General features: G+C 68.7%; 47 protein-coding genes and 1 pseudogene (2 of these 48 running past the window's edge). 29 read left to right on the top strand and 19 right to left on the bottom strand.

Annotation, left to right across the window (positions count from 1 at the left end; genetic code table 11):
* The 10 genes and pseudogenes from EAT51_RS15170 to EAT51_RS15125 all read left to right on the top strand — a co-directional run.
* On the top strand, positions 1 to 786 hold the 3' portion of the coding sequence (locus tag EAT51_RS15170) for a recombination-associated protein RdgC (protein WP_130561793.1). It extends 117 nt beyond the left edge of the window; 786 of the gene's 903 nt are visible here — the last part of the coding sequence; its start codon lies beyond the left edge, outside the window; the stop codon is at positions 784 to 786.
* Positions 783 to 1,004: a hypothetical protein gene (locus EAT51_RS15165; protein WP_130561792.1), complete on the top strand. Its 222-nt coding sequence runs from the start codon at positions 783 to 785 to the stop codon at positions 1,002 to 1,004. The genes EAT51_RS15170 and EAT51_RS15165 overlap by 4 nt, the downstream gene beginning before the upstream one ends.
* The gene (locus tag EAT51_RS15160; protein WP_130561791.1) at positions 1,001 to 1,285 is read left to right on the top strand and encodes a hypothetical protein; all 285 of its coding nucleotides are present in this window, start codon (positions 1,001 to 1,003) and stop codon (positions 1,283 to 1,285) included. The genes EAT51_RS15165 and EAT51_RS15160 overlap by 4 nt, the downstream gene beginning before the upstream one ends.
* The gene (locus EAT51_RS15155; RefSeq protein ID WP_228257954.1) at positions 1,282 to 1,995 is read left to right on the top strand and encodes an HNH endonuclease; all 714 of its coding nucleotides are present in this window, start codon (positions 1,282 to 1,284) and stop codon (positions 1,993 to 1,995) included. The genes EAT51_RS15160 and EAT51_RS15155 overlap by 4 nt, the downstream gene beginning before the upstream one ends.
* Complete coding sequence (locus EAT51_RS15150; protein WP_130521139.1) at positions 1,988 to 2,329, top strand: hypothetical protein; 342 nt, start codon at positions 1,988 to 1,990, stop codon at positions 2,327 to 2,329. The genes EAT51_RS15155 and EAT51_RS15150 overlap by 8 nt, the downstream gene beginning before the upstream one ends.
* Positions 2,329 to 2,811, top strand: a complete 483-nt coding sequence (locus EAT51_RS15145; protein ID WP_130521137.1) for a regulatory protein GemA — start codon at positions 2,329 to 2,331, stop codon at positions 2,809 to 2,811. The genes EAT51_RS15150 and EAT51_RS15145 overlap by 1 nt, the downstream gene beginning before the upstream one ends.
* A gap of 5 nt (positions 2,812 to 2,816) precedes the next feature.
* On the top strand, positions 2,817 to 3,164 hold the full coding sequence (locus EAT51_RS15140; RefSeq protein ID WP_165422519.1) for a Mor transcription activator family protein: 348 nt from the start codon (positions 2,817 to 2,819) through the stop codon (positions 3,162 to 3,164).
* A 335-nt stretch (positions 3,165 to 3,499) separates the two neighbouring features.
* The gene (locus EAT51_RS15135) at positions 3,500 to 3,748 is read left to right on the top strand and encodes a YfhL family 4Fe-4S dicluster ferredoxin (protein WP_130521133.1); all 249 of its coding nucleotides are present in this window, start codon (positions 3,500 to 3,502) and stop codon (positions 3,746 to 3,748) included.
* 94 nt (positions 3,749 to 3,842) lie between these two features.
* Positions 3,843 to 5,501: pseudogene (gene ggt, locus EAT51_RS15130) on the top strand (gamma-glutamyltransferase); the annotation flags it as partial.
* 104 nt (positions 5,502 to 5,605) lie between these two features.
* A complete protein-coding gene (locus EAT51_RS15125) occupies positions 5,606 to 6,499 on the top strand; it encodes an MBL fold metallo-hydrolase (protein WP_130521129.1) in 894 nt (297 codons plus the stop codon).
* A gap of 273 nt (positions 6,500 to 6,772) precedes the next feature.
* On the opposite strand, the gene EAT51_RS15120 is transcribed toward EAT51_RS15125, so the two are convergent.
* Both EAT51_RS15120 and upp read right to left on the bottom strand, forming a co-directional pair.
* Positions 6,773 to 7,063 carry a PsiF family protein gene (locus tag EAT51_RS15120; protein ID WP_130521127.1) on the bottom strand — a complete coding sequence of 97 codons (291 nt, stop codon included), beginning with the start codon at positions 7,061 to 7,063 and terminating at the stop codon, positions 6,773 to 6,775.
* A 375-nt stretch (positions 7,064 to 7,438) separates the two neighbouring features.
* A complete protein-coding gene (gene upp / locus EAT51_RS15115) occupies positions 7,439 to 8,071 on the bottom strand; it encodes a uracil phosphoribosyltransferase (RefSeq protein ID WP_130521125.1) in 633 nt (210 codons plus the stop codon).
* A 197-nt stretch (positions 8,072 to 8,268) separates the two neighbouring features.
* Between upp and EAT51_RS15110 the strand changes: the two genes are divergently transcribed.
* Both EAT51_RS15110 and EAT51_RS15105 read left to right on the top strand, forming a co-directional pair.
* Positions 8,269 to 10,821, top strand: coding sequence for a TonB-dependent receptor (locus EAT51_RS15110; protein ID WP_425478247.1), 2,553 nt, complete (start codon positions 8,269 to 8,271; stop codon positions 10,819 to 10,821).
* The gene (locus EAT51_RS15105; protein ID WP_228257953.1) at positions 10,821 to 11,993 is read left to right on the top strand and encodes an NHL repeat-containing protein; all 1,173 of its coding nucleotides are present in this window, start codon (positions 10,821 to 10,823) and stop codon (positions 11,991 to 11,993) included. The genes EAT51_RS15110 and EAT51_RS15105 overlap by 1 nt, the downstream gene beginning before the upstream one ends.
* Before the next feature lie 316 nt (positions 11,994 to 12,309).
* Here EAT51_RS15105 and EAT51_RS15100 read toward each other — a convergent pair whose 3' ends face one another.
* On the bottom strand, positions 12,310 to 13,809 hold the full coding sequence (locus tag EAT51_RS15100) for an aminotransferase class III-fold pyridoxal phosphate-dependent enzyme (protein WP_130561790.1): 1,500 nt from the start codon (positions 13,807 to 13,809) through the stop codon (positions 12,310 to 12,312).
* 170 nt (positions 13,810 to 13,979) lie between these two features.
* Between EAT51_RS15100 and EAT51_RS15095 the strand changes: the two genes are divergently transcribed.
* The 9 genes from EAT51_RS15095 to EAT51_RS15055 all read left to right on the top strand — a co-directional run bounded on the left by EAT51_RS15095 (position 13,980) and on the right by EAT51_RS15055 (position 24,155).
* Positions 13,980 to 14,411 carry an Lrp/AsnC family transcriptional regulator gene (locus EAT51_RS15095; protein WP_130521121.1) on the top strand — a complete coding sequence of 144 codons (432 nt, stop codon included), beginning with the start codon at positions 13,980 to 13,982 and terminating at the stop codon, positions 14,409 to 14,411.
* 182 nt (positions 14,412 to 14,593) lie between these two features.
* Positions 14,594 to 15,268, top strand: coding sequence for a hypothetical protein (locus EAT51_RS15090; protein WP_130561789.1), 675 nt, complete (start codon positions 14,594 to 14,596; stop codon positions 15,266 to 15,268).
* Positions 15,265 to 16,674 carry an XVIPCD domain-containing protein gene (locus EAT51_RS15085; RefSeq protein WP_130561788.1) on the top strand — a complete coding sequence of 470 codons (1,410 nt, stop codon included), beginning with the start codon at positions 15,265 to 15,267 and terminating at the stop codon, positions 16,672 to 16,674. The genes EAT51_RS15090 and EAT51_RS15085 overlap by 4 nt, the downstream gene beginning before the upstream one ends.
* A gap of 108 nt (positions 16,675 to 16,782) precedes the next feature.
* A complete protein-coding gene (gene queA / locus EAT51_RS15080) occupies positions 16,783 to 17,826 on the top strand; it encodes a tRNA preQ1(34) S-adenosylmethionine ribosyltransferase-isomerase QueA (RefSeq protein WP_130561787.1) in 1,044 nt (347 codons plus the stop codon).
* The gene (gene tgt / locus EAT51_RS15075) at positions 17,823 to 18,965 is read left to right on the top strand and encodes a tRNA guanosine(34) transglycosylase Tgt (protein ID WP_130561786.1); all 1,143 of its coding nucleotides are present in this window, start codon (positions 17,823 to 17,825) and stop codon (positions 18,963 to 18,965) included. Before queA ends, tgt begins: the two co-directional genes overlap by 4 nt.
* 172 nt (positions 18,966 to 19,137) lie before the next feature.
* On the top strand, positions 19,138 to 19,485 hold the full coding sequence (yajC, locus tag EAT51_RS15070; protein WP_130521110.1) for a preprotein translocase subunit YajC: 348 nt from the start codon (positions 19,138 to 19,140) through the stop codon (positions 19,483 to 19,485).
* A gap of 139 nt (positions 19,486 to 19,624) precedes the next feature.
* A complete protein-coding gene (gene secD / locus EAT51_RS15065; RefSeq protein ID WP_130535600.1) occupies positions 19,625 to 21,511 on the top strand; it encodes a protein translocase subunit SecD in 1,887 nt (628 codons plus the stop codon).
* A 91-nt stretch (positions 21,512 to 21,602) separates the two neighbouring features.
* Entirely contained in the window at positions 21,603 to 22,571 is a 969-nt protein-coding gene (gene secF / locus EAT51_RS15060) for a protein translocase subunit SecF (protein WP_130521106.1), read from the top strand.
* Positions 22,572 to 23,351: 780 nt separating this feature from the next.
* Positions 23,352 to 24,155 carry a dienelactone hydrolase family protein gene (locus tag EAT51_RS15055; protein ID WP_130521104.1) on the top strand — a complete coding sequence of 268 codons (804 nt, stop codon included), beginning with the start codon at positions 23,352 to 23,354 and terminating at the stop codon, positions 24,153 to 24,155.
* Between the two features lie 69 nt (positions 24,156 to 24,224).
* Here EAT51_RS15055 and EAT51_RS15050 read toward each other — a convergent pair whose 3' ends face one another.
* Positions 24,225 to 25,226: a polyprenyl synthetase family protein gene (locus tag EAT51_RS15050; RefSeq protein WP_130521102.1), complete on the bottom strand. Its 1,002-nt coding sequence runs from the start codon at positions 25,224 to 25,226 to the stop codon at positions 24,225 to 24,227.
* A gap of 170 nt (positions 25,227 to 25,396) precedes the next feature.
* On the opposite strand from EAT51_RS15050, the gene EAT51_RS15045 reads away from it, so the two are divergent.
* A complete protein-coding gene (locus EAT51_RS15045) occupies positions 25,397 to 25,954 on the top strand; it encodes a single-stranded DNA-binding protein (protein WP_130521100.1) in 558 nt (185 codons plus the stop codon).
* Positions 25,955 to 26,151: 197 nt separating this feature from the next.
* Here the strand turns inward: EAT51_RS15045 and EAT51_RS15040 are convergent, their stop codons facing one another.
* The 9 genes from EAT51_RS15040 to EAT51_RS15000 all read right to left on the bottom strand — a co-directional run bounded on the left by EAT51_RS15040 (position 26,152) and on the right by EAT51_RS15000 (position 38,442).
* Entirely contained in the window at positions 26,152 to 27,357 is a 1,206-nt protein-coding gene (locus EAT51_RS15040) for an EAL domain-containing response regulator (protein WP_130521097.1), read from the bottom strand.
* Entirely contained in the window at positions 27,354 to 27,599 is a 246-nt protein-coding gene (locus EAT51_RS15035; protein ID WP_130521095.1) for a hypothetical protein, read from the bottom strand. Before EAT51_RS15035 ends, EAT51_RS15040 begins: the two co-directional genes overlap by 4 nt.
* A 137-nt stretch (positions 27,600 to 27,736) precedes the next feature.
* A complete protein-coding gene (locus EAT51_RS15030; RefSeq protein ID WP_130521093.1) occupies positions 27,737 to 27,931 on the bottom strand; it encodes a hypothetical protein in 195 nt (64 codons plus the stop codon).
* 134 nt (positions 27,932 to 28,065) lie between these two features.
* On the bottom strand, positions 28,066 to 29,205 hold the full coding sequence (locus tag EAT51_RS15025) for an MFS transporter (RefSeq protein WP_130521091.1): 1,140 nt from the start codon (positions 29,203 to 29,205) through the stop codon (positions 28,066 to 28,068).
* Between the two features lie 28 nt (positions 29,206 to 29,233).
* The gene (locus tag EAT51_RS15020) at positions 29,234 to 30,010 is read right to left on the bottom strand and encodes a DeoR/GlpR family DNA-binding transcription regulator (RefSeq protein WP_130521088.1); all 777 of its coding nucleotides are present in this window, start codon (positions 30,008 to 30,010) and stop codon (positions 29,234 to 29,236) included.
* A 488-nt stretch (positions 30,011 to 30,498) separates the two neighbouring features.
* Positions 30,499 to 31,140: a response regulator gene (locus EAT51_RS15015; protein WP_130521087.1), complete on the bottom strand. Its 642-nt coding sequence runs from the start codon at positions 31,138 to 31,140 to the stop codon at positions 30,499 to 30,501.
* Positions 31,137 to 34,352: a hybrid sensor histidine kinase/response regulator gene (locus EAT51_RS15010; RefSeq protein WP_130521085.1), complete on the bottom strand. Its 3,216-nt coding sequence runs from the start codon at positions 34,350 to 34,352 to the stop codon at positions 31,137 to 31,139. Before EAT51_RS15010 ends, EAT51_RS15015 begins: the two co-directional genes overlap by 4 nt.
* Positions 34,353 to 34,486: 134 nt before the next feature.
* The gene (locus EAT51_RS15005; protein WP_130521083.1) at positions 34,487 to 35,683 is read right to left on the bottom strand and encodes an EAL domain-containing response regulator; all 1,197 of its coding nucleotides are present in this window, start codon (positions 35,681 to 35,683) and stop codon (positions 34,487 to 34,489) included.
* A gap of 11 nt (positions 35,684 to 35,694) precedes the next feature.
* Positions 35,695 to 38,442, bottom strand: a complete 2,748-nt coding sequence (locus tag EAT51_RS15000; RefSeq protein ID WP_130521081.1) for an ATP-binding protein — start codon at positions 38,440 to 38,442, stop codon at positions 35,695 to 35,697.
* 232 nt (positions 38,443 to 38,674) lie between these two features.
* Here EAT51_RS15000 and EAT51_RS14995 point away from each other — a divergent pair, with 232 nt between their 5' ends.
* Both EAT51_RS14995 and EAT51_RS14990 read left to right on the top strand, forming a co-directional pair.
* Positions 38,675 to 38,950, top strand: a complete 276-nt coding sequence (locus tag EAT51_RS14995) for a hypothetical protein (protein ID WP_130521079.1) — start codon at positions 38,675 to 38,677, stop codon at positions 38,948 to 38,950.
* Between the two features lie 195 nt (positions 38,951 to 39,145).
* Entirely contained in the window at positions 39,146 to 43,486 is a 4,341-nt protein-coding gene (locus tag EAT51_RS14990) for a YadA-like family protein (RefSeq protein ID WP_165421996.1), read from the top strand.
* 96 nt (positions 43,487 to 43,582) lie between these two features.
* Here EAT51_RS14990 and EAT51_RS14985 read toward each other — a convergent pair whose 3' ends face one another.
* Positions 43,583 to 45,346, bottom strand: coding sequence for a peptide MFS transporter (locus EAT51_RS14985; protein WP_130521075.1), 1,764 nt, complete (start codon positions 45,344 to 45,346; stop codon positions 43,583 to 43,585).
* 152 nt (positions 45,347 to 45,498) lie between these two features.
* Here EAT51_RS14985 and EAT51_RS14980 point away from each other — a divergent pair, with 152 nt between their 5' ends.
* From EAT51_RS14980 to EAT51_RS14965, 4 genes are all read left to right on the top strand, one after another.
* Complete coding sequence (locus EAT51_RS14980) at positions 45,499 to 47,469, top strand: OPT family oligopeptide transporter (protein WP_130521074.1); 1,971 nt, start codon at positions 45,499 to 45,501, stop codon at positions 47,467 to 47,469.
* Positions 47,470 to 47,716: 247 nt separating this feature from the next.
* The gene (locus EAT51_RS14975) at positions 47,717 to 49,783 is read left to right on the top strand and encodes an alpha/beta hydrolase family protein (protein WP_130521072.1); all 2,067 of its coding nucleotides are present in this window, start codon (positions 47,717 to 47,719) and stop codon (positions 49,781 to 49,783) included.
* Between the two features lie 114 nt (positions 49,784 to 49,897).
* Positions 49,898 to 50,872, top strand: a complete 975-nt coding sequence (locus EAT51_RS14970) for a hypothetical protein (protein WP_130521070.1) — start codon at positions 49,898 to 49,900, stop codon at positions 50,870 to 50,872.
* Between the two features lie 194 nt (positions 50,873 to 51,066).
* Entirely contained in the window at positions 51,067 to 52,215 is a 1,149-nt protein-coding gene (locus tag EAT51_RS14965) for a serine hydrolase domain-containing protein (protein WP_130521068.1), read from the top strand.
* 105 nt (positions 52,216 to 52,320) lie between these two features.
* Here EAT51_RS14965 and EAT51_RS14960 read toward each other — a convergent pair whose 3' ends face one another.
* The 3 genes from EAT51_RS14960 to EAT51_RS14950 form a co-directional block, all read right to left on the bottom strand.
* Positions 52,321 to 53,505, bottom strand: coding sequence for a Tle-like phospholipase domain-containing protein (locus EAT51_RS14960; RefSeq protein WP_130521066.1), 1,185 nt, complete (start codon positions 53,503 to 53,505; stop codon positions 52,321 to 52,323).
* Positions 53,506 to 53,573: 68 nt separating this feature from the next.
* Entirely contained in the window at positions 53,574 to 54,332 is a 759-nt protein-coding gene (locus EAT51_RS14955) for an ankyrin repeat domain-containing protein (RefSeq protein WP_130521064.1), read from the bottom strand.
* 254 nt (positions 54,333 to 54,586) lie between these two features.
* Complete coding sequence (locus tag EAT51_RS14950; RefSeq protein ID WP_130521062.1) at positions 54,587 to 55,501, bottom strand: LysR family transcriptional regulator; 915 nt, start codon at positions 55,499 to 55,501, stop codon at positions 54,587 to 54,589.
* 112 nt (positions 55,502 to 55,613) lie between these two features.
* Here EAT51_RS14950 and EAT51_RS14945 point away from each other — a divergent pair, with 112 nt between their 5' ends.
* Positions 55,614 to 56,375, top strand: a complete 762-nt coding sequence (locus tag EAT51_RS14945; protein WP_130521060.1) for an SDR family NAD(P)-dependent oxidoreductase — start codon at positions 55,614 to 55,616, stop codon at positions 56,373 to 56,375.
* Between the two features lie 377 nt (positions 56,376 to 56,752).
* On the opposite strand, the gene EAT51_RS14940 is transcribed toward EAT51_RS14945, so the two are convergent.
* Positions 56,753 to 56,977 (bottom strand): YbdD/YjiX family protein, encoded by a 225-nt coding sequence (locus tag EAT51_RS14940; RefSeq protein WP_130521058.1) that lies wholly within the window; start codon positions 56,975 to 56,977, stop codon positions 56,753 to 56,755.
* Positions 56,977 to 57,027 carry the final stretch of a carbon starvation CstA family protein gene (locus EAT51_RS14935; RefSeq protein WP_130521056.1) on the bottom strand. 2,022 nt of this gene lie beyond the right edge of the window, so 51 of the gene's 2,073 nt are visible here — the last part of the coding sequence; its start codon lies off the right edge, out of view — the gene reads right to left on this strand; it ends in the stop codon at positions 56,977 to 56,979. The genes EAT51_RS14940 and EAT51_RS14935 overlap by 1 nt, the downstream gene beginning before the upstream one ends.

Raw genomic sequence — 57,027 nt, 5'->3', positions numbered from 1 at the left:
CGCGGGTTTACGTCGCCCCTCGGCCGGGACCAGGAGGCGCCGACGCATCAGTGCGGCGATGCGATCTGGCTGACCCTGTCCGGCGAGGACAAACTGCTACCACCGGCGGTGATCGACAAGGTGCTCAACGAGCGCCTGGAAGCGATCTATCGCCGCGAGGGGCGACGTCCGGGGGGCCGTGCGCGCAAGCGCCTGCGCGACGATGTCGTGGCCGAGCTGTTGCCCGGCGCGTTCGTCAAACCATCCCGCCTTGATGCGCTGCTGGACCGGCGCCAGGCCTACATCGCGGTGGACACCAGCAGCCGCCGTGCGGCCGAAGGCCTGGTGAGCGAGATCCGCAACGCGCTCGGCAGCTTTCCAGCGTTGCCGCTGAACTGCGAGATCGCGCCGCGCTCCGTGTTGACCGGCTGGCTCGCCGGCGACCCGATGCCCGAGGGCCTGGCGCTGGGCGAGGACTGCACGCTGGAAGATCCGATCGAGGGTGGCGGCACCGTGAAGTGCTACCGCCTCGAGCTGCGCGGGGAAGAGGTCGCCGAGCACCTCGAAGCCGGCCGCCAATGCACCAGGCTTGCGCTGGTGCTGGACGACCACGTCGCGTTCGACCTGGACGAAACGATGGTGGTGCGCAAGCTGCGGTTCCTGGATGGCGCGCTGGAGTCGCTGGAAAGCGCCGATGCGCAGAGCGCGCTGGCCGAGCTGGACGCTCGCTTCGCGCTGATGGCCGGCGAGCTGGCCAGGCTGTTCTCGGTGCTGGTGCAGGCTTTCAAGCTCTCGGAGGCTGCATGAGCAACCGGCATGCCATCGTCGAGCAGGGTTACGATCCGGACCCGCCCCGCTGCTTCACCTGCGTCTACTTCCAGCGCAGGTTCAACCGACGGCCGTCCATGCCGCATAAGACGGTGGAGCGCTGCACCTTCGGCGACTTCACTGTGACCCACCGGGGCGTCTGCGACGAGTGGCATGGCCGCGATGGAAGCCGGATCGCATCGCCGGAGGCCCCATGAAAATCCACGTAATCACTGCCGACGCGGCCCACGAGTGCAACACGCCGATCAGGGCATATGCTTCGCGTGAACGTGCCGATGCCTTCATGGAACGCGTGCGACAGCACGTCGCGCGCAAGCCAGTGTGCCCACCTGACACTGGGGACGAGGTCGCGGATACCGCTGCAGCCGAGGCCTGGTGGGAGCTCAACGAAGCCTGGATGAGGCGCCACCCTGCCGGACGGGATTGGGCCTATTACGGGAGCGATTTCACCATCCACACACTGGCGGTGATCCGGTGAGTCGCGACCTGATCTCGGCACGTGCGCGCCGGCGCTGGACTGCGGACGAGGACGAGACCCTGCGCATCAACTTCCCGATGTGGCCCGCGTTCCTGATCGCGCATCTGGTCGGGCACAGCGTGAGTTCGGTGTACCAGCGCGCCACGCGCCTGGGCATCGAGAAGCATCCCGACCACATGCGCAATCCGATGGCACACCTGTGGAACAACGTTCACCACCCGGCGGCGATCGCGTCGCGGTTCAAGCCCGGCCGGGTGCCGGCGAACAAGGGCGTGCGCCGGCCCGGCTTCGCGCCCGGGCGCATGGCGGAGACACAGTTCCGGAAGGGACGCCCGGCGTGCGAGGCCCACAACTACGTGCCTATCGGAACCGAGAAGATCGACCCGAAGCGCAACGCTCTGGTACGCAAGGTCACGGACGATCCATCGATCTTCCCGGTTCACCGCTGGCAGCCCGTCGCGAAAATCGTGTGGGAATCAGCGCATGGACCCGTGCCCAAGGGGCACGTGGTCCGCTTCCGCGATGGCATGAAGTCGCTGGTGGCCTCCGAGATCACGCTCGACTGCCTGGAGCTGGTGAGCCAGCGCGAGAACATGCTCCGCAACAGCTTCCACAACTACCCCGAGGAGGTGGCGCACGCCGTTCAACTGCGCAGTGTGCTGAGCCGAGTCATCAACCGACGCAAACGCGAGGACAGCCCCCATGAGTGACTACACGATCAACGATCTCCGCGGCGATCTCGCCGCGACGATCAAAGCCCTGCGAGAGGGCGACCCGAAGATGGACGTAGCCAAGGCCAAGGCCATCGGCGATTTAGCGCAGACCATGATCAACAGCGCCAAGGTCGAGGTGGACATGCTGCGCACGGTCGGCCGCGGCCGGATGAAGCCAACCGGCTTTGTCGCCCTGGACCACCAGGGCGACACCCTGGACCGCCAGGAAACCGGCGCCCCGCCGCTGCCGTCGGCCGCGGCGGGCGAGGGCCGCCGCAAGCCGCACATCCGCGATCCGATGGGCTCCGCGCCCAACGGAGGGCGCTGGTGATGGCTCGGCCGACCCGCCGCACCGAAGACCCCGAGAAGCTGCGCAGGCGGACGCTGGCGGCCATCCATGCCCAGGCGAAGGCCTTGGGCCTGGATGAGGACGTGTACCGCGATCTGGTCGCCCGCGTGAGCCGCGAGCACGGCCCCGAGCAACGCAGCGCGGGCAAGTGCAACCAGCGCCAGCTCAATGCGATCGCCAACGAGCTGCGCAAGCAGACGGGCAAACCCGCCAAGGCGGCCGAGGCGGCTCGACAGCGCGTCGGCAAGCCCCGGGGTGACCTGAGCCCGCAGCTCGGCAAGATCGAGGCCCTGCTGGCCGACGCGGGCCGCGAGTGGGAGTACGCCCACGCCCTGGCACGGCGCCTGTGTAAGGGCGTGGTGCGCCTGGAGTGGTGCTCGACCGACCAGCTGGCCAAGGTCATCGCCGCCCTGCAGATCGACGCCGATCGCCGGGCCCGCCGGAGCGCGCAGGCCCCCCAATGAAGCCGATGGAAGCCCGCCGCAACGAACTGCTGGCCAGCGTGGCGACGACCGCCGCCGAACAGGCGCGGTCGTTCGGCATGGCGGCCGACCAGGCCGAACAGCTGGGCGCGTCGGTCGCTGACGCCCTGGCCGAGGACTGGGGCGGCCAGAATATCTACGTGCCCAACCGGGCCGGTTTCCGCCTCTCGCCCAGGGACCGGGCTATCCTTGACGCCCACCGCAACGGCACTTCGGTCGCCAGCCTGGCCAAGGAGTACTCAATGTCCGAGCAAGGCATCCGCCAGCTCCTCCGCCGCGCCGCCCAGCGCGACTCGACCCTCGATCAGATGGCGTTGTTCGACCAGGGCGGCTGACTTCCCGGCCATTGCGCCAGCTGCAACGCGATTGCACAGGTCATCCGGAATTCACCGCTCTCTTCCGAGCTCTTCCGGCCATTTATCGCGCTGCTCCCCCTGATTTATCTCACTCCTGCACATTTGCGGTTGTTTTTTTGTGCCTGCGCCGAAACGGGCCGCGATCTGAGCCACCCCCCCCGGCCTCCCCCTGCTGCGCAAGGGGAGGGGCGGAGCCGTGGCAGCGTGTCGTCAGCGGGACGGTGCACCGCGGTCCGCGGCGCGGCCTGGGGGCGGACCTGGGCGATAATGCGGGTTCCCCTTCGCTGCGTGCCCGCCGCGCCCTGCCGCCTTCCATGTCGCTGAAGATCAATTCCCTGTGCGTCAACTGCGACGTCTGCGAGCCGGCCTGTCCCAATCAGGCCATCGCGATGGGCGAGGAGATCTATGTCATCGACCCGGCGCGCTGCACCGAATGCGTGGGCCATTTCGACGAGCCGCAGTGCGTGGTCGTGTGCCCGGTGGAGTGCATCGATCCCGACCCGGCGTATCCTGAAAGCCGGGAGGACCTGCTGGCCAAGCTCCAGCGCCTGCAGGGTGAATGATCCGATTCCTCAACCCTTTGGAGAGCGCGTGAAACGTTCGAGCCTGTTCGCCGTCGCCCTGACGGTCCTCTTGCCGGTCGCTGCCAGCGCGCAGCAGGCCACCCATCCTCCCGGCGCGGCGATCGCCTCGGGCCACAAGCTGGCTACCGAGGCCGGCCTGGAGATCATCCGCCAGGGCGGCAATGCCTTCGATGCGGCGGTGGCGGTGTCCTCCACGCTGGGCGTGGTCGAGCCGATCAGCTCGGGGCTGGGCGGCGGCGGCTTCTTCCTGCTCCACGATGCGACCACCGGCCAGGACACGATGATCGACGCGCGCGAGACCGCGCCCGAGTCGGCCTCGCCGGACAAGTACCTGGACAAGGACGGCAAGCTCGACCAGTCCAAGTCGATCAACGGCCCCTGGTCTGCCGGCATCCCCGGCCTGCCGGCGGCGCTGGTGGAACTGGCCGAGAAGCACGGCAAGCTGCCGCTCAAGCAGTCGCTGGCGCCGGCCATCCGCATCGCCACCGAGGGCTTCCCGGTCTATGACCGCATGGCCCGCGGCTATGCCCAGCGCGCCAAGGAGATGGAGAAGTACCCCGGCACGCGTGAGGTCTACCTGCGCGGCGGCAAGCCGATCCAGACCGGCGAGATCTTCAAGCAGCCCGAACTGGCCCACACCCTGACCCTGCTGGCCGAGAAGGGCCGCGACGGCTTCTACAAGGGCGAGACGGCCAAGAAGCTGCTGGCCGGGGTCAAGGCCGCCGGCGGCCAGTGGACGGCGCAGGAACTGGCCGGCTACCAGGTCAAGACGCGCGCGCCGATCCAGTTCGACTACAAGGGCTGGAAGATCACCACCGTGCCGCCGCCGTCCTCCGGCGGCATCGCGCTGGCCGAGATGCTGCAGATCGTCGAGGGCTACGACCTCAAGGCGATGGACCCGGCCCACCGCGCCCACCTGGTAGTCGAGGCCATGCGCCGGGCCTACCGCGACCGCACCTTCTTCCTGGGCGATCCGGACTTCACCACCATTCCGCAGAAGGTCCTGCTGAGCAAGGACTACGCGCTGGGGCTGCGTTCGACCATCAACCCGGACAAGGCCACGCCGAGCGATCTGCTCTCGGGCAACCCGACGCCGCTGGAAGACGACGAGACCACGCACTTCTCGATCATCGACGCCCAGGGCAACCGCGTCGGCGCGACCCAGACGGTCAACCTGCTGTACGGCTCGGGCCTGATCCCCAAGGGCACCGGCGTGCTGCTCAACGACGAGATGGACGACTTCGCGCTCAAGCCCGGCACGCCCAACGCCTTCGGCGTGATGGGCTACGAGGCCAACGCGCCCAAGCCGGGCAAGCGCCCGCTGAGCTCGATGACGCCCACCTTCATGGAAAACGCCGACAAGACCATCGTGCTCGGCACGCCGGGCGGCAGCCGCATCATCACCATGGTGCTGCTGGGCATCCTGGGCTACGACGATGGGCTGAGCGCGCAGCAGGTCGCCGCGCTGCCGCGCTACCACCACCAGTGGCTGCCGGACGTCATCGACGCCGAGACCGGCACCTTCTCGCCGGAGACGATCAAGGCGTTGGAGGCGATGGGCCACAAGGTCGAACAGCCCGGCGACGAGGCCGCCGGCGGTCGCGGCTCCAGCCACGTCTGGGGCAACCTGCAGACGGTGGAATGGGATCGCAAGACCAACACCCTCAGCGGCGGCAGCGATCCGCGCAATCCGGTCGGCGCCGCGGAGATCCTGACCACGACCACGCCCTGAAGATCGGCAACGTCGTGCGATGAGGAAGGCGACGCTGGTGCGTCGCCTTCTTCGCTTCCGGCGCGCGAGGCGCCGTGCAACACAGCCTTCGGGAGGAGGCAGGCATGAAACTCTGGTCGATCCTGGGCAATTCGCAGAAGCTCGATGGCGGGGCGATGTTCGGCAACGCGCCGCGCGCGCTGTGGGCGCGCTGGGTGGAGCCCGATGCGGGCAATCGCATCGCCCTGGCCTGCCGCGCGCTGCTGGTCGAGGACCTCGACGGCAGGACGGTGCTGTTCGAGACCGGCATCGGCGCGTTCTTCGAGCCGAAACTGCGCGAGCGCTACGGCGTGGTCGAGCCGGAGCATGTGCTGCTCGACTCCCTGGCGCGCGCAGGCTTCTCGCACGAGGACATCGACGTAGTGGTGCTGAGCCACCTGCACTTCGACCATGCCGGCGGTCTGCTGGCGCCGTGGCAGGAAGGCCAGGCACTGGCGCTGCTGTTTCCCAAGGCGACCTTCGTGGTCGGCGCGGCGCACTGGCAGCGGGCGCGGGCGCCGCATCCGCGCGACCGGGCCAGCTTCATCCCCGAGCTGCCCGGGCTGCTGGAGGCTAGCGGCCGGCTGGAGCTGGTGGAGGGCCCGCATGCGCGGGCGCTGGGAGAGACAGTGCGCTTCACCTTCAGCGACGGCCACACGCCGGGGCTGATGCTGTCGGAGATCGTCGGACCGCAGCGCGATGCGCAGGGGCAGGCGCACGGCGGGGTGGCGTTCTGCGCCGACCTGATCCCGGGGCACTTCTGGGTGCACGTGCCGATCACGATGGGCTACGACCGCAATGCCGAACTGCTGATCGACGAGAAGCGCGCTTTCCTGGACGATGCGCTGGCGCGCGGGGTGCGGCTGTTCTTCACCCACGACACCGACTGCGCCCTGGCCCAGGTCACCCGCGACCCGCAGGGCCGCTTCGGCACGACGCACGAGGTGGCCGAGCTCCACGCCAGGCCGCTGGCGGCCTGAGCCGCCAGCGGGCGCTCCCGGTGGGAGCCCCAGCTACATGGATGGGAGTTGTTTGGCCCCCACCTGTAGAGCGGAGCTCGCTCCGCTGGGGCCTTCCCCACGAGCCGAACGAAGAGCAGCGGAGTCCCCAAGAGGGGATTGCCACAAGCTCCGCTCTACAGGCGGGCCGCTGCGAGATTCGAGGAGACAGTTGCTCCCCCACTGAGTTCGCATCGTCCCTGCGATGGCCCGGACGATGCGCCTGCGGTGTCCGCGCCGCTTGTGCGCGAGCGCTCAGCTCTTCTTGAGACAGCTGGACATGAAGGTCTTGCGCGCGTCGCCGGCGAGCTTCTTGGCCGAGGCGTCGGCGTTGCAGGACTTCATGCGCTCCTGCGGCGTGGCGGCGGCAGCCGGCTTGGCGCTCAGGCAGGCCTTCTGCGCCGCCTTGTACTCCTCGCCCTTCTTGCCCTTGTTCTGGGCCGAGCACTCGGCCATACGGGTCTGGGAACTGGACTGCGCGGCAAGGGCGTTGGCGCTCACGGCGCCGGCCAGCAGCGCGCAGGCCAGCAGGATCGAACGGGTCATGGCGTAGCTCTCCGAAGGGAAGATGGGTGACGCGGGCGGATCCTACGCCCGGCCCCGGTGCCGATGTGTGGCAGCGCTGCGACATGGCGCAGCCTGGCTGAGCGGCATTCAGCCCCCACCTGTAGAGCGGAGCTTGCTCCGCCGGGGCTTTCCCCACGAACCGAACGAAGAGCAGCGGACTGTAGAGCGGAGCTTGCTCCGCTGGGGCTTTCCCCAGGAACCGAACGAAGAGCAGCGGACTGTAGAGCAGCTTGCTCCGCCGGGGCTTTCCCCACGAACCGAACGAAGAGCAGCGGAGCAAGCTCCGCTCTACAACGCGGCCGCGGCCTGATCGAGAGGGACAGTGGCTCCCACAGACCGTTCCAGCCTTCCTGGTCAGCCCACCCGCGTGCCGAAGATGCGGTCGCCGGCGTCGCCCAGGCCGGGCAGGATGTAGCCCTTCTCGTTGAGATGGTCGTCGATGGCGGCGGTGTAGACCTCCACGTCCGGGTGCGCGGCCTCCAGGGCCTTGAGGCCCTCGGGCGCGGCCACCAGGAAGATGCCCTTGATGCGGCGTGCGCCTGCGCGCTTGAGCATGTCGATGGTGGCGATCAGGGTGCCGCCGGTGGCCAGCATCGGGTCCAGGATCAGCGCATCGCGCTCCTCCAGGCGGCCGGTGAGGCGTTCGAAGTAGGGCACCGGCTGCAGGGTTTCCTCGTCGCGCTGCAGGCCGACCACGCTCACGCGTGCGGCCGGGATCAGCGCCAGCACGCCGGGCAGCATGCCCAGCCCCGCGCGCAGGATCGGCACCAGGGTGATCTTGGCGCCGGCGATCTTCTGCACCTCCACCGGGCCGGCCCAGCCCTGCATGGTCTCGGTCTCGGTGTGCAGGTCGGCGGTGGCCTCGTAGGCCAGCAGCGTGCCCAGTTCGGTGACCAGCTCGCGGAACCCCTTGGTGCTCAAGGACGCATCGCGCAGCAGGCCGATCTTGTGGCGGACCAGGGGGTGACGGACTTCGACGGTTTTCATGTCTGGCAGTGAGCGAAGGCGGGCGGACCAGTGTGCCGCATCGCCCGCGTGCCGGCCCAGTCGCGGGCGCGTCGGGGCCCCCAGGCGCTGGGTGCTGGAAGGTGACCGCTCCGTCACTTTGCCGCGTGTGTCACGGTGCGGAAATCTCGTCGCAATACCGTGCCGCCCCATCTTTGTTCGTTGGGGAACGACACACCGTGCTGACGCGCCATCGCCTTGCCTGCGCCATTTCGCTCACGCTGACCGCACTGGCGGCTCCGCCCGTGCTGGCCGGTCCCGCCGCCGACGCACCGGCCGCGGCCGCGCCTGCGGCCGATGCCACCACCCTGGACCGGCTTGTGGTGCGCCCACAGCTGGAGGCGCAGGTCCGCGCGATCGACCTCAAGCGCGACAGCAACGCCATCCTCGACGCGGTCGCCGCGGACGATGTGGGCGACTACCCCGATCAGAACGTGGCCGAGTCGGTCTCGCGCCTGCCCGGCGTCAGCGTGACGCGCGACCAGGGCGAGGGCCGCTACGTGGTCGTGCGCGGCCTGGACGCGGCGCTCAACAGCGTCACCATCGACGGCATCGCCATCGGCACGACCGAAAGCGACAACCGCGCCACGCCGCTGGACCTGATCCCGTCCGATTCGACCGAACGCCTGAAGGTGGTCAAGTCGCCGACGCCGGACATGCCGGGCGATTCGATCGGCGGGGCGATCGAGGTCGAATCGGCCTCGGCCTTCGACCGCGACGGCCGCAGCGTGCGCGGCAGGATCGAGGCCGACCACCAGCAGCTCAGCGGGCACACCAGCCCGCGGGCCGCCTTCAACTACAGCGAGCGCTTCGCCGATGACACCTTCGGCATGGCGCTGGGCCTGAACTACCAGGACCGCAAGTTCGAGTCGGACAACACCGAGGGCGAGTACGACGCGCTGGACAGCGGAGAACTGTTCATGGTCCAGCAGCAGCGGCGCAAGTACTTCATCGAGCGCAAGCGCTGGGGCGCCAACCTCAACCTGGACTGGCGCCCGGACGCGGACAACCGCTACTACTTGCGCACGCTTTACAGCGACTACCAGGACGCCGAGACCCGGCAGAACACCGTCATCGACTTCGACCCGGACACCGTCGTGGCCCGGGGCGACGGCACCTACCTGGCCCCGGTGGACGACCTGAGCAAGCGCGTGCGCTTCCGCACCAAGAAGGAGAACACCGCCGCCGCCAGCTTCGGCGGCGAGAACCGGCTGAGCGGCGCGGTGCTGGACTACCAGGTCGGCTACACCAAGACCGAGGAGCGCGTGCCCGACGAGCAGGAGGCCCGCTTCAAGATCACCAAGGCCGCCAAGAAGGGGCTGACGGCCAGCATCGACCAGACCGATCGCCTGCCGGAGATCGACTTCTCCAGCGAGCGCTGGGCCGACAACGCCAACTACGCCTTCAACAAGTGGGTGCTCTCGCCGGGCAGCACGGACGACAAGGAGGTCAGCGCCAAGATCAACGCGCGCTTCGACGGCGACCACGCCAGCTACAAGCTGGGCCTGCTGGGCCGGTTCCGCGACCGCGACGTGGACAAGAACGAGCCCGAGCTGTCCAAGGGCCCGGCCATCGACCCGACCACCTGGACGGTCGCCGCGCCCGAGCATCGTCACAACAGCCTGGGTCAGGCGCTGAGCTCCTCGGCCATGCGCGCCTACTGGGCGCAGAACGGCGCGCGCTACAGCGCCGCCGCCGGCGACGTGGCCAGCAACGCCGTCGCCGCGCTGGCCGAGGACTACACCTCCAGGGAAGACATCCTGGCCGCCTACGCCATGGGCACCTGGGACATCGGCGCGCTGCGCGCGATCGCCGGCGTGCGCGTGGAGAACACCAGCTTCACCGCCACCGGCAACAGCATCGAGATCCAGGACGACGGGTCCTTCAGCGCCACGCCGCTGAAGGCCCACCGCAGCTACACCAACGTGCTGCCGGGGCTGCACCTGCGCTGGGACGGCGGGGATGGCTGGACGCTGCGCGCGGCCTTGAACAAGACCGTCTCGCGGCCCGGGTTCGGCCAGATCGCGCCGCATGCGACCATCGACCGCGACGACGGGCGGGTCGAGCTGGGCAATCCCGACCTCGACCCTTACGAATCGACCAATCTGGACCTGTCCTTCGAGAAGTATCTGGGGCAGAGCGGCATCGTCTCGCTGGGCCTGTTCCGCAAGTGGATCGACGGCTATATCGTCGACACGGTCAGCAACAACGACCCGGCCTATGCCGGCTTCGACGTCACCCGCGCCATCAACGGCGACAACGCCAAGGTGCTGGGCGCCGAGTTCAACTACCAGCAGCAGCTCGACTTCCTGCCCGAGGGCTGGAACGGCTTGCTGGTCGGCGCCAGCGGCACCTGGCTGGATACCGATTTCGATCCCGGCGTGGCCACGCGCAAGGGTGAGGACTTCACGCTCCCGCGCGCATCCCGGCACGTGTACCGCGGCTACCTCGGCTACGAGAAGTACGGCGTGTCCGCGCGCGTGTCGGCGGTGTACCGCAGCGCGTACCTGGACGAGCTCGGCGCCTCGGCGCCGTACGACATCTACGTGGCGCCCAATACGCAGCTGGACTTCGGCCTGGACGTGCAGCTGAGCGACAGCGTGCAGCTGTTCTTCGATGCGTCCAATCTGCTGGACAAGCCGCTGGAGCGCTACCAGGGCGATCGCGCCCATACCCAGCAGTTCGAGGAATACGGCCTCAGCTTCGCGGTCGGCCTGAAGGTGAAGCTGTGATGGCCGCCGTCCGCCTGCCGCGAGGCGCGGCCGCGCTGGCGATCGCGTGCGCGCTGCTGTCGGCCTGCGATCGAGCGCCGGTCGCCGCGCCCGCGGCGTCCGCACCGCCAGCCACATCCGCGACCAGCGACCGCGAACCCGACGAAGCCGGCACCGGCGATCCACTGCTGGCCACGGCCCACGTGCCGCACCAGGTGGTGGCCGAGGCCTTCGTCACCGCCGCCACGCCGCAGGACAATCTGGATTCGCCGGCGGTGTGGGCCGCCCCGGATGGGGCGCGCTGGGTCATCACCACCGCCAAGAAGACGGGCGAGCTGGTGGTGTTCGATGGCGACACCGGCAAGCGTCTGCGCACCGTCGCCGGCAAGGGTGCCGCGCCGGGCCAGCTGGACCGGCCCAACGGCGTGTCGGTGGTGGGTGACCTGGCGCTGGTGGTCGAACGCGACAACCACCGCGTGCAGGCGTTCTCGCTGCCGGACTTCAAGTCGGTGGCGGTGTTCGGCAGCGAGGAGCTCAAGAAACCCTACGGTCTGTGGGCGCACGCCAGGGACGAAGGCATCGAGGTCATCGTCAGCGACAACTACATGCTGGGCGCCGACGAGGACACGGTGCCGCCGCTGGCGCAGCTGGGGCAGCGCTTCCGCCGCTACCAGCTCAGCCGCGAGGGCGGGCAGTGGCAGGCGACCCTGCGTCAGACCTTCGGCGACACCGCGCAGGAAGGCGCGATCCGCATCGCCGAGTCGGTCTATGGCGACGCGGACAACGACCGCCTGCTGCTGGCCGAGGAGGACGTACCGACCGGCACGCGCCTGCGCGAGTACCGGCTCTCCGATGGCACCTACACCGGCCGCGACATCGGCGCGGGCCTGTACAAGGCCCAGGCCGAGGGCATCGCGCTGCTGGCCTGCGCGGACGGCAGCGGCTACTGGATCGGCACCGACCAGTTCAAGGACCGCAGCCTGTTCCATGTGTTCGATCGCAGTACGCTGCGGCATCTGGGCGCCTTCGCCGGGAAGGTCACGGCCAACACCGACGGGGTGTGGATGGACGCGCGCGGCGACGCGCGCTTCCCGCAGGGCGCGTTCTATGCGCTGCACGACGACCAGGCGGTGGCGGCATTCGACTGGCGCGACGTCGCCAAGGCCCTGGCGCTGCCGGGCTGCAAGTCCTAGCTTCCTGTCGTACTGGCTTTCTTCGGAGTGGGCAGCGGTCCGGCGGGCGGTGGCCGCTTGTCCCTCAGTCAGGGCATCCTGCCCTGATTCGGGCGCTCGGCATCCTGCCTCGCTCGTCGCGGCCACCACCCGCCGGCCCGCTGCCGCGCGCGTCAGGTCAAGAGGCTTCGGGTCGCAAGTCGAAAGAGGCGCCGATCCATCCGTCCGTCGTTCGAGGTGGGTGGGCGAAGCCCGCTCACTAACCACTTGCTTCGGCGAAGAACCAAACAAGAAGGCCCGCTCGCGCGGGCCTTCCTGCTGCATGGGGCTGGGCGGATCAGGCCGCCTGCGCCTGCTGCTGACGCGATCCTTCGCGCAGGGCCTGGCCGACCATCGACACCAGCAGGTCCAACTCGTCGGCGTCGATGAGGAAGTGCGGGGTGAAGCGCAGCGAATTGGCGCCGCCGTGGATCACGTTGAGCCCGCGCATGCGCAGCGACTCCTCGATCGACCCGGCGCCATAGCACTTGAACTGCGGCGCCAGCTCGCACGAGAACAGCAGGCCGGTGCCCTGCACATTGGTGATCAGCCCGCCCAGCTCGGCCTTGAGCTGTTCCAGCTTGGCCACCGCCTGCGCGCCGCGGGTGCGGATGTTCTCGCGCACCTGCGGGGTGAGCAGGGCCAGCGTGGCGCAGGCGGTCTCCAGGGCGCGCGGATTGCTGGTCATGGTGTTGCCGTACACGCCCTTGCGATACAACCGGGCGGCGTGCTCGGTCACCGCCAGCACCGACAGCGGGTACTGGGCGGCGTTGAGCGCCTTGGAATAGGTCTCCATGTCCGGCGCCTCCAGGCCCTCGAAGCCCGGGTAGTCCACCACCGACAGCACGCCATGCGCGCGCAGACCGGCCTGGATCGAGTCGACCAGCAGCAGGCTGCCGTGGACGCGGGTGAGCTCGCGCGCGGCGGCGTAGAAGGCCGGCGGCAGCGCGCGGCCCGGGTCGCCTTCGCCCATCACCGGCTCCAGGAACACCGCCTCGATGAACCAGCCGTTGGCCTGCGCGTCGGCGAACACCTTGCGCAGCGCCGCCTCGTCGTAGGGCGGCACGGCGATCACCGAATCCTCGCCGCGATAGCTGGCCAGGTGCTGGGTATAGGTCTTGCGGCTGGAATCCGAATACAGCCCGGGCCGGTCTGTGCGGCCATGGAAGCTGCCCTTGACCACCACCCGCTTGAGCGCGGCGCCGGCATGGCGCGCGCCCGGGTCGGTCAGCAGCTTGGCGTTGATGTCGGCGATGCGCGCGGCCAGGCCGACCGACTCGGAGCCCGAGTTCAGGCACAGGAACTTCGCGTACGGGCAGCCGTCGGCGCGGGTGTGGCCGATCTCGGCGCGCAGGGCCGCATCGAAGCGCAGCTGCGACAGGCTGGGCGTCATGATGTTGGCCATCGCCTGCGGCTGGGCCATGGCCGCCAGTACTGCATCGGGCGTATGGCCGAAGCCGATCATGCCGTAGCCGCCGGCGTCGTAGAGCACCGCGCCCTTCAGCGTGACTACCCACGGCCCGCAGGCGGCCAGGGCGACATAGGGGTTGACCGCATCGTCGGCGTAGAAGTTGACGTAACCCTCCTGCACCCGCGCGACCTGTTCGGCCTCGTCCAGGTCCAGCAGCGCATCGAAGCTGTCCTCCAGCGCGGCGAACTGCGCGGCGGCCGCGGCGATGGCGCGGCCCAGGTCCGGATGGCCGGGCGCCAGTCGCGCCAGGGTGGCCTCGTCCAGGCCTTCGGTCAGGCGGGTGCCGGCGCGGGCGCGCAGCGGGGCGAGGGGAGCGGTCACGGACATCGGCAGGTCTCCTGGGGCGAACGGGCGGGCGTGGCGCAGCGCAGCAGGGCGAGGCGCCAGGGAAACACGGGGATGCCTGCATTATTGAAGCAACGACCGTCGATTCGACAGGTATGATCCTGGCGAATCCACCGGTTTTTTCGTCGTATCGACGAAGGGAGCTGCGCACAATGACGGTATCCGCCCCCGATCAGGCCCTGCTGGCCCTGTTGCGCGAGGACGCGCGCGCGCCGGTGGCCGAGCTGGCCCGCCGCCTGGGCGTGTCGCGCACCACCGCGCAGAGTCGGCTGGAACGGCTTGAGCGCCAGGGAGTGATCGCCGGCTATACCGTGCGCCTGCGCGATGATGTGGAACACGGCCACATCCGCGCCCACATCCTGATCACCGTGCGGCCCAAGCAGATGGTTGCCGTGACCAATGCGCTGCGCGCGATGGCCCAGGTGCGTGCCCTGCATTCGGTCAGCGGCCCGCACGATCTGATCGCCATCGGCATGGCGCCCACGGTAGGTGAGATGGACGAGCTCACCGACCGCATCGGCGCGATCGAGGGCGTCGAGCGCACCACCTCCTCGATCGTGCTGTCGACCAAGTTCGAGCGCTGAGGGGCTGGATTGCGGGCGCTTGCCGCGCGATTTCGTTTCGTTGCGCCACCCGCAGCGAGGCGACTCGACCGGATTGCGTTCGATCGCCCCGCCGCTTCTTGCACTGCATCCCGATTTGACAGGCCCGCCTGCGCTGGGGACCATTCCGGCAAGGCTTGCCGATTCCCCCGTGGAAGGACCCCATGACGCGCACCCAGCCCCGCTTGCTTGCCGCGCCCGCGCTGTTGTTTGCCCTGGCGGCCTGTTCTCCTTCAGATTCAAGGACCGATATGAATGCTGTGACCTCCTCGCCTGCCGAACACGGCGGCGCCGTCGCGTCCGCGCGCAACCCCGCGCCCAAGGATGCTTACCGCATCACCATGACCATCAAGGATGCGCCAGGTCCCTTCGCCTGGATGAAGGCGCTGGCGCAGTACGACGTGGTCAACAAGGAATGCCTGAGTCCGCCCAAGGACAACCCCGGCGGCCGCACCGCCCCGGTGCCGACCGACGACGTGGAGATCCCGCTGCAGAAGATCTCCGAAACCGAGTACGTGGGAACGGTCTACGCCGACCAGATGCTCGATCAGGACTACACGGGGCGCGGCGTCTGCCACTGGAAGCTGATCCAGTTCCGGGTGCATATGAAGGCCACTGGCGCGCACGCCGAGACGCTGTTCATTCCGAGCATTCCCGACGACAAGCTGTTGGCCGGCTCGCCCGAGAACGTGTACTTCAACAGGGTTACATACCCTGAAGCAGAGGGAGTCGAAGATTATCCTGATACGGGCGGTGGCCGATCGGACTATGGTCCGTCGGTTCAAGACCAGGATCTGTTCACGGTGACATTTACGCCAGTCAAGGATGACGCGAAATGAAGAAAATGCAGAGCCAGCAGTACGCCGATCTCGCGGATTTCAGCTACGGCCGAGATCAGAAGGGTAATGAGGAGATCGATATCGCCTCGCTGGTGGGTAAGTCGGTCACCATGCCGGATGGGACGAATTACAAGATACTGGCCTACGTCGACAAGCCATCGGGCTATCAAGGCACCATCTTCCAGCGGGAAGATACGCACGAAATCATCGTGGCGCATCGCGGAACCGAGTTCACGCGGGAGCCGCTCAGAGATGGCCTGCTAACTGACGGCGGCATGGTCTTCGGCCGGGTGAACCAGCAGGCTGCCGACGCGATCGCATTGACGGGCAGGGCGCTCGACCTTGCCGAGGTGGATGCGAAGAAACGCCACGAAAAGGCGCCCGAAGTCACCGTCACGGGCCACTCCCTCGGCGGCACGCTCGCGCAGATCACCGCGCACCACTTCGATCTGCGCGGCGAGGCCTTCAACCCCTATGGCGCCGCAAGCCTGGGACTGCGGATTCCCGAGGAAGCCACGCCGAAGTTCATCAATCACGTCATGGCGGCCGATGTGGTCAGTTCGGCCAGTCCGCACTACGGGCGGGTCCGCGTCTATGCGAAGGCCTCGGAGATCACGCAGTTGCGCGTATCCGGCTATCGGGATGGCGTCATCGCCGATGCGCTGACGCCTGACAACCCGATCGCGGCGTCGGTGAATACCTCGCACATGATGCACAACTTCCTCAACGTCGATGGCAACTACAAGCCCGACGTGTCGGCGCTGAGCGATCCGGCAGCGCGGACGCGGGCGCGCGAACACGAGCACATGATCGAAAGCTACCGGAGCGATGTCCGGGCGATTCGCCGCGGCGCGAGCGCGTTGGGCGATGCAGGCGAAATGCTCCGAGGCCCCGGTCCGGCCGTCGACCGGATCCGCGAACTCATCGAGCCGTCCCTGCCCGCGGGCGAGCCCGCGCGCCGGGAGCAGCATCGCCAGCACGGCGCCTCGCTCGCGCCTGGCGCGGTGCCGCCGCCCGACATGCGTGACCCGGGCCACCCGGCCAACGGCCGCTACCAGCAGGCCTACGCCGGGGTCGCGCGGATCGATCAGGGCATGGGGCGCGCGCCCGATGGCAGCAGCGAGCGCCTGGCCGCGGCGCTGACCGCCGCCAGCCCGCATCTGTCCTCGATCGATCGGGTGGGCCTGAGCCCGGACGGCAGCCGCGCCTTCGCCGTGGAGGCCTCCAATGGCCCGGCCGAAGCCCGGCAGCGGGCGCAGGTGGAGGTGGCCAGCGCCGTGCAGCGCCCGGTCGAGGCCAGCACCGCGCAATGGCAGCTCGCCACCGACCAGCTCGCCCAGTCGCACGCGCGCCAGCAGGCGCAGGAGCGCGCCAATCCGGTGGTCCAGGGCCCGGTGATGGGTTGAGCGCGTCCGGCGCGGGCGCCCCCTTCGCAGGGGCGAGCCTGCGCCACGGCGGGGCCGGCCTCGCCGGCCCGCTAGAATACGCGGCTGACCCGACACCGACTGCCCGCGTTGAAGAAGTCCGATTTCCACTATGACCTGCCGCCCGAGCTGATCGCCCAGGCGCCGCTGCCCGAGCGTTCCGCCAGCCGTCTGCTGATCGTCCCGCCAGGCGATGCGCCGCTGGCCGACCTGCACGTGCGCGATTTGCCGGAGCAGCTGCGCGCCGGCGACCTGCTGGTATTCAACGACACGCGCGTCATCCCGGCGCGGCTGTTCGGCCAGAAGGACACCGGCGGATGGGTCGAGATCCTGATCGAGCGTCTGCTGCCCGACAACCGCGCCCATGCGCAGATCGGCGCCAGCAAGTCGCCCAAGCCGGGCGGCCGCATCGCGCTGGACGCCGGCGGCCATTGCGAGGTGCTGGGCCGCGAGGGCGAGTTCTACGAGCTGCGCTTCGAGGTCGGCGATGCGCTGGACAGCTGGCTGCTCAAGGCCGGGCGCATGCCGCTGCCGCCGTACATCACCCGCGAGCCGGGCCAGGACGACGACGAGCGCTACCAGACCGTGTTCGCGCGCGAACTGGGCGCGGTCGCCGCGCCGACCGCCGGCCTGCATTTCGATGAAGCGCTGCTGGAACGGCTGAAGGCCCAGGGCGTGCAGTTCGGCCACATCACCCTGCATGTGGGCGCGGGCACCTTCCAGGCCATGCGCGTTGACGACGTGCGCGAGCACCGCATGCACAGCGAATGGCTCAACGTCGGCGCCGAACTGGTGCAGCAGATCCGCCGCACCCGCGCCGCCGGCGGCCGGGTGATCGCGGTCGGCACCACGGTCGTGCGCGCGCTGGAAAGCGCCACCCGCGAGGGCCAGCTGCAGCCCTTCGCTGGCGAGACGCGCATCTTCATTTTCCCCGGCTATCGCATCACCAGCGTCGATGCGCTGATCACCAACTTCCATCTGCCCGAGAGCACGCTGCTGATGCTGGTCTCGGCCTTCGCCGGCAAGGCGCGCATCCTGCAGGCCTACCGGCATGCGGTGGCGCAGGGCTACCGGTTCTTCTCTTACGGCGATGCGATGCTGCTGTTCCCGCAGGCGCAGGAGGCGTCAGCATGAGCCGCATGGACTTCACGCTCAAGGCCACCGACGGCAATGCCCGGCGCGGCCAGCTGAGCTTTCCGCGCGGCACGGTGCGGACCCCGGCGTTCATGCCGGTGGGCACCTATGGCTCGGTCAAGGGCGTGTTCCCCGAGCACATCAAGGACCTGGGCGCCGAGATCATCCTGGGCAACACCTTCCACCTGTACCTGCGCCCGGGCCTGGAGGTCATCGGCCAGCACGGTGGCCTGCATGGCTTTGCGCGCTGGGACAGGCCGATCCTGACCGACTCGGGCGGCTTCCAGGTGTTCTCGCTGGCGCACCGGCGCAAGATCACCGAGGCGGGGGTGACCTTCGCCTCGCCGACCGACGGCGCCAAGGTGTTCCTGGGCCCGGAGGAGAGCATGAAGATCCAGCGCGTGCTCGACTCGGACATCGTGATGATCTTCGACGAGTGCCCGCCGGTGAACGTGGACGGCAAGCCGGTCGACAAGCGGGTGGTGCACAAGTCGATGGAGCTGTCCCTGCGCTGGGCGCGGCGCTCGCGGCAGGCTCACGATGGGCTGGGCAACGACGCGGCGCTGTTCGGCATCGTCCAGGGCGGCGTGCACGGCGATCTGCGCTCGCAGTCGGCCCAGGGGCTGCAGGACATCGGCTTCGACGGCTATGCCATCGGCGGGCTCGCGGTGGGCGAGACCGAAGACGAGCGCAACGCCATGCTCGACCATCTGCATCCGCAGCTGCCGGGCGACAAGCCACGCTATCTGATGGGCGTGGGTAGGCCCGAGGATCTGGTCGAGGGCGTGGCGCGCGGGGTGGACATGTTCGACTGCGTCATGCCGACCCGCAACGCGCGCAACGGGCACTACTTCACCCGTTTCGGCACGGTGCGCATCCGCAACAGCAAGTACGAGCACGACCTGGACGTGATCGAGCCGGGCTGCGGCTGCTACGCCTGCCGCAACGGCTTCACCCGCAGCTACCTGCGCCACCTGGACCGCTGCAACGAGATGCTCGGGCCAATGCTCGGCACCCTGCACAACCTGTGGTACTACCAGTGGCTCATGGCGCAGATGCGCCAGGCCATCGAGCAGGGGCGGTTCCAGGCCTTCCGCGCCGCGTTCTATGCGGAGCGCGGGATGGCCGTGCCGGGGTGACCGGATTGTCACCGCGCACGCCGGGGAAACTTTTGCCCGCCGGCGCTGTCCGATCAGGGCACGATGCGGGGAATTGGGGTGAATCGCACGCACGCGGGCCTTGCGGCCACGCGCTGGCGGCCACATGGCATAATTCCCGGCTGCTTTCGGCCCAACCATGGACCTTGTTGACATGAATCTGCTCGATTTCCTGATCCCCGCCGCCCACGCCCAGGCCGCCGGCGCGCCCGCCCCGCAGGGCGGTGGCCTGTCGATGCTGGTGTTCCCGATCGTCCTGATCGCGGTGATGTACTTCGTGATGATCCGCCCGCAGATGAAGCGCCAGAAGGAGCACAAGGCCCTGCTGGACAAGCTCTCGCGCGGCGATGAGGTGATCACCTCCGGCGGCATCGCAGGCACCGTGGCCGAGATCGGCGACAACTTCGTCACCGTCGAAGTCGCCGACGGGGTCAAGGTGCGGGTGCAGAAGGGCGCGGTCGGCAACGTGCTGCCCAAGGGCACCCTGAAGTCCGCCGTCTGAACCACCCGCTTCATCCGACGGACCGCCTGGCGCGGTCCGTCTTGCTGTTCAACGCCGTGCCGGCGGTCCCGAGATCCGGGGCCGGTGGCCACAGGTTCGATCAACCAAATGCGCGCCTGCTCGGCGCGGGTGCCAAGCAATGCTCGAGTTTCCCCGCTGGAAATACGTCCTGATCCTGGTAGTGCTGGTGGTGAGCGCGATCTATGCGCTGCCTAACATCTATCCCCAGGATCCTTCGGTGCAGATCACCGCCAGTCGCGGCGCGGCCATCGACGATGCGCTGCGCGCCAAGGTCGATGAGACGCTCAAGGCGGCGGGCATCACGCCCAAGCAGATCGAGAAGCGCGACGGCGACCTGCTGGTGCGCCTGTCCACGCCCGACGCGCAGGCCAAGGCCAACGACGCGCTGCGCGAATCGCTGGGCGAGAACTACACCCCGGCGCTGAACCTGGCCTCGACCGTGCCGGCCTGGCTGTCCAGGCTGGGCGCCAAGCCGATGGTGCGCGGCCTGGACCTGCAGGGCGGCGTGCACTTCACCCTGCAGGTGGACCAGAAGGCCGCGCTGGACAAGCGCGTGGAGGCCTACGCCGAAGACGCCCGCGTCGCGTTGCGCGACGCCAAGATCCGCGTCGACTCGGTGCTGCGCGGCGCCAACAACACCATCGTGGTCAACGTGGCCGAGGGGCAGAGCGCCACCGCCGCGCGCGATGCGCTGATGAAGGTGCTGGCGCCTGCCAACGCCAGCGCCTCCGGCGCGCTGGTCGGCGCCTCGGCGCTGACCTACGACGTGCAGGGCCAGCGCATCGTCATCGGCCTGCCCGAGAGCGAGCTGACCCGCATCTCCGGCGATGCGATCCAGCAGAACATCGCCACCCTGCGCAACCGCGTCAACCAGCTCGGCGTGGCCGAGCCGGTGATCCAGCAGCAGGGCAGCGACCGCATCGTGGTCGAGCTGCCGGGCGTGCAGGACACCGCCGCGGCCAAGCGCATGATCGGCGCCACGGCCACCATCGAGTTCCGCGCCGTGGTCGAAGGCGACGCGCTGGAGGCCATGCGCACCGGCAACGTGCCGCCGGAAGCCAAGCTCTACCAGCTGCGCGACAACCGCGGCCCGGTCCTGCTCAACAAGCGCGTGCTGGCCTCGGGCGACCAGATGGTCAACGCGGTCTCCAACGTCGACCAGAACGGCCAGCCGGCCGTGGACATCACGCTCAACAGCGTCGCCGGCCAGCGCATGTTCGACTTCACCAGCGTCAACGTCGGCAAGCGCATGGCGGTGGTCTACATCGAGCGCATTCCGGAAGTGAAGATGGTCGATGGCAAGGAGGTGCGCAGCGTGCGCGTGAGCGAGGAGGCGCTGCAGCCCTCGACCATCAACGGCGTCTTCAGCAACAAGTTCCAGACCACCGGCCTGACCAAGGATGAGGCCGACAACCTGGCCAAGCTGCTGCGCGCAGGCTCCCTGGCCGCGCCGATGAGCTTCGTCGAGGAATACGTCATCGGCCCCAGCCTGGGCGCGGAGAACGTCGAGCGCGGCATCAAGGCGGTGGTGTACTCGTTCCTGTTCACCCTGGTGTTCTTCACCATCTACTACCGCGTGTTCGGCGCGATCACCTCGGTGGCGCTGCTGTTCAACCTGCTGATCGTGGTGGCGGTGATGTCCATCTTCGGCGCGACCATGACCCTGCCGGGCTTCGCCGGTCTGGCGCTGTCGGTCGGCCTGTCGGTGGACGCCAACGTGCTGATCAACGAGCGCATCCGCGAGGAGCTGCGTCTGGGCGTGCCGGCCAAGAAGGCCATCGCCGAGGGCTACGAGCGCGCCAGCGGCACCATCCTGGACGCCAACCTGACCGGCCTGATCGTGGGCATCGCGCTGTTCGCCTTCGGTACCGGTCCGCTCAAGGGCTTCGCGCTGACGATGATCATCGGCATCTTCGCCTCGATGTTCACCGCGATCACCGTCTCGCGCGCGCTGGCTACGCTGATCTACGGTCGCCGCAAGAAGCTCAACTCGGTCGCGATCTGACGCCAGGCCCTCGCAAGCGCCTGCGCCAGTACGCGCGTCCCGCGCAAAAGCCCGCACCTGCGTGTGCGGACTTCTCAAGGAAAAACGTGGCATGAAACTTTTCCCGCTGCACATCGTTCCCAACGACACCAAGATCGACTTCATGCGCCCGCGCAAGCCAGTGCTGGTGCTGATGGTGGTGCTCCTGATCGCCTCGCTGGCCATCATCGGCCTGAAGGGCTTCAACTACGCGCTGGAGTTCACCGGCGGCACCGTGGTGCGCGCGCACTTCGAGAAGCCGGTCGACGTTGACCACCTGCGCACGCTGCTGGACCAGAACGGCTTCGAGAACGCCCAGGTGCAGAACGTGGGCAGCGCCAACGATGTGATGGTGCGCCTGCAGCCGCATGGCGAGCACAACAACGACGAGAACGCCGGCCGGGTGGTGGCTGAAGGCGTGCGCAAGGTCGTCACCAGCGACGCCAATCCGGCCACGGTGCAGCCGGGTGAGTTCGTCGGTCCGCAGGTCGGCAAGGACCTGGCCAAGAACGGTCTGTACGCGACCATCTTCATGCTGGCCGGCTTCCTGATCTACATCGCGTTCCGCTTCGAGTGGAAGTTCGCGGTGGTCGCCTCGCTGACGGCGTTCTTCGACCTGATCCTGACGGTGGCCTACATGTCGCTACTGGGCCGTGAGTTCGATCTGACGGTGCTGGCCGGTCTGCTGTCGGTGATGGGCTTTGCGATCAACGACATCATCGTGGTCTTCGACCGTGTGCGCGAGAACTTCCGCAGTCTGCGCGTGGAGCCGCTGGAAGTGCTCAACCGTTCGATCAACCAGACGCTCTCGCGTACGGTGATCACGGCGGTGATGTTCTTCCTGTCGGCGCTGGCGCTGTATCTGTACGGCGGTCGTTCGATGGAAGGGCTGGCCGAGACGCACATGGTCGGTGCGGTGATCGTGGTGGTGTCCTCGGTGATCGTGGCGGTGCCGCTGCTGAGCATCGGTCCGTTCAAGGTCACCAAGCAGGATCTGCTGCCCAAGGCCAAGGATGTGGAGGCGCTGGCGCGCCGCCCCTGAGCACCCTTGCCGCTTTCGACTCTGGCAAAGGCCGCGCTTCCAGTGCGGCCTTTGTTTTTGGTTCTTTCCGATCACGGCGGGTGGGCGTGTCGGCTTCGGCGGGGCAGCGGTCCGGCGGGCGGTGACCGCTGATCCCTCAATCAGGGCATCCTGCCCTGATTCGGGCGCTCGGCGTCCTGCCTCGCTCGTCGCGGCCACCGCCCGCCGGACCGCTGCCTCGCGCGTCATGTCACGAGGCTTCGATTTGCAGAGTCGTGCGAACCCTCCTCGCGCACAACGCGGCCAGTGACGGGAGAGCGTCGACTTGAGGCCCCCTCCCTTGCGCGCAGCGCAGGGGAGGGATGGGGAGGGGTCGGGGCTTTCCCGGGCGAGCCACAGAAGCGAAGAGCAAAAGCACCCCACCCCGGCCCTCCCCTTCGCCTGCGGCGAAAGGGAGGGGGCAGGGCGCTTGCCTAACGCCTTCGGACCGAAAGGAGCCCTGATCTTTTGATCGCTGCGCCTCGATCCGGTCTGGCGCGCGAGCGCCGGCCAGGCATCGCCTGCGGCGGCGAGTCGGCCAGGGATGGCGGGCCGAGCCGAAGAGCCGCCTGGCTGGGTCGAGGCTGGCGGGGAAGGGCAATCTCCGGCCCGAGCTCATGCGGTCTGCGGGTTCATCTGTCCGCGGTCCGGCGAGGAGTCCTGTTGGTGGGCCCGCTTATGGGTTCCGGGGCGACTTTGCATCGCCAATGCGGTCGCGGGCCTACACTCGCCGGCATCCGAAACGAACGGGAGGGGCAGGACATGGGCAGATTCTCGGCAATGCTGCTGGTCGCCACGACGCTGCTGGCGGCCGCGCTGCCGGCGGCGGCCAAGGAGGTGGCCAGGCCGGTGCAGTGGACGGTCGGCGATCAGGCGTTCTCCGGCGTGCTGGTCTACGACGATGCTGGCAAGGCCAAGCGTCCGGGCCTGGTGATGGTGCCGGACTGGATGGGCGTGACCGATGCGGCGGTCGATCGGGCCCGTGAAGTGGCCGGCGACGACTATGTGGTGCTGGTGGCCGATGTCTACGGCACCGGCGTGCGGCCGAAGAACGCCGAGGAGGCGGGCAAGCTGGCGGGTGGCCTCAAGGGCGATCGGCCGGCGCTGCGCGCCCGCGTGCGCAAGGCGGTGGAAGTGCTCAAGGCGCAGGCCGGCGCCGCGCCGCTGGATGTGGCGCGGATCGGCGCCTTTGGCTTCTGCTTCGGCGGCACCACGGTGCTGGAGCTGGTGCGCGGCGGCGATGCGCTGGCCGGCGTGGTCACCTTCCATGGCGGACTGGAGCCGGGCAGCATGCCGGCCAAGCCGGGCTCGGCGAAGACGCCGGTGCTGGTGCTCAACGGGGCGGACGACCGCGGCGTATCGGCGCAGAGCATCGCCGACTTCCGCAAGGAGATGGACGCGGCCGGCGCGGACTGGCAGTTCGTGGATTTCAGCGGCGCGGTGCACTGCTTCGCCATCCCCGGCGCGAACAGCCCGCCCGGCTGCGTCTACAACGCGCGTGCGGCCAAGCGCGCCTACCGGATGGCGCAGGATTTCTTCGAGGAAGTGTTTTCGAAGCGGGACTGAGCGAAGAAGCGTGGGGCGTGATCGAGCGCGCGCGCGCGGCCGCTCTTGCTCACGCCTCGCTTTTCGGCCTCAGTGGCGGCGCTCGACCGCGTAACGCGCCAGGCCGCGAAGGGCGGCGACGGCGTCGTTTTCCGGCAGGCCTTCCAGCGCGGCTTCGGCGGCGCTGGCGTATTCGGTGGCGCGGCGCTGGCTGTAGGCGATGCTGCCGGTGGCGTGGATCGCGGCCAGCACTTCGGGCATGGCGTCGGTCTGGCCGTCGGCCACGATCTGGCGCAGGCGCGACTGGGTGGTCGCGTCGGAATGAGCGATGGCGTGGATCAGCGGCAGCGTGGCCTTGCCCTCGGCCAGGTCGTCGCCCAGGTTCTTGCCCAGATCGCTCGCGTCGGCGGTGTAGTCCAGCACGTCGTCGGCGATCTGGAAGGCGTAGCCCAGCTGCATGCCGTAGTCGTACAGGCGCTGCTGCAGGGCGGCATCGGCGCCGGAGGCCAGCGCGCCCAGCTGGGTGCCGGCGGCGAACAGCACCGCGGTCTTGCGCTCGATCACGCGCAGATAGGCGGCCTCATCCGTGTCCGGGTTGTGCACGTGCAGCAGCTGCAGCACCTCGCCCTCGGCGATGCGGTTGGTGGTGTCGGCCAGGATGCGCATGACGGCCATGCGGTCCAGTTCGACCATCAGCTGGAAGCTGCGCGAATACAGGAAGTCCCCGACCAGCACGCTGGGCGCGTTGCCCCACAGCGCATTGGCGGTGCTGCGGCCACGGCGCAGGTCCGATTCGTCCACCACGTCGTCGTGCAGCAGGGTCGAGGTGTGGATGAACTCGATGATCGCCGCCAGCTGGTGGTGGTCCGGGCCGGCGTCCACGCCGCAGGCGCGGCCGGCCAGGGCGACCAGCATCGGCCGCAGGCGCTTGCCGCCGGCGGAGATGATGTGGTCGGCGATCTGGTTGATCAGCACCACGTCCGAGGCTAGGCGACGGCGGATGAGGGCGTCGATGGCGGCCATGTCCGCCGCGGCGAGGGACTGGATCTGCGGCAGCGCCAGGGCGGCGGAGGGGAGCTGAACGGCGGACATGCGGCCTGGGAGTTCCAAGGAGAACGGCGATTATAGGTGGGCCGGGGTGAGTTCCGGTCGGCGATGTCCTACACGTGGGCGCGGGGTTTTCCGGTAGACCGGACGGGCCGGCTATAATCCACTGTCCGCAGCCCGCATTCGGCGGGCGCTTCGCAACCGGACGAATCCTCATGGCACGCGGCATCAACAAGGTCATCCTGGTGGGCAACCTGGGCAACGACCCGGACACCAAGTACACGCAGGGCGGCATGGCCGTCACCCGGATCAGCCTGGCGACCACCAGCGTGCGCAATGACCGTGAAGGCAACAAGCAGGAACGCACCGAGTGGCACCGCGTGGTGTTCTTCGGCAAGCTCGGCGAGATCGCCGGCGAGTACCTGCGCAAGGGCTCGCAGGTCTACGTCGAAGGCGAGATCCGCTACGACAAGTACACCGGCCAGGACGGCGTGGAGAAGTACACCACCGATATCGTCGCCAACGAGATGCAGATGCTCGGCGGCCGCGGCGAGGGCGGCGGTGGCATGGGCGGCGGCGACCGTCCGCAGCGCGCGCCGCGCCAGGAGTACGGCGGCGGTGGCGGCGGTGGTCAGCGCGGCGGCGGCGACAACTACGGTGGTGGTGGCGGTGGTGGTGGATACGGCGGCGGCCAGCAGCAGCCGCGTCGCCAGGCCCCGGCCCAGCAGCCGGCGCCGATGGACGACTTCGCCGACGACGACATTCCGTTCTGAGGCGCAGTCTTCCAATCTGCGAAGACACAATCCCGGCAGGCCCTTGCGCCTGCTGGGATTTTTTTTCGCCGGTGCGCGGCGCCGATGAACGGCGACTAGCAAGCCAGCGTGCGACTTGGCGGCGCAAGCGCGTGTTCCGAGCGCCGGCGCAGGGGAAACGTCAATGCACGGGGATTGGAGGAGCTACGCAGCAGGCTTCAACGCGTGGCAACCGAGCACGCTTCGAGCGGCGCTTCGTCTTCCAGCAAGCCGATGAAATCGTCCGAAGGGACCGCCTGCGAGATCAGGAAGCCCTGCGCCTGGCTGCAACCCAGTTGCCGAAGCGCGGCCAGGTTGGCATCACTTTCCACGCCTTCGGCCACGACGGTCAGGCCCAGCTGTTTGGCCAGGGCGATGATGGTCGACAGGGCCGAATACAGCGCCGGATCGCGGGCGCAGCCGTCGACGAGCACGCGGTCGATCTTGACTTCCGTGAAGGGAGTATTGACCAGGCTGCGGACCGAACTGAGGCCTTGGCCGAAGTCGTCCTGGGCCAGACCGAAGCCCTTCATGCGCAGACGGCAGGCGCCGGCGTAGAAGTCGCTGACGTGCCGCGTGGTGCTGCTCTCCATCAGCTCGAAGCACAGATCGCCGGGCGAACCGCCCAGCTCCAGGGTCAGTTCCAGCAGCGCATCGGGCAGGTCGGGCTGCTCCAGCAGATGCGGGGGCAGGTTGATCGAGATCGGCACCCGGAAACCTTGTCTGCGCCAGCGCGCCTGCGCCTCGATGCTCTCCTTGATCACCATCCGCAGCAGCTCGCCTTCCAGCCCGTGATGGCAGATCGCCGAGATAAAACTGCCTGCGGTCAGGGTGCCCAGACGCGGATGGTGCCAGCGCACCAGCGCTTCGGCGGCCACGATCTGTCCGGACTGCAGCGACTTCTTTGGCTGAAACCACGCAGTGAGGCTGCCATCGGCCATGGCCTCGCGCAGCTGCTGCGCGTCGGGGTCCAGCACGGGGGGCGATGCCGTGGCGGCGGCCGGGCGGTCCTGCGCCAATGCGTCGAACAAGGCCTCCACGTCGTTTTCCGCCACTGGCTTGGACAGCAGGGCGATCACATCCAGCCCCAGCGACTCGGCCATCAGCCGGGCCGAGGTCATCATCCGCCTGGGGGCCGCGCTGACCACCGCCAAGCGCGGCGGACGCGACTGCTCCGCCAGGGCCTGGATGAACTGGATGCCGTCCCGACCGGGCATCAGCAGGTCACTGAGCACCAGATCGTAGGATCGGCATGCGCACAAGGCGATGGCGGCATCCACGTCCTCGCAGGTTTCCACCTGCACACCGGCGCGGTTGCCGAGCATGTTGGCGAGTTGGCCGCGCGGGGACGGTCCGTTTTCCAGGATCAGGACACGCTGGTTCATGCGAGGTCTCCTTGGCGCAGGGCGGCGAGGGCATTGCAGGTGGGCGCCGTGCTCGCCGTGGATGCGGCCGCAGTCATGTTCCGGCGCTGCATCGATACCGCGTCGGCCAGTCCTGCAAGCAGAATCAGGGGTGTGACGAAGGTCGGCCACAGGAAGGCGCAGCCGGTCCGCAGCTGCGGCGGTGTCGAAGCGATACCCGGAAACTTCCGGTCGCGCAGTCGTTGTGCGTGGATCTTCGGCATGGGCAAAGCGTAGGTTTGGCCGTGCCCCCCGGATATCGGACGCGGCCTACATTTGCGGCCGACGCGAGGTATTCCGGGCGTATGGCATCCGCATCGATCCCGCGCGGAGGTGCGACAAACGGCTTGAACCGGGTTTATCAGGAGCCTCTGACGGCCAGGACCGCGACGGCCACGCCATCGCTGGTCATGGCTTTGCAGGCGTCCATCTTGTGCGTGCATTGAAGCGCCAGGCGCGCGTGCTTGGCGCCGACGGCTTGGTGAAAGATGGCGCGGCGCTCACCGGCGCGGCGAATCTTCAGCAGATGCGCGAGGTCATCCAGAAAGCGCGCCACTGGGCCTGGCAACGCTTCCGCGAGGTGTGCAGCAGGAGCGGCCGAAGGGGCGCGACAAGCGCGTGGCGGATTCCGCGTCGCGATCGGGAAGGCCGCTCCTGCTGTCCCGGCAGGACGGCCTCATGCATGCGTGCTCAGACCTTGAGCCAGTGCGTGGAGAGGGCGACGCCGACCAGAAGCGCGGCCACGCCCATGAAGGCGCCCGCCAGGCCGATGCCGTGGGCCGTGAACCCGATCAGTGCGGGACCGGCCAGGACGCCGGCGTAGCCGAGCGTGGTCACGGCGGTGATCGCGATGCTTTCCGGCATCCGCTTCTGGTTGCCGGACAGGGAGAACAAGGCCGGTGCGATGTTCGCGCAGCCGAGCCCCAGCAGAACGTGGCCAACCAGGGACGCCTGCCACGGCGTCACCCAGGTCAGAACGATGAAGCCGAGAGCGGCCAGCACCGCGCCCACCGCGATCGCGCGAATGCGCCCCAGGCGCTCGACGACCGAATCCCCGAACAGGCGTGCCACGGTCATGGTCAGGGCGAAGGCGACATAGCCCAGGCCCGCCATCGCCGGCTCGACCTGCCGGACATCGGCCAGGAACACCGCGCTCCAGTCCAGCATCGCGCCTTCGGCCATGAACACCACGAAGGCCAGGATGCCCACGAACAGGACGATGCCCTTAGGCCAGGCCAGCAGCGGGCCCTCCTGATGTAGCGCCTCGGTGCGCCAGTGCTTCAGCGACAGCGCCGCGATCGCCGCCGCCGCGGCCACGCCGGCCACCGCGGCGGCGGCCGGGCCGATCTGCGCGGACAGCAGGGCGGTCATCGCCGCGGCGCCGATGAAGCCACCGATGCTGAAGAACGCATGGAAGCCGGACATCATCGCGCGCCTGGCCTCGCGCTCCACGACCAGGGCCTGCATGTTCATGGTGCAGTCCATCGCGCCCACGCCGGCGCCGAAGACGAACAGGGCGCCGCCGAGCAGCCAGGGGTTGCTGGTGATGGCCAGCAGCGGAAGGCTGGCGCAGATGAACGCCGTCGTGGCGATCATGACGCCGCGACAGCCCAGGCGCGCGGCCAGGGCGCCCGAGACGGGCATGGCGATGAGCGAGCCGGCGCCCAGGCACAGCAGGATCAGGCCGAGCACGCCGTCGTCGACGCCGGTGCGCGCCTTGGCGAAGGGCACCAGCACCGCCCAGACGGCCATGGCGAATCCGGGGATGAAGAAGGCGGCGCGCGTGGCGTGCTGCTGCGCGCGGGCGCTGGAGGCGAGGGCTGCGGACATGGGGCGAGCGCTTACGAAGCGAAGAGGTTCAGCGGGTGAGTTCATGCACGCGGATGCCAGCGTCAGCGAAGGCCTGCAGATGCGCCTGCGCGGTGCCTGCGGCGATCACCAGGTCATCGACCTCGGACGGCGCTGCGACGTGGTAACTGCCTTCAGTGCCGAGCTTCTCGGGCGAGGCGACCACGATGACGCGCGAGCTGATAGCAACCATGGCGCGCTTCAGCGCGGCCTCCTCCGCGTCGGTGGCCCAGACGCCGGTGAGCGGGTCCAGCGCGCAGGCACCCGGCAGGCAGACATCCAGACGCAGGCGCTGCAGCTGCGACAAGGCTTCGGCGCCTCTCACGCCGCCTGCGCCGGGGGAAAAGACGCCCCCGATCAGCTGCACCTGGACACCGCCGCGTTCGCCGGCGGCGATGGCGATCTGCGGCGAGTTGGTGACGATCGTCAGATCGGCATGCTCGGGCAGGCGCTGGGCGACGGCCAGGTTGGTGGTCCCGGCATCGAGGAACACGGTGCTGCCCGGCTGAAGCAGCGCGCACACGCCCCAGGCCAGCCCGGCCTTGTCCGGGGCTTCGTGCTGGATGCGCTGGTCGAAGCGGAGCGCCTCCGACGTCGTGCGCACGGCGCCGCCGTAGACGCGCTTGCACAGCCCTCGGCTGGCCAGTTCGCGCAGGTCGCGGCGGATGGAGTCCTCGGACACGCCGAAACGCGCCGCCAGGTCGCTTGAGGAGACCCTGCCGTGCTCGCGCAGCAGGTCCAGCACCGTCTGGGCGCGTTCGGCGGGGAATCGGGTGTCTTCGGACATTGAGATGTCTCGCAGCAGAGTGCACAATCATGCATTAACGAGAATAAACTTGCATGAATGTGCATATCGGGGAGGATCGATACGCGATTGCGGGCGCATGCGCCGCGTCGCTGGTCAGCCGCGATTCGGTGTGATCACCGCCGGAGTGCCTTCTGGCCGAAGGGCTTCGTGCCAACGAAGAAAAGACTTCTTCTGCGGCACGTGGACCTCCGCGCTAGGAAGTTTCTCGGCGTTGGAGGCACAGCCCTCTGGCGGGCTGTGCCCCCTTTTCCCTCGATCAGGGCGTCCTGATCCGCCTTCGGGCGCTCGGCGTCCTGCCTCGCCAGGCGCGGCTACCGCCCGCTGGCGCGCTGCCGTGTGCGTCACGCCGGGTGGCTTCGGGCCGAAGATCAAAAAGTGGAAGGAAGTCCCGATCCATTCATCGCGGGGCATCGGCCTTCAATCAGGCGCTCAAGCGACAGGCACGCGGGTTGGACCTTGTGATGGACTCAGGCGAACAGCGAGGCCTGCAGGCAGTACGCGATCAGCGCCTGGTCACTGTCGACCCCGAGCTTGCGCATCGCGCTGATCTTCTGCGTGCTGACCGTTTTGGCGCTGCGTTGCAGCTGCCGCGCGATGTCGCTCACGCTCATGCCGCCGGTGAACAACCGGATGACTTCCAGTTCGCGTGGCGAGAGCCGGGTAAGCGCCGCGTCGACACCGGCCGGCTCGCCTGCGGTCTCCGGCGATGCGCCCAGCGGGCGGTAGACGCGATTGGCCAGCACGACGCGCAGTGCCTGCACCAGGCTGCCCAAACCATGGCTCTTGAGCACGACCCCTCCGGCCCCGGCGGCGTACATCGCGGACACCAGCGAGGGGTTGGAGACCATCGTCAGCACCAGCAAGCGAGTTTCAGGGAAGCTGCGCCGCAGGAACGAAATGAGCTTGATCCCGTCACCAAAGCGCGGGTCGCCGGGCATGCTGTAGTCGCTGATCAACGCCTGCGGCCGCGTCTGCTTCATCAGTTCGATCAGCGTGGCCGGGTCTGCCGCTTCGCCAACGACTTCAAGGTCCAGCTCGCCGGCCAGCACATCACGGATGCCGGCCAGCACGATCGGATGATCGTCGGCGATGAGGATCCGTGTGGTCATGGCGGTGTCGGACTGGTTGGGTGAGAGGAGCCGCTGTCGTCGATGAGCGGATCAAGCAGCCTGCGCAGCCGAAGCTGAAAAGCGGCCAATGCGATGGACTGGCTTGCAAGGTCGATCCCCAGCGCCAGGCGTTCTTCAATCTCCAGGCCGCTGTCGGCCAGCACGGGCGCGCCGACAATGGCCAACGCGCCGCGGATGCGGTGCAGCACCTGGACGACGCCTTCGGGATTGGCCTCGGCGATCGCCTGACGCAGGCTGTCCAAGTCGTCCTGCATGCTCTGCACGAACAGCGCACGGGTCTTGTCGGGCACCTGCAGGGCAGGATCGTCGGGGGTCGCGCGGTACCTAGCCATTGGTGATGCCGGTGCGGCCCCGCTCGTGATTCGGGTCAGTAGACGTTCCAATGCTTCCAGGGAGATCGGCTTGACCAGCACGCCCTGCATGCCCGCTTCCTCGCAGCGCTGGCGTTCGGCTGGGTCGGCGTTGGCGGTGGCGCCATAGATCGGCACGCCCACGCCGCGCGCACGCAGTGCGCGGGCCAGGCCGTAGCCATCCAGCCGCGGCATGTTCAGATCGGTCAGTACGAGCCCGAAGGTGCCCTGTTGCCAATAGCCTAGCGCCTCGTTGCCGTCGCTGGCGACCACGGCGCGGCAACCGAGCTGTTCCAGCTGGTCGCGCAGGATGGCCTGGTTGATCGGGTTGTCCTCGGCCACCAGCACCTGCAGACCGAAATCGTGCAGCGCGGGCACGCACCTTTCCGCCCCGCCCGATGCCGAAGGGCTGCTGGCGGTGGCCAGCGCGGCCACGATGGCGTCGAGTCGATGCAGGCCCACCTGCCAGGTGTCGCCTGTCCGCTGTGGCCGCACGCCTGCTTGGGGACAGGCGACCACGCGCGGGCCGACCTGCCAGGCCGCTGGCGGGCCGTCCAGCACCAGGTCCAGCAGCACCGTCGTGGACGGCCCACCCGCAACGGCTTCTGCGCGATGCACGCTGGCGTGGGCACCGCGCTGTTGTAGGCGTTCGCACAGTGATTGCACCAGTTCGCGCACCTGGCCGCGGACTTGCACTTGCAGGCCTGCCGGCAGACGCGGGGCGGGCGGCTGTTGAGGGTCGGGCGGCGCTGGCGGCAGCGGCAGATCGACGCTGAAGCTGCTGCCCAGGCCGCTTTCGCTGACCACGCGCAGGTGGCCTTGCATCAGCGACGCCAGATGCGCGCAGATGGCCAGGCCCAGGCCTGTGCCACGCATCGCATCGGTGCCGGGGTTGGCCTGGTAGAAAGGTTCGAACAGATGCGCCTGGTGTTCGCTGGCGATGCCGATGCCAGTGTCGGCGACCTGCCACTGCAGCCAGCAGTCTTCGCCATGCCAGCGTCGTGAGACGCGCACCACGACGCGGCCGCTGTCGGTGAACTTCAGCGCGTTGCTGATCAGGTTGTTGAGGATCTGACGGATCCGCGCGGCATCGCCGCAGACCATGGCGGGCAGGTCTGCGTCGATGCAGGCATAGAACTGCAGGCCCTTGTTCGCCGCTGCGGCGGCGTACGAGTCCATCGCATCCTCGGTCAGTCGGGCAGGATCGAAGGGGCTCGGCTCCAGGCTCAGTTGTCCGGCCTCGGCCTTGCTCACGTCGAGGATGTCGCTGATCAGCTGCATCAGCGTCGAGGATGAGCGCTGGATCGTGGCCAGATAGCCCTCCTGCCGGGCACTGAGCGGAGTCAGCCCCAACAGTTCGAGGGTGCCCAGCACGCCGTAAAGCGGGGTGCGGATCTCGTGGCTCATGGTGGCCAGGAACTGGCTCTTGGCCCGGTTGGCCTGGTCCGCGGCAAGGCGTGCCTGCTGCTGGACCTGCTCGGCCTCTCGCTGGCTGCTGAGGTCGATGAACAGGCATAGCACCGCCGGCTCCCCGCGATAGCGCGCCGGTGTTGCCGTCACCAGCAGATGCAGGCCCTCGGGCGTGGTGTAAGGCAGTCCGTCGCCTGGCACGGCACCTCCGGCTGCCAGCACGGTGTGCCGCCAGTGGCCGGACCAGCCGTCCGCGTGATGGTCTTCGCCCAGCCAGCGGCGGGCGAAAGCGTTGTCCAGCAGGACCTCGCCATCCGCGCTTCGCAGCAGGCACAGCCCGATCGGCGCGTGGTCCAGGAGGGTGCGCATGAACGCCTCGCTTTCCAGCAGGCGTGCGTGGTTGTTGCGCAACGGCTCGATGACCGAGCGTCGATAGGCACGCAGCGCGAGCACGCCGGCCAGCGCCAGCACCAGGGCGACCAGCATCGCGCCCAGCACCGGACCTTGCGGGTTCTGGCAGAGCTGCCGCCAGCTCACTTGATAGACGGCGCGCCAGCCGCTGTCGCTGCGCATGTAGAACCGCAGACCGTCCCGACCGGCCTGGACGGAAGGTCCCGCTTCGCTCAGATCCGCCTCCTCGCCCAGCAGCCGTTGGCCGGTGGGATCGAACAGCGATAGCCGCTGGAACACGGGAACGCCCAGCACCTGCCTGTAGTCGTCGATGCGTCCGGGGTCGAGCAGGCAGGCCAGTACGGCCAGCGAGCCGTCTTCCGCCTCGCCCCACAGGTGCGCGTCCTGTGGGGCATGGGCGATGGCCAGCAGGCGGGTCTGCCGATCGCGCCAGGGCACGGCGGCCCAGACGATGCCACCGCGCTTGAGAACCGGCTGTGTGCCCAGCGCACGATGGATCTGGGCGATCGTCGGGCGCAGGTGATGCGGACTGCTCAGGCTCGCATCCGCATCGCTCATCTGCACCGGTGCCAGCAGCCCGCGCGTGCCTTGTCCATCGACCAGCAGGCACTGTGGCGGTGGATAGTGCGACGCTGACCAAAACGTGCCATAGAAGCGCAGGAAGCGATCACCCAGTGCGTCCGGGCTTGGGGTATCGGCGCCTGCTGTTCCCACCAAGGCGAAATCGGCGAAGAGCGGACCGCGCCGCCGCTCCACCCCGGCCTCAGGAACGGAACGCCCCTGCTCGCCGACATCGTGCAGACGCCACTGCCTGAGGAAGCGTTCCTGTTCGCGCAGCGTGCCGTCGAGGCGACGGAAGTGGTACTCGATCTTGCCGCGTTCCTCGTTCAACAGCTGTTTGCCGGTGGAGAGCAGGAGCCCAGCCTGCAGGGTCGCCAGCACCACGACCCCGATCAGCAGGGCATGGACGCGCAGGGAGCGGCGTGCGAGTCGACGTACGGGAACGGCCTCGGCCGGCATGGCGGGTCTCGGAGCGGCGGGAAAGCAGCGCGACTTGGCCGCGGGGGAGACCGTTCAGTGCCCCGGCACAGGCAAATCGTCAACGCCACGGCGTGGATTCGAGCAGCATGGAGCGCGCTTCAACGCGTGGCAACCTAGGAAGTATCGAGCGGTACTTCATCCTCCAGCAGCTGGGTGAAATCGTCCGACGGGACCGCCTGCGAGATCAGGAAGCCCTGTACCTGACTGCAGCCCAGTTGCCGAAGCGCGGCCAGGTCGGCGTCACTTTCCACGCCTTCAGCCACGATGGTCAAGCCCAGCTGCTTGGCCAAGGCGACGATGGTCGAGAGGGTCTGATACAGGGCCGGATCCCTGGCGCAGCCGCTGACGAGCATGCGGTCGATCTTGACTTCCGTGAAAGGGGTATTGACCAGGTCGTGGACCGAGCTCAGCCCTTGGCCAAAGTCGTCCTGGGCCAGGCCGAAGCCCTTCATGCGCAGACGGCAGGCGCCGGCGTAGAAGTCGCTGACGTGCCGGGTGGTGCTGCTCTCCATTAGTTCGAAGCACAGTTCCCCTGGCGTGCCGCCCAGCTCCAGGGTCAGCGCCAGCAGCGCATCGGGCAGGTCGGGCTGCTCCAGCAGATGCGGGGGTAGGTTGATCGAGACCGGCACCCGGAAGCCTCGCCTGCGCCAGCGCGCCTGTGCCGCGATACTTGCCTTGAGCACCATCCGAAGCAGCTCGCCTTCCAGGCCGTGGTGGCAGATCGCGGGGAGAAAACTGCTCGCGGTCAGCGTCCCCAGATGCGGGTGGCGCCAGCGTACCAGCGCTTCGGCGGCCACGACCCGCCCGGACCGCAGGGATTTCTTCGGTTGGAACCAGGCGGTGAGGCGGCCCTCGGCCATGGCCTGGCGCAACTCCTGGGCATCGGGATCCGGCACAGCGCTCGCCACTATCGCTGTCGCTGCGGGCGGACGAGCCTGCGCCAATGTTTCGAACAAGGCCTCCACGTCGTTCTCAGCCACTGGTTTGGCCAACAGAGCAATCACGTCCAGCCCCAGCGACTCGGCCATTAGCCGGGCCGAGGTCATCATTCGCCTGGGCGCCGCGCTGACCACTGCCAGGCGTGGCGGACGCGATTGCGCGGCCAGTGCCTGGATGAACTGGATGCCGTCCTGGCCGGGCATCAGCAGGTCACTGAGCACCAGATCGTAGGATCGGCACGCGCACAAGGCGACGGCGGCATCCACGTCCTCGCAGGCGTCCACCTCTACGCCGATGCGGTTGCCGAGCAGGTTGGCGAGGTAGCCACGCTGGAACGGCTGGTCTTCCAGGATCAGGACACGCTGGGTCATGCGAGGTCTCCTTAGCGCAGGGCGGCGAGGGCTCTGCGCAGATGGGCGATATCGATGGGTTTGCTCAGGTAGCCGCGCATGCCACTGGCCAGACAGCGCTCGCGCTCCTCGGCGGTGGCATTGGCGGTGGCGCCGACCACAGGCACCGGGTTGCCCTCGTCGCGCAAGCGGCGGGCCAGCGAGTGGCCGTCCATGCGTGGCATGTTGATGTCGGTCACCACCAAGTCGAAGGCCTGCTCGCGGCACAGCCGCAGCGCTTCCGCGCCATCCTGAGCCAGTTCCACCTCGCAGCCGAGCGCGCGCAGTTGCTCGGCCAGGATCACCCGGTTGATCGGATTGTCCTCCACGGCCAGCACGTGCAGACCCAGCGGCGTGGGAGGCGTTGCGCGCGTGGTCTCCGGCAAGGCGGTGCGCCGTTGCTGCAGGCAGGCCAGGGCCTTGCCGATCGCGGTGATGCCATGAAGGGTGACCATCAGGCTACCGTCGGCGGCCACGTGGGGCTGGTCGCCCCCATCGATCGACGCTACCACCCGCGGCCCCCTCCACGCCAATGGCATACCGGCTTCGCCGTCCATCAGGATTGCCCCGTCGCGGTCGAGCAGGGCCGGGTCGCCCTGCAGCGGCTGGGCGTTGGCGCCCCAGCGGCGCAGCCAGCCGCACGCGCTGTCGACCAGTTCGCGGTCGCGGCCGCGGACCAGGATCGGCGGCTCCGGCCGCAACACCGGGCCGTCCTCGGTGGTGTCCAGTACCGGCAGCGGTAGGCGCACGCTGAAACTGCTGCCGAGTCCCGGCTCGCTGACCACCTGGAGTTCCCCGCCCATCAGGCGCACCAGACGATCGCTGATGGACAGGCCCAGTCCCGTGCCCTGCGTGCTGGTCGCGCTGCGCACCTGGCGGAAGGGCTCGAACAACCGATCCTGCTCTTCTGCTGCGATCCCCACCCCGGTGTCGGTGACCTGCCAGACCAGTACGCTCGACTCTTCCTCATGCTGTGACTGGCGCACGCGCAGCACCACGCGGCCATGCTCGGTGAACTTGATGGCATTGCTGAGCAGGTTGCCGAGGACTTGCCGGATGCGGTCGGCGTCGCCAAGCACGCGGGTCGGCAGGGCGGGGTCGGTGCAGACCAGCACATGCAGGCCCTTGCGGGTCGCGGCAGCGGCAAAGCTGCGCAGCACGCTTTCGGTCAGTTCGCGCGGCGAGAACGGCGCCGGCTTGAGACTGAGCTGACCCGATTCGATCTTGGAGACGTCCAGCACGTCGCTGATCAGCTGCAACAGCACCGACGATGAGCTTTCGATCGTGCGCAGATACTGTGACTGTCGCGCGTCGAGCGAGGTGTGGCCGAGCAGTTCGAGCGTGCCCAGCACGCCATACAAGGGGGTGCGGATCTCATGGCTCATGGTGGCCAGGAAGGCGCTCTTGGCCTGGTTGGCGGCGTCCGCGGCCTGGCGCGCCGAGGACAGCGCTGCCTGCGCCTGCCGATGCCGGGAGATGTCATGGAACACGCACAGCAGAACGTCGTCGCCCTGGTAGCGGCAGGCGGCATGCAGCACCTGCAGCTGCCGCCCGTCGCGCGTAGTGAACTCCAGCCCACGGCCGTGCTCGCCGGCATGCCCGCGCCATGGCGCTCTCCAGTCGCTGTACTCATGGTCCTCACCCAGCCAGTCCCGCAGCAACTGGTTGGAGAGCAGCAGATGACGGTCGCTCCGGCGCAATACGCAGATGCCGGCAGGCGCCATGTCGATCACCGTCGAGCTGAAGTCCAGGTTCTCCAGCAGACGCCGATGCTGTCGCAGCGCCGGCTGGATCAGCTGGCGGTCGACACAATGTCGCAGGAGTCGAAGAGCGATGCCCGCGATCAGCAGCATCAGCGTGCAGGCCAGCAGGGGCGCGGAGAGGTCGTCGAGCAGCCGGGTGGGTGGCAGGCGATAGACCAGGCGCCAGCCGTCATCGCCGAGACGCTTGATGAGGGCCAGGCCATGCGGAAGGCCATGGCGCCAGAGCATGCCGAAGTGATCGCTTTCCTGTTTGCGCAGCGCCTCCCAGTCCGCACCTTGGTTCGGATTCCCGTGACGGACCGGCGCGGACCTGCCCGCGGGATCGATCAGCGCGTAATCGGCGACACGCTCGCCCTCCAGGATGGCCTCGGTCGCGGCACGCTCCAGAAGCAGCAATAGCCACTGGGTCGGCTCGCCATCGACCTGCATCGGCTGAGCCAGGGCAAGGCCGCTCTCGCCCAGGCCAATCCAGTACACATGATTAGCGTCCTTGGACCGGCGCAGGCGGGCCAGAAGCTCCTGCAGCGAGGGCATGCGTGCAGGATCGACCTCGATATCGGCCCCCGCCAATCGATGGGCGCCCTGCGCGTCGATCGCACGAAGCTGCGTCTGCAGCTCCTGCAGTGTGTGTTCGGCACGCGAGGACAGGACCAGACGGCCACTGCCAGCGTCTCCCAGCGCCACCTCGCGCGCGCCCTCACCCAACGCGGCGGGACGAGCTCCATCGCCCGGCAGCACGGAGTCGCGGAGGTAGCGCAGCAGTGCCTCTCGCTGGTCGAAGTAGAGCTGCGCCTCGTATGCGACTGCGTTCATTTCGCGACGATGCGTCGACACGGCGTCGGCGAGCCGGGCATGCAGGAACAGGCAGGTGGCACACGTCAGGCACAGAAAGACGCAACCGGTCAGCAATTTCAGCAGCGTCGAGGCGATGGCAGGAACCTTCAGGCTGCGCAGCAGTCGCGCATGGATCTTCAACATCGCTCGAGAATAGGTCCGCCTGTATCGCCAAGGACATCAGGCATACCTTAGATTTCAGTTCTTTCGATGTTGTTTGAATGCGCATCGCTGCAACGATTGCGTGCCGCGATGTCTGGATCAGGGCGGCTTTAGGAATTGTCCGATTGAGGGGCCCCTGAAGGGGGTCTTAGGGTGGGCATCGGGAGCATCCCAGCTCGGATGTCCGGCATTGGGCCGGGCTTGGCGGACGCATATGAAGAGATCCGCATTGGCAAACAAAGCTCCTAGGTCTGCCGCAGTCGCCTCCACCGACTGCGCCCTGACGGCGCTTCTTCGCGGCATTGCTGCGGTGACGCTGATGCTGTCGGTGTGCGCCTATCCTGCGGGCGGATGGTTCACGGTGCTGGCGCTCATTCTAGGGGGCTACAGCCTGCTTTACGCCGCTTTTTCCTTGGTCGGTTCAAGGCGCTGGCAGGAGATCGTGCTGGCGCTTGCGGCCATGTCGAATCTGCTCAGGATGGTGTTCTGAGGCCGGGCAGGGGCCTGCCGTCCGCCTCGGTCATTTCACGGTAGAACGCAGCGCACCTGCGCGAGCTCTGGTGCTAAGGCTGCGCCTTGGCGAGTTGGCCTCCGCAGCTCAGGTGCCTGCGATTTAGGAATTGCCTGATGTCGCCTGCCTCAGGCGGCGACTAGTTTGCGTAGTCCCATCGGCTTGATGGCGCGCATGCGCCGCAGATCCATGCAGGTCCACCCGGCACGCGCGCTGCCCTCGGGGGCCTGGCTTCTGCCACCGCAGGTCGCGGTCGAGCGGGGATTCGTCAATCAGAGTGGAGAAAAACAGGTGACCTCACTGTTCAAGGCATTCGCTTGCGGTTCCAACAAGGCTGATCGGCCTGAGGCGCCTTCGGTGGCGCTGCCCTCGCTGGGACTGCTTGCGCTCTCCTTCGCTGCAGGGCCCGCCTTCGCTCAAGCGAACGGAAATGGGTCACTCCAGCTATGCCCGACGGTCGCTGATGGCTCAGGCTCAGGAAAAATGCTTGGCGTAGGCTCGACGGCGCCAGCGACGCTGAGTTGCAGCAAGGGCGCCGCCTCCTTTGCGCTCAACAACAATGGAAACGATTCAGGCGGTAATGGATTCGCCAACTCGACGGCACAGGTCGTCGGCTATAGCGATGGTCGGCTAGTGCTGAAAGGCAACGGCGGAGTGAGCATCGTCGGCGCGGCCAACTTCGATTCCATTGCCAGCTTTGGCAACAATCGCGTGACGGGTGTGAAGGCTGCGGAACTGTCGGCTTCGAGCACCGACGCGGTCAACGGCGCGCAGTTGGCCTCCACCAACGCGGCCGTCGCCACCAATGCGGTCGCGCTCAGTGCGCAGACTGCTCGCACGGCCAGTCTGGGCGCCGGTCTGGCGACCGCGCTGGGCGGCGGCGCCAGTGTCGATCCGGTGAGCGGTGCGGTGACTGCTCCCAGTTACAGTGTGGCCGGCACCTCGGTTTCGAGCGTTGGCGAGGCAGTGACCAAGCTCGATGCGCACGCGACGCAGAACGCCAGCAGCATCACCACGATCGACGGCCGCCTCGAGGATTTGGCCAGCGGAAAGTCCGGCCTCGTCCAGCAACATGCGCCTGGTGCGCCGCTGATGGTCGGTTCTGCCATCGACGGCGATCGGGTGGATTTCGTTGGCACCGCCGGCGTGCGCACGCTGACAGGGGTCGCGGCGGGCAAGGTCGTCGCCGACAGTACCGAGGCCGTCAACGGTTCGCAGCTTGCTGCGACCAATTCCAACGTGGCCGCGAACTTCGCCTCACTCAGTCAACAGACCGCTCGCGCGACCAGTCTCGGAGAGGGCGTGGCAGCGGCGTTGGGCGGCGGCGCCAGCGTCGATCCTTCGACCGGTGCCGTCAGCGGCCCGGCATATAGCCTGGAGGGCAAGCCGGTTGCGAGCGTCGGGGCCGCGCTGACAAATCTCGATGGCCGAACCATCAGCAATACCAGCAACATCGCCAACCTCAGCGGCCGCTTAGACGGATTGACCATCGGCAGTGCTGGCCTGGTCCGGCAAGCCTCGTCCGGGGCATCGCTGACGGTGGGTGCCGGGACTGACGGTGATCGGGTCGACTTCGTTGGGACCGGGGGGGCGCGTACGCTGACGGGCGTGGCCGCTGGCAAGGTCGCAGCCGATAGCGCCGACGCCATCAATGGCGCGCAGCTGGCCGCGACCAAGGCCGATGTGGCCGCGAATGCCGCCTCGCTGACGTCCCAAGCGGCTCGCACCACCAGTATCGCCGACGGCCTCGCGACCGCGCTGGGCGGCGACGCCAGCGTTGATCCGGTGAGCGGTGTCGTGACGGTGCCCAGCTACACCTTGGAGGGCAAGGCTTTTTCGAGCGTGGGGGCGGCATTGACCAATCTCGATGGTCGAACCTCCAGTAACACCAGCAGCATCACGACGATCAACGGACGCCTGGATGGTCTGGCCAGCGGTGCCGCTGGCCTGGTCCAGCAGGTCTCTGCTGGGTCGGTGCTGACGATCGGCGCTGGTACCGACGGTGATCGCGTGAACTTCGCCGGGACCGCTGGCGCGCGCACGCTGAGCGGCGTGGCCGCGGGCAGCGTCGCGACCGACAGCGTCGACGCGGTCAATGGTGCGCAGCTCGCAGCGACCAACGCCGAGTTGGCGGCTCATGTTGCTTCGCTCATTTCCCAAGCGACTCGCACCACCAACATCGCCGATGGCATCGCGGCTGCGTTGGGCGCTGGTGCCAGCGTCGATCCAGCGACTGGTGCCGTGACGGCTCCCAGCTACGTGATGGAAGGCAGGGCCGTCTCGAGCGTCGGGGCCGCATTGACCAACCTTGACGGTCGAACCTCCAGCAACACCAGCAGCATCACGACGATCAACGGACGCCTCGATGGTCTGGCCAGCGGTGCCGCTGGCCTGGTCCAGCAGGCCTCGCCCGGGGCTGCGCTGACGGTGGGCGCGGCGACGGATGGTGCCCGAGTGGATTTTGTCGGGACCGCTGGCGCGCGCACCTTGACCGGCGTGGCCGCCGGCAAGATCGCGGCGGATAGCGCTGACGCTGTCAATGGCGCACAGCTTGCAGCCACCAATGTCGAGGTCGCAGCCAATGCAGCCTCGCTGAGCTCCCAAGCGGCTCGCACCGTCAACATCGCCGATGGCATTGCGGCCGTGTTGGGTGGCGGTGCCAGCGTCGACCCGGCAACCGGTGCTGTGACGGCTCCCGGCTACATGGTGGAAGGCAAGGCCGTCTCGAGCGTCGGGGCCGCATTGACCAACCTTGATGGTCGAACCACAGACAACACCGCCAGCATCACCACGATCAACGGTCGTCTCGATGGCTTGGCCACCGGCACCTCGGGGCTGGTTCAGCAGGCCTCGCCCGGGGCCGCTCTAACGGTGGGCGCGGCGACGGATGGTGATCGAGTGGACTTCGGTGGCACTTCGGGTCGCCGCACCCTGGCTGGCCTTGCCGCGGGACGCGTTGGGGCCGACAGCGACGAGGCCGTCAACGGCGCGCAGCTCGCGGCGACCAATGCCGATGTGGCTGCCAATTTGGCAGCGATCGGTGTCCAGAGCGGCCGAACCACGCGGCTGGGAGAAGGGATGGCGGCCGCCCTGGGCGGCGGCGCGCGTGTCGATCCGGTGACGGGTGCCGTGACGGCCCCCAGCTACATCGTAGACGGCAAGGGCGTCTCCAGCGTGGGAGAGGCGCTGGCCAACCTCGATGGTCGAACCACCATCAACACCGCCAGCATCAACACGATCAACGGGCGCCTCAATGGCCTGGCCAGCGGCACCTCGGGCCTGGTCCAGCAGATCTCGCCCGGGTCTGTCCTGACGATGGGGGCGAACACGGGCGGCGATCGTGTGGACTTCACCGGCACGGCTGGCACGCGCGTGCTGACCGGCGTGGCCGCCGGCCAGATCGCCACCGACAGCAAGGACGCCGTCAATGGCGCACAGCTGGCCGAGACGAACGTCCGCATGCGCGATGCGGAGCATGCGCTAGGGGAGATGGATGGACGCTTGGTCAGTGCGGAATCCAGCGTCACCCACCTGGTCGATGCGGTTTCCAACCTCTCCAGTGGCGGCGTAGGCCTGGTCACCCAGGCCGACCCCGGCGACAGCATCAAGGTGGGCGCGGGCCGAATGGGCAATGAAGTGGACTTCTCCGGCGCCGAAGGCGACCGACGCCTGACGGGCGTGGCCAACGGCGTGAAGGACCAGGATGTCGTCACCATGGCGCAGCTTCGCGCTGCGGGCGCGATCGATCCAGTCTCCGGAAATCCGCTTACCGTGCTGACCTATGACGATGTCAGCTTGGGCCGGGCGACCTTCGGCGGATGGGGTGGAACCGTGCTGGCCAATGTCGGGCGCGGGCTGATCGCCGCGGACAGCATGGAGGCGGTGAATGGCGGGCAGCTGTTCGACATCAAGACGCTGCTCGAAGGCAGGATCGACGGCTTGAGCGGTCGCGTGGAGGCCGTCGAGCATGCCGTCGCCGACGGTCTCGGATCGGGTCCTGCTGGCGAGGGCGATGGACTGATCCATGGCGACGGGCAGGATTCGATGGCCGTTGGCGAAGGCGCGAGCGCGTCCGGAACGAACTCGGTGGCCATCGGGAAGGGCTCGGTTGCGGAGGGCGAGAACGAGGTCTCGGTTGGTTCGAGCGGAGCCGAACGTCGGGTCTCCAACGTCGCCGCAGGTGTGGCGCCCACCGACGCGGTGAACCTCCAGCAGATGCGTGAGGTCGTCCAGGCTGAGCGGGACTGGGCCTCGCAACGCTTCCGCGAGGTGGACAGGAGAATCGACAGGATGGGCGCGATGAGCGCCGCCTACGCGGGCATGGCGTTGAACACGGCCGGGCTCGCGGGCGACAACCGATTGGGCGCCGGTGTCGGATCTCAGAACGGACGCAGCGCGCTGGCGATCGGCTACCAACGGATCGTGGGCGAGAAGAAGAACATCTCCGTCTCCCTCGGCGGCGCGTTCAGCGGCAGCGATCGCGGCGTGTCGGGCGGTGCGGGATTCAGCTGGTAGCGCGACCGAGATCGGTGGCGGAGCGGGCCAGCACGCGACAGGAAGAAGCCCGCATGGCCGGGGCTTCCTCCTGCCCGATCGCACCGCCGGCCGGCTTCAGCGATGCGGCCGCATCATCCGCTTGAGCAGCGGGGCGGCGACCAGTGCGATCACGCCGCAGCCCAGGCCGATCCACATCATCAGCCAGAACAGATGCGCGTAGCGGGCCGAGGCCTCGACCAGGTCCATCGTCTGGCCCTGGGGCACGTCGATGGAGGCGAGCTTGCCGAACATGGCCGCCAGCATCTCCGAGAACGCGGTGGCCAGGAACCAGGTGCCCATCATCAGGCTGACCACGCGCGGCACGGCCAGCTGGGTGACCGCCGACAGGCCGACGGGGGAGAGGCACATCTCGCCCAGCTCCAGGACGAAGTACGCGGCCACGATCCACCACACGCTGGCCATCTGCCCGGTGCTGCCCACGTGCTGCGCGGCCAGCGCCAGGGGGATGAAGGAAGCGCCGGCCAGCAGCAGGCCCCAGGCCGACTTCACCGGCTTGGACGGGTCCAGCCCACGCCGGTCCAGCCAGGCCCACAGCGCGGCGAAGATCGGCGCCAGCAGGACCAGGAACAGGGCGCCGAGGTAGGTCAGCGAGCCGGCGGTCTGCGGCAGCACCAGGCAGTCGCGCACCAGCAGCACCACGATGATCGCCGCGGCGATGGCGAACACGGTGCGCGGCGCCTTGGACTGCGGATGCCGGTCCGACAGCGAGGCGGCGGCCACGAACGCGATCGGCGCCAGCAGCAGCGAGACGATCGACCACGGCAGCGGCGTGCCGTCGCGGATCACCAGCGCCGGCACGATGTCCTTGGTCAGCAGGCGGTCGTTGAAGGTCACCCACGAGCCGTAGGTCTGCTCGTAGAGGGTGAAGAACACCAGGGCCATGAAGATCAGCGCCATCAGCGCCAGCATCTGGCGGCGCTGCTCGGGCGTGCACTGGGTGGCCAGGAACCAGGCGAACCACAGCAGCACCCCGCCCAGCACTACCAGCATCAGCAGCTGGGCCAGGGTGACCTCGCCGCCGAGCGCGAACGCGCCGTTGGCCGTGGCCCACATCAGCCAGGCGATCGGCAGCACGCCGACGATGGCCAGCAGGTAGATCAGCCATTCGCGTGGCAGGCCGGCCACGCGCTCGCGCAGCGAGGCCGGGTTGGCCGGCTCGGCATGGCCGTGCAGGTACTTCTGGCCCCACAGGAACATCGCCAGCCCGGCCAGCATGCCGATGCCGGCCGCGCCGAAGCCGTAGCGCCAGCCGTAGGCCTCGCCCAGATAGCCGCACACCAGCGAGGCGAACAGCGAGCCCAGGTTGATGCCGGCATAGAACAGCGAGAAGCCCGAGTCCCGGCGCGGGTCGTCGTCCGCATAGAGCCTGCCGACGATGGTGGAGATGTTGGGCTTGAGGAAGCCCACGCCCATGATGATCAGCGCCAGCGACAGATAGGTGATGCGCAGGCTGCCCTCATCGCGCAGCACCTGGCCGCCGCTGACGGTGGCGGTGTGGCCCTCGAAGGCCATGCCGACGTGGCCGGCCACCAGCAGCAGGCCGCCGAAGATCACCGCCTTGCGCATGCCCAGCCAGCGGTCGGCGAGCAGGCCGCCGATCACCGGGACGCAGTACACCAGCCCGCCGTAGGCGCCCAGCAGGTCGTAGCCGGCGTCGTCGCCGAACAGGTGATGCTTGGTCAGGTACAGCAGCAGCAGCGCCTTCATGCCGTAGAAGGAGAAGCGCTCCCACATCTCGGTGAAGAAGCACACGTACACGCCCTTGGGATGGCCTAGGAAGTCCTCGCGGGCGGGCAGGGCGGCGGAGGTGGCGGACACGGGCGACCTTGCGGCAATGACAGGCGCGCGAGTATGCCAGTGCGCCGCCGGGACGGGGCCGGTGGCGCCCGACCGTGGCAATCGTCACTTGGCCCGGCTCGCCGGCTTGGAGTAGCGTTGCCGTTTTACGTCTTCCGCAGGGCCCCAAGACCATGCAGCAGCCCGTCGCCGCGCCGCGGCAGCTCACCTTCCGTGCCGTCGTGCTGGCCGTCGTGCTGGCCGTGGTGCTCTCCGCCGCCAACGCTTACCTGGGCCTGTTCGCCGGCCTGACCATCGCCACGGCCATCCCCGCGGCCGTGGTCTCGATGGGCGTGCTGCGCCTGCTCGGCGGCGGCACCATCCTGGAGAACAACATCGTCCAGACCGGCGCCTCGGCCGGTTCGTCGATCGCCGCCGGCGTCATCTTCACCATCCCCGCGCTGGTGATCATGGGCTACTGGCCGGAGTTCAAGTACTGGTGGGTGCTGGGCATCGCCGGCCTGGGCGGCCTGCTGGGCGTGCTGTTCTCGGTGCCGCTGCGCCGCTCGATGATCGTCGAGGAGCCGCTGCCCTTCCCCGAGGGCAAGGCCGCGGCCGAGGTGCTCAAGGCCGGCGAGAACCCCGGCCCGGGCCTGAAGATCCTGGCCGTGTCCGCGGCCATCGGCGCGTTCGTGAAGCTGGCCGCCGCCAGCGGCCTGCGGCTGATCCCCGACACATGGACCCAGTCGACCTACCTGGGCAGCGCCCGGGTCACCGCCTTCATCGGCACCAACCTGTCGCCGGCGCTGCTGGGCGTGGGCTACATCGTCGGCCTGAACGTGGGCATCGTGGTGGTGTCCGGCTCGATCCTGTCCTGGCACATCGCCATCCCGCTGTATCAGGCCTTCTTCGCCGGCTCCGATCCGGCGCTGGCGGCCAAGATCGCCGCGGCCTCCTCGGCCGACGCCGCCTATGCCATCTGGAGCGCCAAGATCCGCTACCTGGGCGTGGGCGCGATGCTGATCGGCGGCATCTGGACGCTGTTCTCGCTGCGCAAGTCGCTGCTGGGCGGGATCAAGTCCGGCTTCGCCGCCGCGCGCAAGGGCAGCGGCGGCGTGGCGCTGGCCGAGACCGAGCGCGACCTGCCGATGAAGTGGATGCTGGTGGCGCTGGTGGTGTTCACCCTGCCGCTGCTGGGGCTGTACCAGGCCATCGTCGGCGCGTGGCACGTGTCGATCCCGATGGCGATCATCATGGTCGTGGCCGGCTTCCTGTTCGTCTCGGTATCCGGCTATCTGGCCGGGCTGATCGGGTCGTCCAACAATCCGGTCTCGGGCATCACCATTTCCACCATCCTGTTCGCCTCGGCGGTGCTGGCCCTGCTGATGGGTTCCAGCGGCCTGACCCCGGTCGGCACGGGCGGCGCGCCGCTGGGCGCGGTGGCCGCGATCATGATCGGCGCGGTGGTGTGCTGCGCCGCGGCGGTCGGCGGCGACAACCTGCAGGACCTCAAGGCCGGCTATCTGGTCGGCGCCACGCCGTGGAAGCAGCAGCTGATGCTCGGTATCGGCGCCTTCTCCTGCGCGCTGATCATGGCGCCGGTGCTGAGCCTGCTCTCGCAGGCCTACGGCATCGGCGCGCCCACGCCCGAGCACCCCAACGCGCTGGCCGCGCCGCAGGCGAACCTGATGGCCTCGGTCGCGCGCGGGCTGTTCGGCGGCCAGCTGCCGTGGACCTTCATCGCGCTCGGCGCGGTGGTCGGCGCGCTGGTGATCGCCATCGACGAATGGCTCAAGAAGACCGGCAAGCGCTTCCGCGTGCCGGTGCTGGCCGCGGCCATCGGCATCTACCTGCCGCTGGAGCTGATGGTGCCGATCTTCCTCGGTGGCCTGATCGCGCACCTGGTCGAGCGCTTCCACAAGATGCGCGCCGACGACGAGGACGCGCGCGACCGCGTGCATCGCCCCGGCGTGCTGTTCGCCGCCGGCCTGATCACCGGCGAGGCGCTGATGGGCATCGCGATCGCGGTGCCGATCGTGCTCAGCAGCCGCGCCGACGTGCTGTCGGTCGGCCTGGACCTGGGCCAGTGGATCGGCCTGGCGGTGCTGGCGCTGGTCGGCTGGCTGCTGTATCGCACCGGCAAGAAGGGCGAGCAGGCGGCCTGAGCCATCCCGCTTCCGTGGGAGCAACAGTCTCCTCAAATCGCAGCGGCCTGCCTGTAGAGCGGAGCTTGCTCCGCTGCTTTTCGGCCGGATCATGGGGAAGCCCCAGCGGAGCAAGCTCCGCTCTACAGGTGGGAGCCGCCATGGCGGCTCCCACACCACACCACACCACCATCGCGCTTTCGCTTTGCGCCGCCGTGCCGCGGCGGCCTACCATCGGCCACTTTTTGAAGTTTTCGGAGTCCGCGCAATGACGCTTCGTCCCGCCTTGCTGTCCCTGGCCCTGATCGCCGCGCTGCCGGCCGCCGCCGCCGAGCGCGGTTTCGACGTGCACGACCTGGTCAAGCTGGATCGCGTGTCCTCGCCCACGCTCTCGCCCGATGGCGGGCGGTTGGTGTTCGCCAAGCGCGTGATGAATGCCGAGGCGACCAAGGCCAGCACCGCGCTGTACCAGCGCGATCTGCGCACGCGCGACCTGCGTCCGCCGAACCAGATCACGCCCGAGGGCTGGAACGTCAATTCGCCGGCGTTCTCGCCCGATGGCCAGACGCTGTACTTCCTGAGCGCCAAGTCCGGCAGCCAGCAGCTGTACGCCATCCCGGCCACCGGCGGTGAGCCGCGCCAGCTGACCGACTTCGCCGTGGACGTGGACGGCTACAAGCTCTCGCCCACCGGCGATCGCATCGTCTTCAGCGCCGGGGTCTTCCAGGACTGCGGCTCGGACCTGGCCTGCACCAAGGGCAAGCTCGAGGCGGCGGCCAAGTCCAAGGCGACCGGCAAGGTGTTCGACCAGCTGTTCGTGCGCCACTGGGACACCTGGAACGACGGTCGCCGCAACACCTTGTTCGTCGCGCCGCTGCCGGCGGCCGGTGCCAAGCCGGTGGTCGGGGCCTCGGCGATCAGCGCGACCATCGCCGGCGATGCGCCGTCCAAGCCGTTCGGCGGCATGGACGATATCGCCTGGTCGCCGGACGGCCGCTCGGTGGTGGCCAGCATCCGCGTGGCCGGGCGCGAGGAGCCGTGGTCGACCAACTTCGATCTCTACCAGCTCGACGCCGCCGGCCGCGCCGCGCCGAAGAACCTGACGGTGGCCAACAAGGCCTGGGACGCCGGCCCGGTGTTCAGCGCCGACGGCAAGACCCTGTACTACCGCGCGATGAAGCGCCCGGGCTTCGAGGCCGACCGCTTCGGCCTGATGGCGATGGACGTGAAGTCCGGCAAGACCCGTGAGATCGCCGCGGACTGGGATCGCTCGGCCGGCGAGATCGTGCTGACCGCCGATGGCAAGTCCATCTACACCAGCGCCGACGACCTGGGCCAGCACCCGCTGTTCAAGGTCGACATCGCCAGCGGGCGCGTGAGCCAGCTGGTGGGCGAGGGCAGCGTCGGCTCGGCCAGCGTGGCCGGCCCCACGCTGGCCTTCACCCGCAACTCGCTCAAGAGCGGCGACCAGATCTTCGTGGCCGATCTGGAAGGCCAGAATCCCCGCGCGATCACCCCCAGCGCCGGCGAGGTGCTGCCGGAAGTGAAGTTCGGCGACTACGAGCAGTTCACCTTCAAGGGCTGGAACAACGACACCGTGCACGGCTACGTGGTCAAGCCGTGGAACTACCAGGAGGGCAAGCAGTATCCGGTGGCCTTCCTGATCCATGGTGGCCCGCAGGGCAGCTTCGGCAACGGCTGGAGCTATCGCTGGAATCCGCAGACCTACGCTGGCCAGGGCTATGCGGTGGTCATGATCGACTTCCACGGCTCCACCGGCTACGGCCAGGCCTTCACCGACGCGATCAGCCAGCATTGGGGCGATCGCCCGCTGGAGGACCTGCAGAAGGGCTGGGCCGCCGCGCAGCAGCAGTACGCCTTCCTCAACGGCGACAAGGCCTGCGCGCTGGGCGCCAGCTACGGCGGCTACATGACCTACTGGATCGCCGGCACCTGGAACCAGCCCTGGAAGTGCCTGGTCGACCACGACGGCGTGTTCGACAACCGCATGATGGGCTACAGCACCGAGGAGCTGTGGTTCTCCGAATGGGAGAACGGCGGCACGCCGTGGGACAACCCGGAGAAGTACGAGAAGTTCAACCCGATCAACCACGTCGCCAACTGGCGTGTGCCGATCCTGGTGATCCACGGCCAGCAGGACTTCCGCATCCCGGTCGAGCAGGGCCTGGCGGCGTTCACCGCGGCCCAGCGTCGCGGCATCGAGTCCAAGTTCCTGTATTTCCCCGACGAGAACCACTGGGTGCTCAAGCCGCAGAACTCGATCCTGTGGCACGACACCGTCAACGCCTGGCTCAAGCAGCACATCGGCGAGTAAAGTCGACGCATGCGCAGTCGGAAAGGCCGCACGCCATCTGCGTATGCGGCCTTTTCTTTGCAGGCACCATCAGCAGCGGCATCCCTCACGAACCTGCCCCCGCAGGAGTTGTCCATGCCCACCGCAACGCATCGGTTCACCGTGGCCTTCGCCGGCCTCGAGCCGCTGCCCGCCACGCGCCTGAAGGTCGCCAGCGCCCTGCTGCTGGCCGACCTGCTCGACATCAGGCTGGTGCCCTGGACGGGCGCGCAGGTCGATCTGCTGGTGGCCGACGGCGGCGCGCCCGAGGGCGTCCAGGCGATCCGTGCGGCGTGGGCCGCGCGCCTGCCGGTGCTGACCTTCTCGCGCGAGGCCAGCGGCCGCCAGGGCGAGAGCGAGCTGCGCCCGGACGCCTCGGTGCGGCGCATCGCCGAGGCGCTCAAGGCCGGCCTGGCGGCCGGGCATGCGGGCCAGCCGGGCGTCAACCTGCGCTCGCTGCGCCTGATCGACTGCCTGCGCCTGGACCGGCGCGACCCGGGCGCGCGGCGGCTGCTGATGGAGCTGGGCCTGTTCCGTGTGGTGGTCGATCCGGCGCGCGGCCAGCTGCACATGCTGCGGCGCATGCCGCTGGACGAACTGCTCGACCACGTCGAAGACCCGCGCTGGCAGTCCACGGTGCTGGACGAGGCCGACTGGCAGCGCCTCTACCGCGACGATGTCACCACCAGCCACGCCATCGCCCCGCTGTGGTGGCGCCTGGCGGTGCGTCCGACGCTGGCCCTGCCGGTGCTGCCGCCGGCGCGTCTGCAGCTGGCCGCCTGGCCCACGCTGGATCTGGCTAACACGCCGCCGGACTGGCTCGCGGTGCTGGCCCGGCTGCGCGACGAGGACTACACCCTGGCCGAGCTGGTGATCCAGACCGGCGTGGCGCCGCACACGGTGCGGCGGGTGATGTCGGTCGTGCAGTTGAGCGGCCTGGCCCTGATCGATGCACAGCAGGAGCCGGCCACCCGTGCCCGCCGCGGCAATGTCGAAGCGCGCCAGCCGCGTGCGCTGCTGCGCCTGGTCCGCCGGCTGGGCAGGCGCCTGCTGGGACGCGGGCAGGCCTGAGCGGGCGAGGTGGGTTCGCTTCTCCTGGGAGACTCGTGTTCTGAGGCAGCCGCTGGTGGGGCCAGGCCAGGTGTCGGCCCACGCCAGGTCCGCCGCGCCGCGTGACTTGCGGCATGGGCGCGCGGGCTGCGGTGCGCGCTAGCGTGGGATGCACGCGGTGATTCCCGTTCGCCGCCGTCCGCGGAGGATGCGACATGAAGTCCGTCATCGGCTGTCTGCTGTGCACCACCCTGTGCCTCGCCGTCGCGCCCGCGCTCGCCCGCCCCCTGCCCAAGCCTGCGCAGATCGACGCGCAGGTCGCCACGCTGATGCAGCGCACCGGCGCCCAGGGCCTGGCCATCGCCATCATCGACCGCGGCCAGCCGGTCTATGTGCAGGCCTATGGCAAGCGCAACGCGCAGGGCGACCCGCTCACCGTCGACACGGTGATGTACGGCGCCTCGCTCACCAAGACGGTGTTCGCCTATACCGTGATGCGATGGGTGGGGCAGGAGCGCATCGCGCTGGATACCTCCATCGCCGACGACCTGCCGCAGCCGCTGCCGCAGTACACCGGCGAGGACCTGGTGACCCGCTATACCGACTGGAGCGCGCTGGACGAGCGCTGGCGCAAGCTCACGCCGCGCATCCTGCTGCAGCATGCCAGCGGATTCGCCAACTTCGGTTTCCTGGAGCCGGACGAGAAGCTGCATTTCCACTTCGATCCCGGCACGCGCTACGCGTATTCCGGCGACGGCCTGGCGACGCTGCAGTTCGTGCTCGAGCAGGGCCGCGGCCTGGATGTGGGGCAGGGCACCGATGCGGTGTTCGCCGAGCTCGGCATGACACGCACCGCGTTGAAATGGCGGCCGGACTTCGCCGGCAACCTGGCCGACGGCTGGGACGCGAACGGCAAGCCAGCGCCGCACGACGAGCGCTCGCGGGTGCGCGCGGCCGGCTCGATGGACACCACCATCCGCGATCTGGCCAGGTTCGCCGCTGCGCTGGTGGCCGGCCGCGGCATCGGCGCGCGCGAGCAGGCCGAGATGCTGCGCCCGCAGCGGCCGATCACCACCCGCAGCCAGTTCCCCACGCTGCAGCCGGAGCTGCCGCCGGCGCAGCGGCGCAAGGATCTTTCCGCCGGGCTGGGCGTGGTGACGTTCAACGGGCCGCAGGGTCCGGGCTTCTTCAAGGGCGGCCACAACGACACCACCGGCAACACGCTGGTCTGCCTGCGGCGGCAGCAGCGCTGCGTGCTGGTGCTGGGCAACGATGTGCGCGCGGAGAAGGGCTTTGCCGAGCTGGTGGAGTTCGTGCTCGGCAAGACCGGTGTGCCCTACGACTGGGAGTACGGCGCGTCCTGAGCGTCGCGCCCGGCGGCGGCGTCAAGGCAAGGTTTTACGTCGTCTCATCACCGCGGCAGCGGCGAGGGATGCGGACCCGGCGATGATCGTCGCCGCGAGCGCTCCTCAGGCCTGCAGTGCGCGCTGGTGCGGTTCGTGCTGCGCCGCCAGCTGCTGGGATTCCTGCTGGCGCAGCTGCGCGGCGCTGTCGCGTGCCGGCTCGGCGCTGGCCTGTGCCAGGTCCACCGCGCTGCGCCTTTGCGTCGGATCGGCCAGTCCGCCCTGGACCGCGAACACCGCCTCGCCCTGCCGGCCGGGCAGCACGTGGTCGATGCGCTGCAGGCCTTCGCGGCGGGCGTCGGCCGCCAGGCTGGCGGCGGTGTTGAGGAAGGCCTCGTCGTCCTGCAGCCCAAGGCGCTGACGCTGCGGCGCCAGGCCGCGCACCGCGTCGTCCAGCAGGCGGTTGGCGGTGGGCGCACTCGCGCCCTCGGCAGTACCGGCGCGCGCGCCGAGGCCGGCTTGATCCTGCGCCTGCATGACTGCGTCGATGTAGTGCAGATCCAACCGGTGCATGAGCATCCTGCCGGGGACCAGCCGCTCGAACACGCCCAGCGGCTCCGGATCGGGCAGGGTGATGCGGTGCCCCGGCGCGTCGGGCATGGCGTACTTGAGCGGGAAGCTGTCCTCCTGCAGATAGGTCAGCAGCTCGTTCTTGACGGCGTAGCTGCGGATCAGGCCTTCGGCCGCGTAGGCCTTGGCCTCCTTGGGATCCAGCCCTGCGCGCTCCAAGGTCTTGTTGTGCACGCCCGAGGCGTTGAAGGTCACCGCGGGCGTATCGGACGCCAGCGCCGCGGCCGCTGCAAGTCCGCCGCCCAGCGAATGCCCGGTGAGGATGAGGTCGTCGCCCAGCATGACCTTGGCCTTCTTGGCCAATTCGATCGACTGCCGGTACTGCGGGTCGTCGAAGCCCAGGCCCTGGCCGAGGTTGTGCTTCCAGTCCTTGCCCTCGTCGGTGCCCGCGAAGGCCAGGACCACGTGGCCCTGTGGATCGCGGTAGAACGAGGCGTCGAAGCCGCTCTTGGCGTTGTGCTGCAAGGCGGGGTCGATGCCCAGCGCGCGAAGATCGTCGTCGCCCATCCGCGCCCAGCCTCCGGGGAGCGTCGGCGCCGGCCCCGACACGCCGCGGCGCAGATCGGCCACGGCATAGTTGTCCTGGAGCAGGGTGGACAGGTCGCGGTCGATCGGCCGCGGCTGCATGCCCGACACCTGGGCCGCGAATCCATCGTTCTGCGGTGTGTTGCGATCATCCATTCGCCAATCCTTGCGTCTTGGTCGGGCCCACGGCCCGCGTCATCGGCGACGGGCCGCCGCCGACCGGTCTACTCGCGGGCGACCCCGTGCTGGGTCAGCCAGGCTTCGACGGCCGCGCGCTCCTGCTTGCCCTGCGCGTTGAGCAGCCGCTCCCGGGTCATGAAGAAGTAGCGCTGGAAGGTCACGCCCTGCGCGTTGACCGCGCGCGGGTCGACGCCGGCCTTGAGCAGGCGCAGCAGCGCCTTGCCGTTGTTCGCCGAGGCCGCTTCGTGCAGCAATGTGTTGCCCATGCTGTCCTTGCGATTCAGATCCACCCCGGCCTCGATCAGCATCTCCAGCTGCGGGGCGCGGCCGGACTGCACCGCGGAGAACACCGGCGTGCGGCCGCCGCGCGGGCTGACGATGTCCACCGGCGCCTTGTGCGCGATCAGCACGCGCAGGTACTCGGGCGGCTCGACCATGGCGGCCATGTGGGCGACGGTCTCCTGGTCCATGCCCAGCAGGCGCGCGTCGGCGCCGGACTCGAGCAGCGCCGCCAGCGCCTCGGGCTGTTCGGTCCAGATGGCCCATTCGAGGAGGGTGACGTTGTCCTCGCCGTGTGCGGCCAGGTCGGTCGAGCCGGCAAGCGCGCGGATGCGGGCGATGTCGCCGTGCTGGATGGCCTGTGCCATCGGCACGATCGCCGGATCGTGGAAGGGGATGCGGGAGCTGTCCTTCATCGTTGCTGACATGCCGGTCTTCTCCTTCGCGCCGACCGGTCCGGCGGCGCATGAAGCCATGAGCAAGGAAGTCGCGAGGGCCGCTAGGGCCGGGACGTGCCTGCGCATTGCGGGGTTCCTTTCCGTCTGCGGGTGCGTCGGCCCGCCCTCGTGCCGGGCCGCGTTCCGATACTAGCAAAGCGTTGCGTCACCCAGACGAGCATCGCGACCGTGCATCCGTCACGGCATCGAGAGACAGGGCGGGGGCTTCAAGTCCTCTCTGGCCTGGCACGGGCGACGTCGCGGCGGTCTGCCGTGGCCGCGCTGCCGGAACAGACGGCAATGACGCCTGCGCGCCGCCAGGGCGAGGGCCGTGCCTCGTATCAGCCGCGGGGCAGCGGCGCCAGATGCGGCGTCAGCAGGCTGGCCAGCCAGTCCATGAAGACCCGCACCCGTCGCGGCAGATGTCTGCGCCGGGCGTAGAGCAGGGTCAGCGGCATCGGTTCGGCCACCAGCTGCGGCACCACTTCGACCAGCTCGCCGCGTGCCAGTGCGTCGCGAACGCTCAGCAGCGGCACCTGGATGATGCCCAGGCCGGCCAATGCGGCGACGTGGTAGGCCTCGACGTTGTTAACCGTGACCGCGCCGCCCATCGGCAGCAGGCGGTAGGCCTCGCCGTCGAAGTACTCGAAGCCCGACGGGCGCTGGCCGAGCACGCTGGCGTAGTGCACCAGCTCGTGCGTGGCCAGGTCCTCCAGCCCGTGCGGCGTGCCGCGACGGGCGAGGTAGGCGGGGCTGGCGCAGTTGACGATGTGCATCACGCCCAGCGGCCGCGCGACCAGGGTGCTGTCCTGCGGGGTGCCGCCGCGCAGCACGCAGTCGAAGCCCTCGCGGACCACGTCCACCAGCCGGTCGGTGGCGCTGAGCTCGATCTCCAGCTGCGGATGCTCGGCCAGGAACGCCGGAAGCTGCGGCAGCACCAGCAGGCGCGCCATGCCGCTGCTCATGTCCACGCGCAGTCGGCCGCGCAGCTGCCGGCCCTCGGTGAGGAACATGCCCTGCAGTTCCTCCAGGTCGGCCAGCACGTCGCGGCTGCGCTGGTAGAACGCGCGGCCATCGGCGGTGGGCTGCACGCGCCGGGTGGTGCGGTGGAGCAGCTGCGTGCCCAGGCGCGCCTCCAACTGCTGTACGGCGGTGGACACGCTGGCCTTGGGCAGGCCGAGCGATTCGGCGGCGCGGGTGAACCCGCCCAGCTCGACTACGCGCTGGAAGGTCCGCAGGGATTGGGCGAACTCCATGATTGTTCACCGATGTTGAACAGTAATGCCAGATTCGAGTGATTTATCGATTGCGTCAATCCCAATAAGGTGCGCGACATCGGCGCACTCCGCGCCTGCCAGGAGCCTTCCCATGAGCACGTCCCCCCGCATCACCCTGATCACCGGCGCCAACCGTGGCCTGGGCCGCAACGGCGCGCTGGCGGTGGCCAAGGCCGGCAGCGATGTGATCCTGACCTACCGCAGCCATGCCGACGAAGCCCAGGCGGTGGTCGCGCAGATCCAGGCGCTGGGCCGCCGCGCCGCCGCGCTGCAGTTCGACGTGGCCGACGCCGCGGCGCTGCCCGGCTTCGTAGAGGCGCTGCGCGCGCAGCTTGGCCAGTGGCAGGCCACGAAGTTGCATGCGCTGGTGAACAACGCGGGCACCGCGCTGTACGCGCCGATCGCCGAGACCACGCCGGCGCAGTTCGAGGAGATGGTCGCCGTGCATCTGCGCGGGCCGTACTTCCTGACCCAGGCGCTGCTGCCGCTGATCGCCGATGGGGGGCGCATCCTCAACGTCTCCAGCGGCCTGGCGCGGTTCGCGCTGCCGGGCAGTTCGGCCTACGCGATGATGAAGGGCGGCATCGAGGTGTTCACCCGGTATCTGGCCAAGGAGTTGGGCGCGCGCGGCATCAGCGTCAACACGCTGGCGCCTGGTGCCATCGAGACGGACTTCGGCGGTGGCCGCGTGCGCGACGATGCGCAGGTCAACGCGATGGTGTCCTCGGTCACCGCGTTCGGCCGCCCGGGCAAGGCCGACGACATCGGCCCGGTCATCGCCATGCTGCTCGACCCGGCCACGCAGTGGATCAACGCCCAGCGCGTGGAGGCCTCGGGCGGCATGCTGGTCTGAGCTTGCAGCCTCGCCCAGAGGTGCGGGCAAAGGAAGGGTTCTCGCTGAAGTGCGGAGCCGGGAGCGCCACTTCGCAGTCCAGCCTCGACCCGGCCGGGTCGAGGCTCCGCGGCGGATCAATCCGGACTTCTTTTGACTTTCCACCCCGAGGTCTCCGGACGTGACGCGCGCTGCAGCGGTCCTGCGGGCGGTGGCCGCGACGAGCAAGGCAGGACGCCGAGCGCCCGAATCAGGGCAGGATGCCCTGATTGAGGGATAAGCGGTCACCGCCCGCCGGACCGCTGCCCTTCCGAAGCCACAATCCACACTGCGCCAAGATACCTGCGTCGAGAGAAGAGCCAAAAAGAAAGGGCGGCCGTGAGGCCGCCCTTTCCAGTTCAGCAGCAGCGGAAGCCGCGCCCTCCGCCGAAGCGCGCTTCCTGGCGCTCGCGGAAGAAGGTCTTGTAGTCCATCGGCGTGCGGTCCGGGTGCTTCTCCAGCACGTGGCGCACGTAGTTGTCGTAGTCGGGGATGCCGCAGCACAGCCGCGCGGTCTGCACCAGGCGCCGCCACACGCGGCGGTGCACCTGGTACTGACCGACGGGAACCAGCGCGGTGCCCATCACAGGTCCGCCATCTGGGCCGGCGTCAGCGCCACGTACTCGGTCTCACG

The organism is Pseudoxanthomonas winnipegensis (genome assembly GCF_004283755.1).
Lineage (GTDB): Bacteria > Pseudomonadota > Gammaproteobacteria > Xanthomonadales > Xanthomonadaceae > Pseudoxanthomonas_A > Pseudoxanthomonas_A winnipegensis.
The sequence above is the reverse complement of the archived record's forward strand: the minus strand, read 5'-3'. Positions and strand labels throughout refer to the sequence as shown.

Bases quoted from the DNA above. Each gene is read 5' to 3' on its own strand.
- EAT51_RS15055 (WP_130521104.1), top strand. From the start codon at position 23,352: ATGGGCAGATTCTCGGCAATGCTGCTGGTCGCCACGACGCTGCTGGCG.
- EAT51_RS15105 (WP_228257953.1), top strand. From the start codon at position 10,821: ATGGCCGCCGTCCGCCTGCCGCGAGGCGCGGCCGCGCTGGCGATCGCG.
- EAT51_RS15005 (WP_130521083.1), bottom strand. From the start codon at position 35,683: ATGACCCAGCGTGTCCTGATCCTGGAAGACCAGCCGTTCCAGCGTGGC.
- EAT51_RS15150 (WP_130521139.1), top strand. From the start codon at position 1,988: ATGAGTGACTACACGATCAACGATCTCCGCGGCGATCTCGCCGCGACG.
- EAT51_RS15015 (WP_130521087.1), bottom strand. From the start codon at position 31,140: ATGACCACACGGATCCTCATCGCCGACGATCATCCGATCGTGCTGGCC.
- upp (WP_130521125.1), bottom strand. From the start codon at position 8,071: ATGAAAACCGTCGAAGTCCGTCACCCCCTGGTCCGCCACAAGATCGGC.
- EAT51_RS15135 (WP_130521133.1), top strand. From the start codon at position 3,500: ATGTCGCTGAAGATCAATTCCCTGTGCGTCAACTGCGACGTCTGCGAG.
- yajC (WP_130521110.1), top strand. From the start codon at position 19,138: ATGAATCTGCTCGATTTCCTGATCCCCGCCGCCCACGCCCAGGCCGCC.
- tgt (WP_130561786.1), top strand. From the start codon at position 17,823: ATGAGCCGCATGGACTTCACGCTCAAGGCCACCGACGGCAATGCCCGG.
- EAT51_RS14940 (WP_130521058.1), bottom strand. From the start codon at position 56,977: ATGGGCACCGCGCTGGTTCCCGTCGGTCAGTACCAGGTGCACCGCCGC.
- EAT51_RS15160 (WP_130561791.1), top strand. From the start codon at position 1,001: ATGAAAATCCACGTAATCACTGCCGACGCGGCCCACGAGTGCAACACG.
- EAT51_RS15020 (WP_130521088.1), bottom strand. From the start codon at position 30,010: ATGTCCGAAGACACCCGATTCCCCGCCGAACGCGCCCAGACGGTGCTG.
- EAT51_RS14990 (WP_165421996.1), top strand. From the start codon at position 39,146: ATGCGCCGCAGATCCATGCAGGTCCACCCGGCACGCGCGCTGCCCTCG.
- EAT51_RS15085 (WP_130561788.1), top strand. From the start codon at position 15,265: ATGAAGAAAATGCAGAGCCAGCAGTACGCCGATCTCGCGGATTTCAGC.
- EAT51_RS15145 (WP_130521137.1), top strand. From the start codon at position 2,329: ATGGCTCGGCCGACCCGCCGCACCGAAGACCCCGAGAAGCTGCGCAGG.
- EAT51_RS15120 (WP_130521127.1), bottom strand. From the start codon at position 7,063: ATGACCCGTTCGATCCTGCTGGCCTGCGCGCTGCTGGCCGGCGCCGTG.
- EAT51_RS15140 (WP_165422519.1), top strand. From the start codon at position 2,817: ATGGAAGCCCGCCGCAACGAACTGCTGGCCAGCGTGGCGACGACCGCC.
- EAT51_RS14980 (WP_130521074.1), top strand. From the start codon at position 45,499: ATGCAGCAGCCCGTCGCCGCGCCGCGGCAGCTCACCTTCCGTGCCGTC.
- EAT51_RS15050 (WP_130521102.1), bottom strand. From the start codon at position 25,226: ATGTCCGCCGTTCAGCTCCCCTCCGCCGCCCTGGCGCTGCCGCAGATC.
- EAT51_RS15035 (WP_130521095.1), bottom strand. From the start codon at position 27,599: ATGCCGAAGATCCACGCACAACGACTGCGCGACCGGAAGTTTCCGGGT.
- EAT51_RS14970 (WP_130521070.1), top strand. From the start codon at position 49,898: ATGCCCACCGCAACGCATCGGTTCACCGTGGCCTTCGCCGGCCTCGAG.
- EAT51_RS14945 (WP_130521060.1), top strand. From the start codon at position 55,614: ATGAGCACGTCCCCCCGCATCACCCTGATCACCGGCGCCAACCGTGGC.
- EAT51_RS15000 (WP_130521081.1), bottom strand. From the start codon at position 38,442: ATGTTGAAGATCCATGCGCGACTGCTGCGCAGCCTGAAGGTTCCTGCC.
- EAT51_RS15040 (WP_130521097.1), bottom strand. From the start codon at position 27,357: ATGAACCAGCGTGTCCTGATCCTGGAAAACGGACCGTCCCCGCGCGGC.
- EAT51_RS15100 (WP_130561790.1), bottom strand. From the start codon at position 13,809: ATGTCCGTGACCGCTCCCCTCGCCCCGCTGCGCGCCCGCGCCGGCACC.
- EAT51_RS14965 (WP_130521068.1), top strand. From the start codon at position 51,067: ATGAAGTCCGTCATCGGCTGTCTGCTGTGCACCACCCTGTGCCTCGCC.
- EAT51_RS15045 (WP_130521100.1), top strand. From the start codon at position 25,397: ATGGCACGCGGCATCAACAAGGTCATCCTGGTGGGCAACCTGGGCAAC.
- EAT51_RS15095 (WP_130521121.1), top strand. From the start codon at position 13,980: ATGACGGTATCCGCCCCCGATCAGGCCCTGCTGGCCCTGTTGCGCGAG.
- EAT51_RS14955 (WP_130521064.1), bottom strand. From the start codon at position 54,332: ATGCGCAGGCACGTCCCGGCCCTAGCGGCCCTCGCGACTTCCTTGCTC.
- EAT51_RS14950 (WP_130521062.1), bottom strand. From the start codon at position 55,501: ATGGAGTTCGCCCAATCCCTGCGGACCTTCCAGCGCGTAGTCGAGCTG.
- secD (WP_130535600.1), top strand. From the start codon at position 19,625: ATGCTCGAGTTTCCCCGCTGGAAATACGTCCTGATCCTGGTAGTGCTG.
- EAT51_RS15165 (WP_130561792.1), top strand. From the start codon at position 783: ATGAGCAACCGGCATGCCATCGTCGAGCAGGGTTACGATCCGGACCCG.
- EAT51_RS15090 (WP_130561789.1), top strand. From the start codon at position 14,594: ATGACGCGCACCCAGCCCCGCTTGCTTGCCGCGCCCGCGCTGTTGTTT.
- EAT51_RS14960 (WP_130521066.1), bottom strand. From the start codon at position 53,505: ATGGATGATCGCAACACACCGCAGAACGATGGATTCGCGGCCCAGGTG.
- EAT51_RS14995 (WP_130521079.1), top strand. From the start codon at position 38,675: ATGAAGAGATCCGCATTGGCAAACAAAGCTCCTAGGTCTGCCGCAGTC.
- secF (WP_130521106.1), top strand. From the start codon at position 21,603: ATGAAACTTTTCCCGCTGCACATCGTTCCCAACGACACCAAGATCGAC.
- EAT51_RS14975 (WP_130521072.1), top strand. From the start codon at position 47,717: ATGACGCTTCGTCCCGCCTTGCTGTCCCTGGCCCTGATCGCCGCGCTG.
- EAT51_RS15010 (WP_130521085.1), bottom strand. From the start codon at position 34,352: ATGCCGGCCGAGGCCGTTCCCGTACGTCGACTCGCACGCCGCTCCCTG.
- EAT51_RS15125 (WP_130521129.1), top strand. From the start codon at position 5,606: ATGAAACTCTGGTCGATCCTGGGCAATTCGCAGAAGCTCGATGGCGGG.
- EAT51_RS15025 (WP_130521091.1), bottom strand. From the start codon at position 29,205: ATGTCCGCAGCCCTCGCCTCCAGCGCCCGCGCGCAGCAGCACGCCACG.